Consider the following 57,671-nt stretch of genomic DNA (forward strand, 5'->3'; position numbering starts at 1 on the left):
TACGTGATCGTCTGACCAGCAGCAACATTGGTACCCGAGACCGGATCCGCAGTCTTCGCGACCGTGAACCCCGGAACCTGAACCGGATGCGTCGTGCACAGCTGAGTCGCCGGATCACACACCTCCGGAGGATCAACCGGAGGAGTCGTCCCCGGAACAACGAAGTTGAGCACCGTGTTGTCGGCATTCGCCGCAACGCGATCGGCATCAGCCTTGACCGTGACGGTGTACGTCACCGTCTTGCTCTCGCCGGCCGCCAGGGTTCCCGTCACCGAGAAACCATCCGTGCCGACCATCGCAGCAGTCAACGGAGCATCAGCACTCAAGCTGCCCGCAACCAGATCAGCATCGTCGAGCAGACCACGCAGATCATCGAAGTGCGCGACCTCACCCGCACCGTTACCGGTGTTCGTGAACGTGAGCGTGTACTTGATGTCCTGACCGGCAACAACATTCGAACCCGACACCGGATCAGAGGACTTCACCACAGCGATCTTCGGAGAGACCACCGGATGCGTCGTGCACAGCTGAGTCGCCGGATCACACACCTCCGGAGGATCAACCGGAGGAGTCGTACCCGGAACAACGAAGTTGTTCACGAACACCCCACCGACCACATCGGCATTGACCTTCACCGAATACGTCACCGTCTTCGTTTCGCCGGCCGCCAAGGTCCCCGTCACCGAGAAACCATCCGTGCCGACCATCGTCGCAGCCAACGGAGCATCAGCAGTCAAACCACTCAATGCACCCTTGTCCACAACCTGACGCAGATCGTCGAAGTACGCGACCTCACCCGCACCGTTACCGGTGTTCGTGAACGTGAGCGTGTACTTGATGTCCTGACCGGCAACAACATTCGAACCCGACACCGGATCAGAGGACTTCACCACAGCGATCTTCGGAGACACCACCGGGTGCTCGGTCGTCACCGGCGGAGGAGTGATCTCCGGACCGGTCGGCGGCTTCGCAGTACCGGTGACCTTGTTGTTCAAGACTGTGCCCGCGGCAACGCCGTCGTTGACCTTCACCTCATAGGTCAGAACAACCGACTTACCCGCCTCGAGTGCACCCGTCCAACTCAACGTCGTACCCTCGAGGGTCGGCGCAGTCGCGTCGACACCGTCGACAGTTGCCTTGAGCGAACCGTCCACCAACGCCGCATTGTCGAGAACCTTCGACAGATCATCGGTCAACACCACCGGATCAAGAGTCGTCTTACCCGTATTGGCACCCGTCACCGTGTACGTGATCGTCTGACCAGCAGCAACATTGGTACCCGACACCGGATCCGCAGTCTTCGCGACCGTGAACCCCGGAACCAAGTGATTCGTCTCCACAGAAGGAGGAGTGATCTCCGGACCGGTCGGCGGCTTCGCAGTACCGGTGACCTTGTTGTTCAAGACTGTGCCCGCGGCAACGCCGTCGTTGACCTTCACCTCATAGGTGAGAACGACGGACTTACCGGCTTCGAGAAAACCAGTCCACGAAAGGGTGGTGCCCGACAGAGTCGGATCAGCGGCAGGAGCACCGTCGACGGTCGCCTTCAGCGAACCGGGAACGACAGCGGCGTTATTGAGAACCGCACCCAGATCATCGTTGATCTTTACCGGATCGAGCTTCGTCTTACCGGTGTTGGTTCCGGTGACGGTGTACTTGATCGACTCGCCGGCCTGAACCGTCGAACCGGAAATCGGATCAGCAGTCTTCTCCAGTTTGAAGCCGGGAACCGAGTGATTCGTCTCCACCGTAGGAGGAGTGATGTCCGGACCGGTGGGTGGCTTCGCAGTACCGGTGACCTTGTTGTTCAGAACCGTGCCCGCGGCAACGCCGGCATTGACCTTCACCTGGTAGGTCAGAACAACAGACTTACCAGCCTGGAGATTGGCGGACCACGACAAAATGCTGCCCGACAGGGTCGGAGCAGCGACAGCAGCACCGTCGACGGTCGCCTTCAGCGAGCCCGGAACGACAGCAGCATTGTTGAGAACCGCACTCAGATCGTCTTTGATCGTCGCGGGAGTTAGGGCCGTCTTGCCGGTGTTAGCACCGGTGACCGTGTACGTAATGGTATCGCCGGCCTGAACCGTCGAACCTGTCGCGGGCACAGCGGTCTTCGCGACCGTGAACCCGGGCATGGGATGCGTCGTGCAGAGATTGGTTGCAGGATCGCATGTTGTGGGAGGAGTTGTTGTCCCCGGAACGAGGTAGTTGTTCAGGACTTTGTTGCCACCGTCTTTGACCGTGACGGTGTAGGTGACAGTCCCTTTGCCGCCGGCTGGCAATGTGCCCCCGACTTTGATCTTGTCGGTGCCATTCAATGCAGCGGTGAGTCCGCCTGTAGCAGCACCGACCGCAACCGTTCCGTCATCAATGACGTCGGCGAGGAAGTCCGTGTAGTCGATCGTTGCCGGCGCAGTGCCGGGATTCTCGAAATTCAGAGTGTAGGTGATTGTTTGGCCGATATTGACCGTCTCACCGGTAGGTGGTGACGACGACTTCTTCACGAGAACCGGAGTGTTCTTGACCTTGCAGTACACGTTGTCGCCCGGCGTGAGTGCTGCCTGCGCAACGTCCCCGACCCTGAGCGCCTGGGTCACACCGTTTACCTGGCAATCCCATGACGTCGCATAGTTCGCGGTCTTGGTCGCCGAGGTAGTTGGCTTCTCCCAGAACGTGACAGGAGTAGGTGTCGTATCTGCGAGGAGCGTACGCCAGCCAGTCGATGCCGTCGTATCTGTAGCGCCGGTCGTGGTGCTCTTGATCTCGGTCGCTGCAGCAGCACCCGCGTTTGCGTGGTGGCCGGTGCTCATGCCGATAGTGAAATCGTCACCGGGGGTGACGCGCGTGAGGTCCTTGTCGATCTTGACCTTCGAGAGCAGGACACCGAAAGCCAGACCCTGACGAGAGGTGGCCAGAACGGTATTACCGAACGTCGCCGCGAAGTTGGTTGGAGCGGTCGATGCAACAACCAAAGTGCCCGGCGAATACTCCTGGTTGTTGACCAGGTTCCAAGAATCACATCGGACGGTGGTGGCGGGCATAGCCGTCAGCCCACCGTCACAAGCCCGAATTCCGGGGTATCCAGGCGCATCCGCACCAACCGTGCGTGCGATCTGGCGGAGAGGCTTGTCAGAATTGAAGGTCAGGAACTCTTTGTCAGTCGACGTGTTGGCGTCAGTCGACTCGGCGTCAGCAGCCACGAGGCCGTAGTTGTAAATCGGGCCATTCGGACCGGTCATCACGATGTTCTTCAGCGACACCGTTCCGCCAGACTGTCCATTCTCGGATGACTTCTGATAGATCGCCGGCTTGATCGTCGACGGCACACCCGTATACACGGAAGTCCCAAGAGCTGCGTAGTGCAAGGTGGGAAGATCATCCGTTTCGATTCCCTGGTGATTCTTTCCGGCAACCGAGTTGGTGAGGAAAGCCTTGAAGTTGATCTTGTAGCCCTCGGTGAGCTGGATTTCCATCGACTGCCCGGCCGCGGATGTGGCCGCGGCTTCGTTGAGCGCAGACATGTCGATCCAACAGATGTTCTGCGAGAAAGGGCCGGTGTTAGGGGCGCTGAAGGCACAGCCCTTTGCGGGCTGTTCGTCCGGCAGGACAGCAGCACGAGCCGGCGTCTGAGCCTGAACGGGACCGCCGAGCGTCGCGGCCGGCTGCGCTGATGCAACTACTGCCGTCGCGCCGGAGAGGCCGAGAATCAACGCGATGGCGGTCCACACCACCGTCCACGCTCGCACCCAGGGCGGGAACCCTGCGGTGAATAAGGCCGACCTTGTCGGCGGTATGTCGTTAGGCATTTCTTACTCCCCAGGATGTGCCTGATCGATGTTCGGTGGACGGAGATGCGAGAGCGCTGGCGCGAACTCCCGATTGATCGGTTGGTTCGGGTCGATCCGCCTGTTTTCGGCTGATCGACCTCACACCGGACGCTGTTGCCGGTCCTGTCATTCGAGCTCCTCTTCGGAAACACCTGCGTGTTGGAAGAGCCGCCCTGAACAGGACCTTGGCCCTCGAAATCCGTGCAAATCGAGAGCAACCTTCCAGTTATCTGGTTCAAGATAACAGATAACCGGGAGCTTGCCCATCGAAAGTCAGACAAAGCAGACCGATCGACGTTTTTGTTCGTAGATCGGACAAGCTTCGAGGAGCAGCGTTGTTCAAGCGGACAATTCAGCCCTCGGCGCACGGCACTGCGCCGGACGCGATGGCATTCAGCGTTTCCGCTAACCAGATCGGGTGACGACCAACTTCGAGGCGACCAGGAATCTGGACAAATGCCCAATATGGATAAGGCCTGTTGGATGCGCCACAGCCCCTCGAACCATGAACGGAAACTCCGTACTGAATGGAGTCCAATCGCCCGGGCAAGCACGTAGAAATTTGTCGAATTGATCCAGACCACACCCGGCGACGGCTGCCGGTAACGAAGCACTCCGGCGCTCCGATAATTGGATTGCGAGGCGCCATCTTCGACCGAAACTGGGTCGGCGCCTTCGATCCAGACCCAACTTCAAGTCCGTTTTGTAGCTTTTCGGTTGGAGCAGTCCTGCTCATTTTCTGCCATAGCTATTTTCTGATCCTGCTCAGCTAGTCGAAAGTTCAGCGACCGTGGCTACCACTCGGCAGAATTCTCGTAACTGACGAGCAACAACCGGACTAACCAGCCAAGCGTCACAAGAGTGCCAAAAAGGGCCCTTCCGCGTGCCTCGAGGCAAATGCATCGAGGGCGATAGGGCCCGAACCGGGCACCACGGAGCCAAGGGCCCCCGCCGCAAACTAGCTGCTGCCGAACCCCACACTGTTGGCGTAGCGATCGAAATCGCCCTGCGCCCCGCTGTAAACGTTGATATCGGTATTTCCGGTGATCCCGGGGATGCGTCCGGTGCTGGTGTACTGCCAGAAGGTCCAGTTGGACCAACCACCGGGCAGCGGGCCCGGTGCGTTCTGCCCGTTGTAATCGGCGATCCACAGCGGGTAGTGGTTGAACTCGGTGGTGTTGGCCATCTGGGTACGCCAGAAGTTGGGGTACGTGTAAATGATTGGCTGCCGCCCGGTAAGTGCCTGGACTGTATTCAGGTAGCGATGAGTCCAGTCGATGACCTGACCGGCGGGCAGTCCCTTCGCGTCCTCTAGATCCAGAACGGGCGGGAGGTCACCAGGTCCGTTGATACCCAGGACGATCGCCGAATAGAAGGCGGCCTGGGCTTCGGGGGACTGGCGAACATCTGCGTAGTGGTAGGCCCCGCGCGAGACGCCGGCAGCCCGCATGACCAGGCAATCCTGGATGAAGTACGGATTGACGTAGTTGAGCGACTCGGTGGCCTTGACCATCGCGAACTCGTGCCCTGACGCCTTGACCTGGAACCAGTCGATTCCGGTTCCGTCCACGTGCTGCCACGACGAGACGTCCGGGCCGCGGGGAGCGTCGGCAGCGGCGAGGCCAGGTGCCGTGATCGCGATGGCAGCTGCCATCGCGATCGGGGTGAGCTTGCCCAGTGCCCTGACGATCCGTCGCTCGACCATTTCCCGAGAGTAAGGTCGACTAGTCCGTTTTGTCCGCTAATTCAGGGAATGTTCACTCAACCGAGCCAATCGAGAACGGCCGCCGCGGTCCACGACTGTTGCATACTGCCCAGCGGCTCACCGGTGAAAGGCTCGTAGTACTCGGCAAAACTGCCGTCACTGGCCTGCCGCAACCCCTCCGAACGCAAGACGTGCGATCGCTCGGCCCACCCCCGACGCGCGAACGCCCACGAGAACAACCACGTGATCACCGGCCACACTGGGCCGCGCCAATACTCCCGAGGACGGAAATCGCCGGAAACCGGAGACGTCGACGGTGGGACGGCAAATCGCATGTCCGGGTGGCCACAGAATTTGGGCCCCTCGAAAGTGCGCAACAGAGCGCGCTCGGCATCGCGGCTCAGGCCGCCACACAGCAACGGCGCAAACATCGCGATGGTCTCGGTATGAACCCATCGTCCGGTGCGAAGATCGAAATCCTTTGCTGCACCCGATCGTTCATCGGTGGTGGCAATTACGCCCTGCCGGAATCGATCTGCCCAACCGCGCAGATCACGGACGTCGGAGTTTGGTCGCGAATGCTCCTCACCGATAGTTGCCAAAACGTCACATGCCATCGAGAAAACCGCACTGACAAACACGTCCTCCACGGCAAAACTCATGGCAGTGGCGAGTTGAGAATCCTCGTACCTCACGGCCTTCATCTCTTCGAGAAGCCAAAGGTAGCGGTCGTATTCGTGATCCGTTGGTCGCTGAGACAAGTCGGTCACCACAGCGAGATCAGCGCGCTGATACGCAGGCACTTGTCCCGCAACAACATTCGCGTACGCCAGATCCCATCGCGGAGAATTGTCCATCCCCGATTCCCACCCGTGATAGAGCGCGATGCGGCCGTTGCCGTCGAGATCGCGGGCCTCCGCCAACCAGCGGTGCCACCGAACCAGATCGCTCCAGCGCCGGTCGAGGAACTCTTCCGCGACCGCACGCGTCGTACGTCCGTGCCGACGCGAATGATCGAGAATCCGCTGCACCGCAATCGCGTGAACGGGGGGTTGGGTGATTCCCGATGTAGCTGTACCCAAAGGAGCATGCGCTGCCAACGCATTGACATCCCACCGCGTCGGGCCGGGGAAGTAGCCGTCGACACCGTTCGCGAACACGATGTGCGGAATCATTCCGTTCTTCCACTGAGCCGAGAGCAAGGTATCGAGCTCTACTACCGCCCGTTCGACGCTGAGCGGCGCCAAACCTACCGCGACGAACGCGGCGTCCCAGCTCCACATGTGGGGATACAGCTTCGGGGCAGCGCTGGTCATCGTGCCCAGGTCGTTTCCGCGCAGCAGGTAGGCAGCTCGGGCGGCGAGCTGAGTCGGGGTAAATCCGCGGTCGGCCATAGATGTCTATTTTGCGACGCGCGGCGCCTTTGCGCTCATCGAGCACTAATCGGGCGCCGTAACCGCGATAATGTGGCAACACCGTCAGGCGATCTCGAAGTGGAGGGCTTGTGCGCGAGAAGATCAAAGCACTGCTGTTCGACGTCCAGGGCACAGCGACCGATTTTCACAGCACCCTGTGCCGAGAGGCCCGTCGGATCACCGACGCCGACGTCGACTGGCCAAGATTCGTCAATCTCTGGCGCGCTGAGTACTTCGCGAACACCTCCGAGGCCGACGACTCCACAGGCGAATGGGTGACAGTACATTCGGTGTACCGCGAGGCTCTGCGCAAGCTGTTGGCCCGCGAGAGCATCGAACTTTCCGATGCCGAACAGGAAGAACTCACCACCGCCTGGAAATTCCTGGACCCGTGGCCGGACACCGTCGCAGGCCTGACAACCCTGCGCCAGCAGTACACAATCGCTGCCTTGTCCAACGCCGATGTGAATGCCGCAGTCAGCATCTCCCGGCACGGAAATCTGCCATGGCATGCCGTCTTCACCGCCGAAATGGCCGGTGTCTTCAAACCAGATCCGAAGATCTACCACCTGGCTGCTCGATACCTCGGGTTCGACCCGGCCGAGATCATGATGGTTGCCAGCCACAAATATGACATCCGGGCGGCCAAAGCTCTCGGGTTCCGCACAGCCTTCATAGCCCGACCACTCGAATTCGGAGCCAGGGGCAATCCCGATGTGTCATTCTCCGACGAGTTCGACATCAACGCCGAGGACTTTCTCGATCTGGCAGCGCAATTGGTCCACTGATGCCGTGCCTGCGCGTCGTTGCTGGTATTCCTACGTGAAGGAATATCGAAACGGACAGGCGGTTTGGATTTCATGGGCACCAAGGAAGACAGCGCTACCCGCGAACGCAAGGCCCTGCGGTACTCCCTCGTGGTCGCAACGGCGTTGGCTGTGCTCGCCGCATTCTGGGGCTGGATCTCGCAGTCCCAGGTGATCCTGCTCGACGGTGTGTACGCCCTCATCGGAATGGTGTTGACGGCGCTGTCGCTGCGGGTCTCGCGGATAGCCGACTCGGGCCCCACCGCACGCTTCCCCTTCGGTAAGGAGGCATTGATCCCGGTAGTCATCGCGGTCCAGGGCATGGCGCTACTGGCGACGCTCGCCTACGCCGCAGTCGAGGCAGTTCGTGTCATCCTCGCGGGCGGGGCCGACGTCACCGCGGGATCGCTGGTGGCATACGGCGCTGTCAGCGCAGTGGTGTCGATCATCATCTGGCGCTATGTCGGACAAGTCGACCGCACATCTGATCTGCTCGTCGCCGAAGCCAGGCAATGGGGAGCGTCGGCTGCCTTCAGTGCGCTGGTCGCAGTCGGTGCTGTCGTCGCAATGATCCTGGGCCGCACCGATTTCTCCGACGCCGACCGATATGTCGACTCCGTCTTGGTCCTCCTCGGCTGCGCGATGTTGGTCCCGCAGCCGTACGCACTTCTGCGAACCGCACTGATCGAACTCCTCGAAGGTGCTCCCGGCGAAATCGTTCAGGCCCGCGTGCGCGAAGCCATCACCGCCGTCCGCGACGAATTCGGTTTGGACGAACCGACTCTCACCATGAGCAAGGTGGGTCGCAAGCTGTATATCGAAGCGACGTTCATGGTCGCGCCACACAGCTGGGACATCGACGGTGAAGACGCAGTACGACGCTCGTTCGCCACCAGCCTCGCCGATCTCCCCTACGAACCGTGGCTCAACATCGAACTGACCACAGATCCGGCGCTGATGCTCTAGAGGCGGAATCTCCTCTCGAACAATAGAATCGCGACGGCAGGCTCAGCCTCACCTTCCCCCAAAAAACCCTTGACTCGAAAGTATGTTCGAGTATGATGGAAGGTGGAACGGGGGGTTCTCATGACGATCGACACCATCGACGACGCTGTCACTGCCGTGGTCAACAGCTCCGCTGTGGGTGTGCGCGGACGATTGTGGCGGCTGCACCCCAGCGACGTCCGCGAGATCGCCATCACCGCGTCAGCGGAAATCCTTCGCCTGGAAGCCATTCGAGTGGCCGCCGTCGACACCCTGACGTTGAACCCGGACGAACAAGTACTCTGCTACCGCGGCACCGGACAATGGCTCGCGAACCACACCATGCTGCAAATCTCCACCGGCAGAAGAATCGCAACCCTAGGCAAAGCCCTACGGTCATTCCCCGAGATCGAAGACCAATTCGACTCCGGCGAACTCACTTTCGAGCACGCAGCACTGATCGTGGCGTTCTGCGAATCCCCACCCAAAACAATGCCCGACGCCGCGCTACCGTACTGCCGCGACACACTCCTCGCCGCAGCATCCGGAACCGAAGCAACCACCGTCAAACTGCGCTACGCCATCAGCGTCCTCGAGCACATGTTCGAATCCGACGACATACCACCAAGCGAAGACACCGACCGCAACGAACTGCGCATCTCCCCAACCCTCAACGGAAGAGTCTCTGTCCGAGGCGATTTCGACGGAGTGACCGGCGAGATGCTTCTCTCCGCCCTCTCCAGCCTTTCCATGCCCACCCCCGCCAAGGACGGCACACCCGACAAACGACCCGCCGCCACACGCAACGCAGACGCCATGGCAGAACTCATCCGGCGCTACCTCGACAACGCTGCCACCGGTATCGACGGCGGCCAACGCCCGCACCTGAACGTGCACATCAACGCCAAAGACCTGGCCTACCACCGTGAATGCGCCTCCACCGCAGGCGACTCAACAGGCCGCACCACGACTACCGACCCGTCCGACCGTGACGACCTCGACACCCTGGACCTTGGCATGCCGGATCTCGACAAACAAGATCTCGATGTCGGCCACATGCCCTGGATGGGACCACTGAGCGTCGGCCGCACCCGCATGATCGCCTGCGACTGCATGCTCGGCGCCGTCCTCCTCGACGAAAACGGTGCCCCACTCGACGTCACCCCACTCAAAAGGCTTGTCACCGCGGCACAACGAACCGCACTGATCGCCCGCGACAAAGGATGCGCCTTCCCCGGCTGCGACTGCGTCCCCGCCTGGACCGACGCCCACCACATCAAACACTGGGCCAAAGGAGGACCAACCATCATGGACAACCTGGTCCTGCTCTGCCGAACCCACCACACCCTGATGCACCGAAAACCCGGATTCACCGGACAATGGGAAATCCAGGTAGGCGCTGATCACCTGCCCTGGTTCATCCCCCCGCCAGGCATCGACCCCGACCAGAAACCCCGCCGCTCCACCACGCGGATCTGAACCCGGAGGTCACCGAGCAAACGCCTCGGTGACCCATTCCGGCGTGCTCTCAATTGCCCGCCCACTCCAGAAGATTTTCGGCGGTCCACGTATTGATCACCCGATCCGCTTCGACACCGCACTTTTCGGCCCGGTCACAGCCGTAGCCCTGCCAAGCCAGCTGACCGGGGGCATGGGCGTCGGTATCGATGGAGAAAAGACAATCGAGATCGCGGGCCAACTCGATCAAACGCGAAGGCGGGTCACGACGCTCCGGTCGGGAGTTGATCTCGACGGCGGTCCCTGATTCTCGGCAGGCCTCGAACACTTTCTCCGCGTCGAACTGCGACTCGGGCCGGGTTCCGCGAGCACCCTCGACAAGACGCCCGGTGCAATGCCCGAGAATATCGACACGCGGATTTCGCACTGCAGCAAGCATTCTGCGGGTCATCGCCTCGCGTTCGGACCGCAGCTTCGAGTGCACGCTCGCCACCACGATGTCGAGTTCGTCGAGTAGATCGGGATCTTGGTCGAGTGAACCGTCTTCGAGGATGTCCACCTCGATTCCCGTGAGGATGCGGAAGGGAGCCAGTTCGGCATTCAACCCGGCTATCACGTCGAGTTGCGAACGTAGGCGCTCCGCGGACAGCCCGTTGGCAACAGTGAGGCGAGGCGAATGATCGGTGAGGGCGCAGTAGTCGTGGCCGAGTGCTGCTGCGCGTCGCATCATCTCTTCGATGGGGCTTCCGCCGTCGGACCAGTCGGAGTGTGTGTGGAGATCGCCGCGCAGCGCTTGGCGCAATGGGCCGTCGCCGATGGGCTCCGCCTGCCCCCGCAGTTCCTCGAGATACTCGGGGACGCCGTCGTACGACTGGGCGATGATCATTGCCGTCTTGGGCCCGATGCCGGTGAGAGCCTTCCAACTGTCGGCCTTCCGGCGAGACTCCTTCTGCTCGTCGGACAATCCAGCAAAGACCTCCGCAGCTCGGCGATAGGCCTTGACGCGGTGCGTTTCAGCGCGTGATCGTTCGAGCCAGTAGGCGATCTCCCGAAGCGCTTCATCCGGTTCCATGAGACCACTGTTCCGTCAGCAGCGGCTCGCGGCAAGCCTTGATCCCCTTACGCTGTGAATATGGACGACCCGAGAGCACGATTCGAAGCCGCGCGGGTGGCTCACCTGGCAACGGCAGATGCGGCCGGCGTTCCGCACATCGTGCCGCTGGTATTCGTTTTGGTCGGCGACACCGTCTATTCCTGCGTCGACCACAAACCGAAGACCACCACCGCACTTCGCAGGCTCCGGAACATCACCGAGACGGGGCGTGCGAGCCTGCTCGTCGATCATTACGACGACAACTGGTCCGCACTCTGGTGGGTCCGCGTCGACGGACGCGCGGAGGTCCTCGGCCCCGGCACCAAGGAGTCCGAGAGCGCAATCGACGCTTTGGCCGCAAAGTATCCGCAGTACGTAGATCACCGACCGCACGGACAGGTGATAGCCGTCCGCGATGTGGAGTGGTCGTCATGGTCCGCAGCAGCCTAGTGTTCAAGGAGCGAAAGTGATTGCAACACTCTCAATTCGGGCAAATTGGCGGGGGATCGATGAAACGACGACAGTTACTTCAGAGCGCAGCCACAGGCCTGGCGCTGGTAGCGGGGCCTCAGGTGATCGACATGGGTAGCAGTTCCGGAAGCAGCCAAGACGCAACAACCCCGTTGGATGAGCTGTTGCAAGTCGTTTCGCTCTCCCACGTGAACGACCCCGCGACCACGCCGATTTTTCCCGGCGATCCCGCGTTCACTCTCGACACAGCGGCAACCATCGCAGACGACGGCTACTACCTCCAGTACGTCAAGGAGGGTGAACACACGGGCACACATTGGGGCGCACCCGCGCACTTTCAGGAAGGTGGACTCACAGCCGACCAACTCGATCCGGCCGACCTCTTCCTTCCCGCAGTGAAGATCGACATCCGGGACAAGGCTGCCGCCGATTCGGACTATGCGCTCACGGTCTCGGACCTTCAGGAGTGGGAAAGGCGCAACGGCAGGATCCCCGATGGAGCGGCCGTGGTTCTCTGGACCGGTTGGGAATCGCGCTGGGGTAGCGAAGAATATGCCAATGCCGATGCCGAGGGTGTCACCCACCAACCCGGATTCTCGGTGGACGCGGCGCAGTGGCTGATAGACACCGGACGCTTGGGCACCCGCGGAGCATTGGGAACCGACACCTTCGGTCCCGACCTCGGAAACGACGAGACCTACCCCGTCTCGACACTCCTGTACGACAAGCATCGAATCAGCCTGGAGAACTTGAACAATCTTGCCGCCCTGCCAACCACCGGGGCGAGCATCCTTGTCGGTGGCGCGATCAACAAGGCCGGATCGGGTTCACCGGCAACGATCTTCGCACTCTTACGGCGCTAGTCTTCGCGGCGATCGCAGTAGACGACAACAGCGCCCTTTCCGCTTCTCTTCGCCTCGTACATCGCCGCATCGGCTCGGCGGAGAAGAGCGTGTGCACTCAGCGGCTCGTCGGCTAACTCGAACTGCGCGACACCAACGCTCGCACCCACCGACACCGATGTGTCTGCAGTCTGATCAGAACTGAGCGCGTCGACGATCCGGCGGGCTACGACGACGGCGTCGTCGATCGGGCCCTGCAGAAGTACCGTGAATTCGTCGCCGCCGAATCGAGCGACAAATGCACTCTCGGGAACCGCTTCGCGCAGACGCGCCGTGAGGGCAACCAGCAACCGGTCACCAGCCGGGTGCCCGTAACGATCGTTGACCTGTTTGAAGTCGTCCAGATCGACAAGCATCAGCACCCAATCGGAGTTCGTGAGGCGGTAGTTCTCGATGGCGCTCGCGAAGTGTTCGTCGAACGCGGCCCGGTTGGCGAGCTCGGTGAGTGGGTCGTGATGCGCTCGGTACCGGAGCTCGTCCTGCGCAGCGGAGATCTGTTGGAGGAGCGCGTCGTTCTCGAGGAGCGTGAGTATCTGGCGCACCAGCGCGAGAACCAGCACGCCGACGCCGAGTATCACGACCACGGCATCGAGGTTGCCGACGATCAGTGCCTGAACAGTCACGATCGTCGCGATCACCGCGATCAACAGATACGGCAGCAGCAACTGAGTCCGATCACTTCGCCACTGCTGTGGCGCGTCGCGGTTCCGAGGCTCGGTTCGCTTCGTCAGCGCCGCCAAGGCGATCAACGGCGGCCCCGCGATGAACCCGGCATCGGCGATGGTCGGCATACTCTCGGCGCCGATCGCCACCAAGTACGCGTACAAACTGTCCGAAAGGGAGAGCATCACCAACCCGCACCCGAGGAACGTCAGCGGTTCGCGGATCTCGGCAACGGCCTTCGGCCCGATGACCATCAGCAAGACCATCGCGATCAGAACGAAGTCGGTGATCGGATACATCACCGCGACAAGAAACCCGAGAGATCCCGTCGGACCGGTGTGAACGACGGCGCCCAGGGCGGTCGTCCACGTGAGGATGAACGATCCACCGACAACGACAAGACCGTCGAGCGTCAGCACGAGCCAGAGATGGATCGGGCCGATCGCCTCACGCCGGGGAGACTCACGTACCAGCGACAGAAGCGCCGGTACGGCAAACACCGGGAACATGAAGAAACCGATGTCCGCGATCGACGGCGACGGAAGTGGTACGTGGAGAACTGAGCGGTAAAACGCCCAGAAGAACATTCCGAGGGTCCAGCCGGCCATACCGAGAGCCATCAGAGTTCGCCAACGACGCTCGACTCCGTGATGGCGCCGCGACGTCCACCAACAGACCGCAGTCGCAGTGGCGCCGCCGACGAGCTGTGCGACATCGTCCACCAGAACCGCGGTTCGTGGGCTGAGCAGCCCGGATCCGGCGAGGACGATGACCGCAACAACGACGCCGAGAACCAGCCACGTGCGTCGTGCTCGGAACTGCGTCATCGAAGGGCCCATCGGTGTTCAAGGCGTCACCACCGATTGTCTAGCAGCCGGCATCGTTGCGGCCGGAATGTTTGTGGTGACGAATGCCCGTACGAACCTACCCGATTTGGTAGCGGATTGTTAACTGGACGAACGATCAAGACCGCCCGTCAAGCCACGGCGCTGTATTCCGCTCGGGTCCTACGCCGCTGCGAAGTCCATTTCGCGATGACCCCCTGCGACGGGCTGAACAGGTACACCAGGGCGAATACGATGCCCTGCGTCATCACAACCATGCCCCCGGAAGCTGTGTCGAGGTAGTAGCTGACGTAGATACCCGTAATCGCGCAGATCGCGGAAACCACCGGAGCTATCACCAGCATCCGCGAGAACTTGTCAGTGAGAAGGTAGGCCGTCGCGCCGGGGATGATCAGCATCGCCACCACCAGCACGACTCCGACAGCTTGCAGCGCCACAACGGACGTGAGTGCGAGGACGCCGAGTAGCAGCGCTCCGAGACGCTTAGGCGAAAGACCTATCGCGTTGGCATGGATCGGGTCGAAGGCAAACAACGTCAGATCGCGACGCTTGATCAACAGAATGCTCAACGCCAACGCGCCGAGTATCGCGACCTGCAGAAGATCGGACGAGCTCACCCCCAGCAGGTTGCCGAAAATGATGTGGTTGAGATCGGTCTGGCTGGGGGTCACCGAGATGAGAACCAAACCGAACGCAAAGAGAGTCGTGAAGACGATACCGATCGCGGCGTCTTCCTTGACGCGGCTGGTGTTACGGATCAGTCCGATCAGTGCGACGGCGATCAGCCCGAAGATCAAGGCCCCAATGGCAAATGGAGCGCCGACGACGTAGGCGAGGACAACACCGGGCAGGACAGCGTGCGACACTGCATCACCCATCAGTGACCACCCGATGAGCACCAACCAACAACTGAGCACCGCGCAGACAACCGCCGCCACAACCGCAACGGCCAACGCGCGCACCATGAATCCGTACTGGAGAGGATCAAGTAGCAGTTCTACGAGGTTCATCGATCAGGTCCTGTCCATCACGTCGAGACCGAAAGCCAGGGCGAGGTTTTCCGGTTGAAGCACGGTGTCCGGGTCGGAGTGCACCAGAACCTTGCGCATGAGCAGTACCGCCTCGTCGCACAGTTTCGGCACCGCGTGGAGGTCATGTGTCGAGACCAAGATCGATCGGCCGTCGGAAGCCAACTCTCGTAGCAGCGTCGAAATCGTTGCCTCGGAACGCTTGTCGACGCCGGCAAAAGGCTCGTCCAGCAACAGTATCGACGCGTTCTGTGCGATACCGCGTGCGACGAAGGCGCGCTTCTTCTGACCACCCGAGAGCTGACCGATCTGACGATCCGCAAATTCGGTGAGCTCTACCCGCTCGAGGGCCTCTGCCACCGCCTCGCGATCTGCACGCCGCGGACGTCGCAAGAACCCGAGGTGGCCGTACCTACCCATCATCACGACGTCACGGACACTGATCGGGAAGGTCCAGTCGACGTCTTCACTCTGCGGCACGTATCCGACGCGCCCGCTCTTGCGCGCAGCGGCTGCGTCGAGACCGGCGATTCTCACAGAACCGTTGTCCGGCTTGATCATTCCCATGATCACCTTGAACAGGGTCGACTTTCCTGAACCGTTCATACCGATCAGTCCGCAGACGCTTCCGGAATTCAACGTCAGATCGACATGGTCCAGTGCGTGGACCTCGCCGTAGTGAACGCTGACGTTTTCGACGCGAATGGCTTCGTTCATGATTTACCGCCGGTCAGACCGCCGAGGATGACGTCGGTGTCGTGGCGAATCATGTCCAGGTAGGTGGGCACGGGACCGTCGGCTTCGGACAGCGAGTCGACGTACAGCGTCCCTCCGAATTTCGCACCGGTCGCCCCGACAACCTGCTGCATGGGGGCATCCGAGACCGTCGACTCACAGAAGACGGCGGGAACGGAATTGGCCCGGACGAAGTCGATCGCGGCGATGATCTGCTGCGGCGTCGCCTGCTGCTCGGCATTGACCGGCCAGATGTAGGCCTCGCTGAGTCCCGCGTCCCTGGCCAGATAGGAGAACGCACCCTCGCAACTGACGAGTGCGCGCTGACCTGCGGGCAATACCGCCAGCCCACTGACCAGGCCGTCCTGAACTGCTTGCAGTTCCGCCTTGTACTTCGCGCCGTTCCCCGCAAATGCCGAGGCGTTGTCCGGGTCGAGGTCACTGAAAGCAGTCACCATGTTGTCGACGTAAATCTGCGTATTCAACGGAGACATCCATGCATGCGGATTGGGCTTGCCCGCATACGCGTCACCGGCGATCGGAATGCCTTCGACGCCGTCGCTGACCACGACGTGTGGCACGTCCAGACCGTTGACGAATTTCGCGAACCACGCCTCGAGGTTCATGCCGTTGTCGAGGATCAGATCGGCTTCGCTCGCCCGCCGAATGTCTCCGGGCGTCGGCTCGTAGCCGTGAATTTCCGCCCCCGCCTTGGTGATCGACTCGACGCGAAGGTGATCGCCGGCAACGTTCTGGGCGATGTCCGACAGCACGGTGAACGTGGTGAGCACCACCGGGCGGTCGTCGTCGGAGCCGGAATTCACCGCAGAACAGCTGGAGAGAAGCAGGGCGGCGAGGGCGGCAATTCCCAGGCGGCGGAAGTTCTTCGCGTCGCGAGTCGTCATGGTCGAACTCTAATATGTGGGTAAACAAATACACAAGTTCGTATAGCCAAACAATTCACACTCGATAGGCTCGGACCATGCGTCCTACTGCCTTGATCACCGGTTCCAGTCGCGGCCTCGGAGCTGCCATCGCACGCGAACTGGCGCCGACACACGACCTGCTGCTCGGTGCACGATCCGCGCAGGCCCTCGAACCGATCTGCGCGGAACTACCCGGATCGACGCCCCTACCCCTCGACCTCACGGACTACGACGCCGTCGCGGTCGCCGCCTCGTCCATCACGACGCTCGACGTGCTGGTACACAACGCCGGCGTGGCCGACATCGGAACCATCGAGGAATCCTCGGTCGATCAGTGGCGACGCACCCTCGAGGCAAACGTCATCGCCGTCGCCGAACTCACTCGTGCCCTCCTTCCTGCCCTCAGGGCAGCCGGTGGCCACGTCGTACTGATCAATTCGGGTGCCGGACTGCGCGCCAACGCCGGCTGGGGCTCGTACGCGGCCAGCAAGTTCGCCCTGCGCGCTTTCGGAGACGCACTGCGCCTGGAAGAGCCGTCCTTGCGGGTCACCTCCATTCACCCCGGACGGATCGACACCGATATGCAGCGCAACATCGTCGCCGGCGAGGGCGACGAGTACGACCCGGAGCGCTTCCTGAAGGCCTCCACTGTGGCGCGTGCCGTACTCACTGCCGTCGAAACACCGTCCGACGCACACCCCACGGAGATCGTGCTTCGACCTACCGGCCGGTAAATCCCCAGTTCGCCGGTAACGGAATGATGACGATGGCCACCCGGATATCGCTTTTCCCGGTACTGGCCCGATACTGACATCAGTTGTCGGACAAAGAGACTGGACTGGTTCTCAGGAGTTCATCGAGAGGTGGTGTGCGATGCATGATCATACGAATACGTGGGGAATTTCCACCGAGGCTTTCCTCGGGTGGTACGTCGCCGCTGCCACCGGAGCGGTGGTGATCGCACTTGTGATCAGAGGCGTCGCCATGCGCAAGCCCACACCTGCATTGCGCACACTCACACCACCGGAGATGGGTGTACTGACCAGCGACGAGCGTGCGGTACGCGCTGCCGTGGCAGAACTCGAGAGTGCTGCATATTCTGCCGGCCAGGGTCAGCATGACCGCTTCACCCGCATCGTCCGCCAGCGGATCGACGACGCCGGTGGAACTGCCGTGCCCTCCCGGCTCGTGCCGACACTTCCGCTGCCCCTGTTGGAGCTTCGTAGCGACCTGGTGCAGGCCGGCTACCTGAACGGCAATCGTGAACACACTTTGACGCGATTGTCCGTGGTACCGGTCGTTGTCGTCGCCGTGGTCGGCACGATCAGGACCGGATTCACTGTCGTGAACGAGAACCCGGTGGGATACCTTCCGCTCGTGGTCGTCTGCCTCGCCCTGATTGTCGTAACCCTTCTCCGCCTGAGCCGACGCACTCGTTTCGGCCAGGTCGAATTGAGTCGCTTGAAGGACGAATACTCCTACCTCACACCGAATTTCCAACCGTCGTTTGCTACCTACGGGGCGACGTCGGCGGGTATTGCCGCGGCACTCTTCGGTCCGGGCCGCGACGGCGGTTGGGCACCCGGATGCGGCGGCGGATCTTCACCGTCCAGTTGCTCGACCTTCTCGAGCACCGTGAGCTGTGGGGGGTGAGTGCGGTGAACAACTACTACTCAGCCGACACGTGGGGGATCCCCAGCCAGACTTTCCTTCAGTGGTACCTGGTGGCGGCTGCCGTCGCGATCGGACTCTCGCTGTACAGCCGAATGACTGCGCGCCGGTCACCGGTGGTCGTCGACTCGGTCCGTCGGCCGCTCACTCCTCCCGAGATCGGTGCCTTGACCAGTGACTACCAAGCTGTGCTGGCGTCGATGGCTATTCTGCGTAGCGCCGAGCTGATCAGCACCGAAGGCAAGACCAAGCTGGCACTCACTGCGGAGGACAAGAGTCGTCTCGACTGGTTCACCCGTACCGTGCACAAGCGACTCGGCAACGGAAAGGTCCCGCTGCGGCAGGTGCGTCTGATGGGACGGCTGAACGTCGCACTCGCACAACTACGTACGACGCTGATCGACGAGGGATACTTGCAACGCCCGCAGGACGGGCTGACTGCTGCCTTTCGGACCGTTCCGATCCTGGCGGTAATTGGTCTCGGCGTAGTCCGTCTCGTCGCCGGCATCGCCGGCGGTAAGCCGGTCGGGTTTCTGCTCCTCACCATCATCGTTCTCGCGCTGATGATTCCACTTCTCCGCATCAAGCGTCGTCGGACAGCTTTGGGCGACAGCGAGCTTCGACGCCTCAAGCACGAAAACTCGTACCTCTCACCGAAACTGCGGCCCGCGTACTCGAGCTACGGTCCCTCGCTCGCCGGACTCTCGGCGGCGCTCTTCGGTTCGGGAGCTCTGGTTCTGATCGATCCCGCGCTGGCGGGAGCAGTGGCTGCGGGCGCCGCGTACAGCCCGGGCGGCGGGGGTTCGAGCTACTACAGTTGTGGCTCCTCATCCGGATCATCCGGCTCGGACGGCGGTGGCGGCAGCGGTAGCAGTTGCGGCGGCGGGGGGTGTGGGGGATGAGCACGCATGCAGCCGACACGTGGGGGATCCCCAGCGAGGATTTCCTCTACGGCTACATAGCCGTTTCGGCCACGCTCATGGTTCTCACTCTGGGGTGGCGTCTGATGATCCGGGCACGCCGGTGCAGGTATTCCGCCGGGCACGGGTATTCCGCCGAGCAACTGACCCCTCCGGAAGTCGGCATGCTGACAGACGAGTCACGCGCCATCGCAGCATCGTTGGCAATCCTGCGTAGCGCTGATCTGATCACCACCGACGGCGCTGTCCTGCGCCCGTTGGGGCCTGGCGACGAGACCCTGGACTGGTACACCCTCACCGTGTACCAGCGCCTGGCCCAGCAGGCCCTACCCCATCGTCGGCGGCAACTCGCCGAGCGCATGACGGTGGAAACAGCTCGCCTACGAAACTCTTTGGCGGACCGGGGATACCTGACCTCCGACAGCACCAGGCGTTCAATCTTTCTCTCCACAGTTCCGTTGAAGATCCTGGTGGCCGTGGGTATCGTCCGCGTTGCTTTCGGACTGCACAACGACAAGCCCGTCGAGTTTCTGATTCTCGCCGTACTCGTCACCGGGTTCAGCATCCCGCTGCTCGGGCTCAACTTCGATCGCACCACCTCGGGCAGTGCGGCACGTTCGGAACTGACCACGGCACACGCCTACCTGTCCCCGCGCAACAAGCCTGCCTTCTCTGCCTACGGCCCACGCTTGGCGGGGATGTCCGCCGCTCTCTTCGCCGGTTCGGCGATGCTGATGATCAATCCCGCCTTGGCCTCCGCCGCCGGAATCGGTGCCGACGGCAGCGGAAGTAGCGGGGGTTCGGACGGTGGCGGTTCAGACGGGGGAGGCGGCAGCTGCAGCGGGGGTGGCGGATGTGGCGGCGGCGGTGGTGGATGCGGGGGATAGCCGCGTCCGGGCGAGCAGAAGCGCTGCGGCCTCGGTAGTGATGCCACGTTCCTCGCTCAACGAATACACCTCGTCCAGAGTTCGACCGATCCCTCGGGTTCGTTCGACGACGTCGTCTTCGTTCCACCCCAGGACTTCTCGCCCCACGAGGTGAAAGGCTCCGCCTGCGTTCGCCACGAAATCAGGGGCACAGAGAACCCCGCGGCTTCGCAGAACCTCGCCCGCAGCGGCATCGGTCAAGATGTTGTTTGCTGCGCCCGCCACGGCCAGAGTCGGAATCGACGCAGCAGCAGCGGAATCGATGATGCCTCCCATCGCACAGGGAGCAAAGAGGTCACACGACGTTCGAAGTACCTCGTCCGCAGGAACGATCGTGTGCCCCGCAAGAGAAGCCGCCTCGAGGCGCTGCGGGTCCGTATCGGCAACAAGCAGGCGTGCCCCAGCCTGCGCTGCGAGACGCACAACATCCCCGCCGACGGCGCCGAGCCCCTGAACCAGCACCTTTCGGCCGTCGAGCGTTCCGAGTCCACGACGACGCGCCGTGGCCTTCATCGCTTCGAACACGCCCAGAGCCGTGGCGTGCGCGCTGGAACCGGCGCCACCGTTGTCGACCGAACGCCCGAAGACGTACTTGGTGGTGCGACTGAGCTGATCCATGTCGGAAGAGTTGGTGTTGACGTCAGGACCGGTCCAGTAGTTTCCCTCGAGCGTGTCGATGTTCTCCGCGTGAATGTCGAGGATACGAGACCAAGTCGCCGAGTCGATCCGATTGCGCGGTGCGGGCAGTGCTATCACCGACTTCCCGCCACCCATCGGCAGGTCGGAGACCGCCATCTTCAAAGTCATTGCGCCGGCCAGCTTCCCGGCGTCCGCCAGCGCGTGACCGATCGAGGGATAATGCGCCGCCCGCGTGCCACCCGACGCCGGTCCCAGACGGGTGGAGTCGATTCGGATCACAAAGGTCGTGCCGGTCTCCCGATCATGTCGGGTGACGGTCAGTTCACCGTCCCAGCGCAGTTCGTCGTCGATGCTCATTGCAGATCCTCTTCTGGTCATGGTTCAGCGGTGCGCGTGCAGTGGTGTTCCCGCGAGTGCGAGCATGGCCTCGCCCAACGCCTCGTTCTGGCTGGGGTGCGCGTGGATGAAACGCCCCACTTCATCGGGAAGTGCTTCCCAGGCGACGGCCAACTGCGCCTCACCGATCAGTTCACCAACCCGGTCGCCTACCAGGTGGACGCCGACGACGGGACCTCTGGTTCCGCTGCGAATCACTTTGATTCCCCCGGTGGTTCGCAGGATCTGACTCTTGCCGTTACCCGACAGGTCGTAGACGACGGTGGAGACGTCACCGTACTGCTTGCGCGCCGCCTCTTCGCCGAGTCCGACTGATGCAACTTCGGGATGTGAGTACGTCACGCGAGGAATCAAGTGTTCGGCGACCGGTATCGGATCCTTCCCGGCGATCTGTTCAGCCACAAAGATCCCTTGTTGGAAACCTCGGTGCGCCAACGCAAGACCGGGCACGATGTCGCCGACCGCGTACACACCGTCCACGGACGTACGGAGGCGTTCGTCGGTAACGACAAAACCCTTGTCGAGGCTGATTCCGTTTTCTTCGAAACCGTTACCGCCCGTGCGGGGTCCGCGGCCGACGGCGACCAACAGTAGTTCGGTATCGGATATCGTTCCGTCGCCTAGTTCGACGCGGACCGAATCGGCTGCTTCTTTCGCGGAAACGATCTTTGTGTCTGTCTTACAGACGATTCCGCGTTTCCGGTAAGCCCGCTCCAGCTGCTTCGACGACCACGGGTCCTCCGCGGCGATCAGTCGCGGGAGTGCCTCGACGATCGTGACTTCGGCGCCGAACGAGCGCCAGAGGCTCGCGAACTCGACGCCGATGACACCGCCACCGAGCACTGTCGCGCTGGTGGGCACCCGGTCGAGTTCGAGCGCCTGGTCACTGGTGAGGATCCGGCGGCCGAGTTCGATGCCGGGCAGTTCCCGCGGATACGATCCGGTGGCCAGTACGAGTGATGTTCCGGTATAGCGGGTTCCGTCGACGTCGATGCTTCGCCCACCGACGTACGTTCCGTATCCGTTGACGATAGTGATCTTGTGTTGCGCCAACAAACCTTGCAGACCGCTGTACAGCCGCTCGACTGTCCCGTTTTTGTAGTCGTGCACCTGCGCGATGTCGATGCCGTCAAAAGATGCCCGGACTCCGAATTGCTCACTGGTGCGTGCCGAGTCGGCGACCTCGGCGGAATGCAGCAGCGCCTTGGTCGGGATGCATCCGCGGTGCAGGCACGTTCCGCCGACCTTGTCCGCCTCGATCAGCGTGACCGACAATCCGAGTTGGGCGGCGCGGATGGCGCAGGCATAGCCGCCCGATCCTCCACCGAGGATCACGACATCAATGTGCTGTTCTGCAGTTGTCATCGGAGCCTTGGTCATCGGAGGCTTGGTCATCAGAGGCTTGGTCATCAGAGCCTTCCCAGGACGCGGATCGGGTTCTCGATGTAGTCACCGAACAGCCTCAGGAATCCACCGGCTTCGCCTCCGTCACAGACGCGGTGGTCGAAGCTCAACGAGATCTGAGTGACCTTACGGACGGTCAACTCGCCGTTCACCACCCACGGCTTGTCGATGATGCGTCCGATGCCGAGTATCGCCGCCTCGGGGTGGTTGATGATCGGAGTCGATCCGTCGACCCCGAATACCCCGTAGTTGTTGAGCGTGAACGTGCCGCCGGTCAGGCGGGCGGGTTCGAGTTTGCCGTCGCGCGCAAGGTCGGTGGTCACCCGAAGTGCTTGTGCGAGTTCGACAGTGCTCAGGGTATCGGCATTGCGAATGACCGGCACCATCAATCCCTTCGGTGTCTGTGCGGCGATTCCCAGGTGGATGCGGGCGTGTCGAACGATCTCGCCTCGAGCAGTATCGACCGACGAGTTCAGTTCGGGGTACTGCGCCAACGCCGCGATGGTCAGCCGAGCCAGGAGCGCCATCAGGCTGATCTTGTCGGAATCGGGCAGTGACTTGTTGATCTCGGCTCGCGCCGCCAACAGTTCGGTGGCGTCGACGTCGACCCAGGTTGTCGCGTCAGGGATCTCACGGCGGCTGGTGGACAGCTTGTCGGCCACCACCTTGCGAAGCCCCTTGATCGGGATGCGTTGGTCGCTCACGTGCGACGTTTCCGTCTCCGGGCCGGTGTTCGACCCGGCCTCGACGTCAGCGCGCGTTATCACCCCGCCGGCACCCGATCCGGAGAGCAAGGACAGGTCGATATCGTTGTCAAAGGCCAGTTTACGAACGATTGGTGAGATCACGCGTACCGACGAAGGAGTCCGACGTCGGCGTCTCGGTGCATCCTCGCTGGTGCCGTAGCCGATCAGGACGTTGCCCGAACCCGCGCGTTCCTCTTCACGGTAACGCTCGTGGTTGGCCGAAACGACCGCGTCGACACTGCCGCCACCACTCACAGTGATCAACGGCGTGCCCACCTTCAAGGTGTCGCCGTCCTTGCCATGTAATTCGACGACGGTCCCGGCGAACGGGATAGGCACGTCCACAGCAGCTTTCGCAGTCTCGACCTCGACGACGATCTGATCGATGGTGACCACGTCGCCGACCTTGACGTGCCACTCCGCGATATCGGCCTCGGCCAGACCTTCACCCAGGTCGGGGAGCATGAATACCTGATTGCTCATGCCGTCACCGCCCAACGGGTGTCCGGGGCGTCGTTCCACTGCAGACGGTCGACGGCGTCCAGGACCCGGTCGACGCTGGGCAGGTGGTGACGCTCGAGCTTCGGCGCGGGGTAGGGGATGTCGAATCCGCTGACCCTGAGCACCGGAGCGTGGAGATGGTGGAAGCATCGCTCCTGCACGCGAGCAGCAATTTCCGCAGCAACACCGGCAAAGCCCTGCGCTTCCTGGATGACGATGCAGCGTCCGGTCTTTCGCACCGACGCGGTGACCGTCTCGTCGTCGAACGGCACTATCGAGCGGATGTCGATCACCTCGATGTCGCGGCCCTCGGCCGCGGCGGCCTCGGCGGACTTCAGTGCAACCTCCACGGACGGGCCGTAGGCAATGAGCGTCGCGTCACGACCGGGGCGCCGGACGACGGCGCGACCGATCGGCCCACGTGCGGTCAGTTCGACGTCGGCTCGCGAGAAGTACAGCTTCTTGGGTTCGAGGAAGATGACCGGGTCGGGGTCCTCGATCGCCGAACGTAGCAGCGAGTACGCGTCTTCCACCGTGGACGGCGCCACGACCTTCAGGCCGGGGGTGTGTGCGTAGTAGCCCTCGCTGGAGTCACAGTGATGCTCCACCCCGCCGATACCGCCGGCAAAAGGAACACGGATGACTATCGGAATCGACAGTGCACCCTTGGTGCGGTTGCGGATCTTTGCGACGTGGGAGGCGATCTGCTCGAATGCCGGATAGGCAAACGCGTCGAACTGCATTTCCACGACCGGACGAAAACCGGCCATGGCCATGCCGATTGCGAATCCGATGATGCCGGACTCGGCGAGGGGAGTGTCGAAGCATCGGTCGTCGCCGAAGTCGCGGGTGAGGCCGTCGGTGACGCGGAAAACGCCGCCCAGGGTGCCGACGTCCTCACCGAAGACGACAACGTTGTCGTCCGCAGCCAGAGAGGCCCGTAGCGCGGTGTTGAGGGCCTGAGCCATCGTGAGCATGGGCATGGTCAGTGTCCCCCTGTGTCAGCGGCTTCGGCGGCAAGTTCGGTTTCGAGTTGGGCTTGTTGCTCACGCAATTGCGGTGTCTGCTCGGCGAAGACGTACCGGAACAGATCGAGCGGATCGTGCGGGCGGTCGACGTTCATGCCGGCGCGAAGTGTGGCGGCCTCGGTTTCTGCCTCTGCGGTCAGTGATTCCACGAACGCGTCGTCGATCAGATCGTGTGCGCGCAGATACTTTTCGAGACGCGGCAACGGGTCTCGCCCTAGCCAGCTTTCCACCTCGGCGCTGTCGCGGTAGCGGGTGGCGTCGTCGGCGTTGGTGTGTGCGTCGATGCGATAGGTGTGTGCCTCGACGATCACCGGCCCGTTTCCGCTGCGGACGAAGCGCGCCGCCTCGTCCATGACGGCCATCATCGCAACAGGATCGTTGCCGTCGACCTGCTCGCTGCCGATCCCGTAGCCGACACCCTTGTGCGCTAACGTCGGTGCTGCGCTTTGACGTGACAACGGCACGCTGATCGCAAATCCGTTGTTCTGCACCAGAAAGACGACCGGCGCCTTGAAGACGGCGGCGAAGTTCAGCGCTTCGTGGAAATCACCCTCACTGGTGGCCCCGTCGCCGCAGAGCGCCAGCGCGACGGTGTTCAGGCCCCGTCGGGACTCCCCGTAGGCCACCCCCGCTGCATGCAGCAATTGCGTTGCCAGCGGGGTGCACTGCGGCGCACTGCGCAGCGCTACCGGGTCGTACCCGCAGTGCCAGTCGCCGGCAAGCATGCTCAGAATCTGCACCGGATCGACACCCCGAGCAGCCAACGCCATCGAATCCCGATAGGTGGGGAAGAGCCAGTCACTCGGCTCCAGACTCATCGCTGCCGCGATCTGGCATGCCTCCTGCCCTCGCGAGGACGGATACACGGCCAAGCGCCCCTGTTTGGTCAGCGCCGTCGCCTGCTGGTCGAAACGTCTGCCCAGGAACATCTTTCGATACATCTCGATCAGGCGATCGTCGCTCGGTTTTGCGTAGCGGGCCTCGCTGCGCGTCAGTTCTCCAGCAGGGTCGAGGTACTGCACCGCGGAATCGGCCGGCAGGAACTTTTGATACCGCAGTTCCCCCAAGGGCTCGACAAGAGTCACTTCTACCTCCAGAAGACGTTGTGTCCATCAGTATTCGCACTTCGGCGACGTAATGGCAGAAGGCGTCGAAGATTCAAGACAAACGGCCTATCATGAGGATTCGGGCAGCAATATGTCCATCAACCGACTCGACTACCGAAGCAGGAATGGACAGATGGCCACCGAACCGCACGCTCTCGATGCGATCGACCGCCGCATCATCGCCGAACTGGTCGCAGACAGTCGCATCTCCATGCGTGCACTGGCCGAGAAGGCGCACATATCTCGCGCTCACGCCTACGTCCGCATCGAAAGGCTCGAGGACGCCGGAATCATCACCGGATTCACGACGCGGATCGCCCATGAGAAGGCCGGACTCGGCTCCTCGGCGTACGTGGCGCTCTCGATCAGGCAGCACTCGTGGCGAGGTCTGGCTGCGTCGTTGAAGGCACTGCCGTTTGTCGAGCACTTCTCCCTCCTCGGCGGCGACTTCGACGTTCTGGTGCTGGTTCGAGCCCCGGACAACCAGGAACTACGCCACACCGTTCTCGAAGAACTCCAGGGACTCGACGGGGTTCTCTCGACCAAAACGTGGCTGATCTTCGAAGAAGGCAACGGTCCGGGACCCAACTGGTTGCCCGGCTGATCCGTCTATAGTCGCCGTTAGCAGTTGCACATGGGAGGTGACTCGAATGACCCTGTACGGCCTGGGAATCGGTTGGCGTCCCGAGGTATCCGGAATCATCGCGCAGCTAGACGGCCTGGCATTCTGCGAAGTCATTGCCGAATCCATCGGAACCGAGATACCGCCGCACCTCGGTTCGCTGGGAGTTCCGGTGATCCCGCACGGAATCTCGCTCTCCCTTGGCGGGGCCGAGGCGGTAGATCAGGCTCGGGTCGATCACCTTGCGCATACAGCCCAGCTACTGGACGCCCCCTTGGCGAGCGAGCACATCGCATTCGTGCGGGCGGGCGGCATCGAGGCCGGGCACCTGCTCCCACCACCACGCACCTACGAAGCCGTCGACGCCTTGGTACGCAACATCACCCGGACTCAGGACGGTCTACCGGTGCCGTTTGCCGTCGAAAACGTTGCCGCCCTTTTCGACTGGCCCGACGACGAGTTGACCGAAGGGGAGTTTCTCTCGGAGATCGTCGACCGCACCGGGGCTCTGCTGGTTCTCGACATCGCGAACGTCTATGCCAATGCCCTCAACCGAGGGCGTGATCCCTGGGCCGAGCTGAGCCGGCTACCACTCGAGCGAATCGCATACTGCCACATCGCCGGTGGCAGCATCAGCGACGGCAAATACCACGACACGCATACCGATCCTGTGCCCGAAGCCGTGCTGGAACTCCTTGCGCAGTTCACCGCCGCCGGTCACCATCCCGCGATCATGCTCGAGCGCGACGGAAACTATCCGCCGGCACTGGAATTGCTCGACGAGCTCGATGCCATCGCCGACGCAGCGGGTCTGGATCGCATCACCGCGGGCACCGATTGGTCACGCACATGAGCACGCTCGGTGAGCGTCAAGAAGCGCTTATTCGCGCTCTGGTGGCAGGCGGCGAACTACCCGAAGGCTTCGACAAAGACGATGCTGCCGTTGTCTCGACGGCACTGCTCCGAAAGCGCGCAGGAGAAGTGGCGCACCACCTTCCGGTCGTGCGCCACACTCTCGGCGATCGCTATCTTCGGTTGTTCACAGCGTGGGCGGACGGACGGCCGAAGACGTCTTCGCACGCGGACGCCCAGGCTTTTGTCGCCCACCTCCAGGACATCGGCGAACTGCCTCGCTCGCCCTGGCATCAGAGGTTTCGAAGGCTCTTACGCAAGTGAGACAACGGCTTCGCTGGTGTACATGAGGAACGTCATCGATTCCTGGAAGTACAGCTCGACGGAGTTCGCATCGTGCGAGAGGTAACCGATGGACAGGTCCTGGCCCAGATGCAGTTCGTAGTCACCACCACGCGTCGACAGCAGGAAAGCGCCGTCGATGGCCGGGGCCCAGATGATCTCGCCGTCGAGAACGCGTCGCAGGTGCTCGCGGATGGGGTAGCCGTGATCGGAGGTCTCGTTGATCGCGGTGAACGCGTCTGCGTTCAGGAGCAATGAGTACGGTCCGTTGACACCGGCCAGGCGCAGTGACGTGATCGCCTGGCTGATGGCTTCCGGGTAGTCCTTGGCGTCGATGGGGAGCTTCAATTCCGGGTTGGAACCGCTCGCCCGCACGCCGGTAATGCTGGCTGCGGGGTATCCCTCGAAGATGGCGCGGTCCTCGGCGAACGCGATCTGCTTGGCGGCATCCTTGACCGGCTGCCAGTCGGAGTCCTTGGCGCCGCGTTCGACGTCGTCGATGGCCTGACGGCTGACGGTGAACGGGACCCGCAGTTCGATGACCGGCTGCGACTGACGAGCGTGTGCGATGACGCCGTCGGCCAAGGGATTGATCGGCACCTGATGTCCGAGCGGGATGGCCGCAAGATCGTCACCTGACGGGCCCTCCACGTCCACGACACGACGACCGGCGACGTGGCGCTTGAAGGTACGGCTCGCCTCTTCTTCGATCTCGGCCCAGGCTGCTGCCGAAATGGGTGCTAGGTCGCGGTGCAGGTTTGTCATTGCTGGGCACTCCTTTTGAGGCTGCCGATTCCGAGAGAACCGTCAGAGATGGGCGCTGTGAACGTCGATTCGGGAACGAGCCTGGTCGGCGCGTCCGGGGGATCGTCGAGAAAGTCCGCCGTCGGAACGAAGAAATTGATTCCGGTGACGGCGGTCGAGAAATCGAGAATGCGGTCGTAGTTGCCGACGGGATTCCCGATGAACATGTTGGTCAGCATCTGCTCGGTGACCGTCGGCGACGCCGAGTAACCGATGAAGTAGGTTCCCATTTCAGCGGAGCCGACGTGTCCGAACGGCATGTTGTCGCGCAGAATCTGGATCTGCTCACCGGATTCGTCTTCGATGACGGTGAGTGCGGTGTGCGAGTTGGCCGGTTTCGTGTCGTCGTCCATCTCGAGATCTTCGAGCTTGGAGCGTCCGATGACGTTCTCCTGCTCCTCGACGGGCAGTGAGTTCCACTCCGACATGTCGTGGAGGTACTTCTGGACGATGACGTAACTGCTGCCTGCGAAGTCCGGATCCTCGTCACCGACGGTGACCGCGACGTATGCGGCCTGCCCGGACGGGTTCTCGGTGCCGTCGACAAAACCCATGAGGTCGCGTTGTTCGAAGTACTTGAACCCGTGGACCTCGTCGATCACCGACGCGGCGCCGGCCAACCTGTTGGTCACAACCGTGGCGAACTCGAAGCACAGGTCCATCTGACGGGCCCGGATGTGGAACAACAGATCGCCCGGTGTGCGGGGAGCGTGGTGTTTGTCACCGGTCAACTCGACAAAAGGATGCAATTCTGCCGGCCGTGGACCCTCGAACAGACGGTCCCACGCATCCGAACCGATGCCGACGACGGCGGCCAAGCCACCGGCGGGAACCCGGAATCCGATCGAGCGTTGCAGCCCGGAAATATCCGCCAGAACGTCGTGAACTGCCTGCTCACCACCCTCGTCGATGGTGAAAACCAGGAAGATCGCAGCTTCGGTGAGCGGGGTCAGCAACGGCTGCGGTATCGCGGGAAGGGCCACTTCGGCCTCGTCGATCTCACTCGTTTCCGCCATGCAGACCAGTATGGACGATTCCGGCAGTCCCGGCATCAGTAGTGGGTAAGACGAGTGAAGGTGTCGCGTTACGGTGTCGCGGCCTGGGCGCCCGCGTCGAAGCCAGTCGGAATCTCGAAGATCTTTCCGTCGAACCCAGCGCGGTAGAGATGCCCGGCCGCGAATCCGGAAGTGCCACGCCCGTAGGTCAGCACACTCGACGCCTGCAGTCCGCTGGTGAGCGAGCAGTACTGGCCGGGTCCGTCGATCCGCCACACCTCACCACTGATGTCCGTGGGAACGATTGCGCGATCTCGCGAGTCCAGGGTCAAACCATCTGGAGCAGAGAAGGTTTCGAGACCGCCGAGATCGACCAACGATTCCGAATACCCTGGATTGTCGACGGAGATGCGGCTGACACCCGGGTTTGCGAACGTGCGCGAGACGTAGAGCCAGCGATTATCGGCGCTCAGGGCTGCGCCGTTTGCACTCGGGAAGGTCGCCCACGCCGGGTCGACGGCACCGCCTGGACTGACCTTACCGATCAACGAACCGAAATCGTTGGTGGCATAGATCGTTCCGTCGTGCGCGACGGCGAGGCCGTTTGCAGCGCTCAGACCACCGGCGATCGGCGTCACGGCACCCGAGTTCACGTCCACCCGCGCGACCGACGCAGCACGCGTCAGATCGCCGATCAGCACGCCGGCGTTTGCTCCGGTTCCCACCAGCAGTGAACCGTCCGGGCTCCACGCGAGTGCGCCCGCACCGCCGGGAACCGTCGCGATCGGAACTGCGGCCTGACCAGGCGCGTCGACGCGGAAGATTCGACCACTCACCAGGTCTGTCGTGTACAGGCGACCCTGCCCGTCCACGGTGACACCCTCGAGGGCCGCGCCCGGAATCTGGGCGCTGAGGATTGCGGGGGACGAGCCAGGGCAGGGCGGCGCGGCCGCGGCACCGGACACACCCAGAGCCAGAAGCGAACCGGCAACAAGAGCACCGGTGATACCTACCCGAATACCGCGATCGAAGATCCTGGTGCGCATCTGCGCAACGCTAGACCTTCGGCCCGATTTCGCCTAGAGCGACCGAAGGAAAGAGATCAAAAGTTCATTGACCTCGGAAGCACGTTCCTGCTGTACGAAGTGCCCCGCGCCGCCGAGAAGGTGCAGACCCCGCAGGTCGGGGACGGTGTCCTTCATGCGGTCCAATGCCTTGGGGCCGCTCATCGCGATGACCGGATCCTCGGCGCCCGCGACGAAGAGCGTCGGGACGTTCACGTGCGCGCCGTCCAGATCCGCACTGCGTTCCCAATTGGCGTCATACGCTCGGTACCAGTTCAAACCACCGGTGAAACCTGTTGCAGTAAAGGCCTTTACATAAACATCCAGATCATCCTCGGTGAGCCACGACCACGGCAATGCAGGCGCCTCGGGCAGTACGTCGAGGTAGCCGTTTCCTTCGGCCGGGTTCTTCCAGACGTCGAGGTACCGGTAAGCCCCGGAGAGGGCATGGAAAAGCCGCTGAAGAAACTCACGTGGACGGGCGTCGAGTTCGCGCTCCGCGACACCCGGTTCCTGGAAATAGTGAATGTGCAGAAAATGCTTGCGCGCCATCGCGGCGTAGATGGTCGAGGGTTTTGTGGGAAACCGGTCAGGCGCATAGGGGACCGCCAACGAGACAAGCCCCGCAACACGATCGGGATGGCGCAGAGCGGTGGTCCACGCGACCGGCGCGCCGAAATCGTGGCCGACGAACACCGCTTTGTCGATTCCGAGAGCGTCGAGTAGATCGATCAGCCGGTTCGCGACGGCATCGTTGGTGTAGTCCTCGACCGCTTCGGGGCGGGTAGTGCCGCCGTAACCGGGCATGTCGAGTGCGATCGCCCGAAAACCCGCTTCCGTCAACGCTGTCGACTGATGCCGATAGCTGTACCCGAGGCCGGGAAAGCCGTGGCACATAACCACAGCTGTCCCCGAACCGGAATCGTCAATCTGCCAACGGAATCCGTCGACATCGATCGTCTTGACCGTCATGTCAGGCGGTGATCATGTCTTCCTGGTTCCAGAATGCACGCATCGACAGGATCTTGCCGTCGTCGTCGAAGGTCATGACGTCGATGGGTGCGATGGTCAGAGTCTGCTCGCCGAGCTTGGTGATCAGCGAGAAGTGGAATGCCGCTTCGTTTCCGGCGATGCGGAGGGTCTGAAGGTGAGCTTCCTGGTCGAAATTCTCGATCACGGAGTAGAACTCGAGAATGGACTCGCGGGTGGTGCGAACGTCGGTACCAACCGGGTCTTCAACGGTTGCACCCTCGGCATACAGGGCCACAACCTGGGCGGCAGTGCCCGTGGCAACTGTCTCGATGTAGGCGTCGACGGTCTTGCGGATTACCTCTGCGGACGGTGCCATGGTCTACCCCTCGTAGTTAGAACAGGTTCTAATTCTGAGGATAACCTACGTCTCTGGTCCACGGGTCAGGTTTCGAGCACCTTGCGCAGGCGAGCCTTCTTCCGGTTCTCCCGGACGATCCAGACGACATCGGCGTCATCCGACGCCTCCAGGGAGACGAATGCCGGCAGGGCATTCTCCGGATCCGCCGCGACCGCGACGCTCCAGCAGTATCCGAGCGCCTGCCGGAGAGTACGTGTGTCGGCCTCACGCCGGGAATCAGCTGGTTGCGAGACGATCCACTCGGTAGCGTCTCGGCACACCCGGACGGCCAACACAGCGTTGGTCCTGTCCTTCAGCAACCGTGGCTCGCAGATCCCGGCAGCCGCTGCGCGCAGCGTCAAAGGATGGGCCGAGCGTGCCCACTGCTCGATGATCGCCCGGAACAATTCCGGATCCGTGTCGCCTATCGCTTGAACAGCCATCGCGGCAGCTTCACGTGCACGCCACGAAGCACTGGTGGTCGCCTCCGTCAGACTGTCCAGAACAGCCTCGTCGCGCGAACGAACAAGAATGAATCCGAGCCCGACGATCCCACAACAGCGGATGTATTCGTCTTCGGACTCCACCGCCTGCAGGATGTCGTCGCTGTCGGCGCCGCGCGCGAACTCGAGCATTAACTCCACAGTTCATCGCCGTCCAGATCCGCGAATGTCATGGGCGTCCTTTCCTCAGTACACCCAATCCTGTCAGCCCGGATCTACACGCGCAGCATTTCCGATCAGTGAGCAGGGAGAAGGGACGTCTCCTGCGCCGCGCCGTCTTCTGCGCCGATCTGGACGATGTTTCGCGGCAGGAATACGGCTGCGATCGCACCGAGAACTGCTGCAGCAGCACCGATCAGGAACGCGATACGCATGCCCTCGTCGGTGTAGAACACAGCGCCCTCCATCGCCATCGCGATGTGCGAGTTCAAGACCGTGAAGGCGATGACGGGAAGCACTGCGGGGAAGATGCTCTGGAAGACCGCAACCATGCTCGCCGTGGTTGCCTGCAACTGCGGCGGCACTGCCTCGATGAGCAGGTTCGGAATGGAGGCGTAACCCATACCCATACCGACACCGAAGATTCCGGCAAAGATGATGAGCAGCGGCTTGTTGTCGTGAATGGTGGCCGTCAAGGTGAATCCGACTGCCATGAGGATCATTCCGATGATCATCAGCATGCGGGGTCGAATGTTGCGGCCGACCAGGAAGCCCACGATCAAGCCGCCGACCACCACCATGCCGCCAAGGGGCGCCTGGAAGATCGCGAATCCTTCTGCCGTGACGCCGAATCCGTATCCCAGGCCGAGAACTGCTGGCGTCATCACCATCATCGGCAGCAAAATCGTGAAGACTCCCGACGCGCCGTAGCAGAACCCGGCACCGACGGCGGTGAGCATCACCGAACGCTTGCCGAAGTAGCGCAGGTCGATCAAGGGCTCACGGATGGCTCGGGCAGAGGCAACCCACGCCACCAGCAGTGCGACGCCACCGATCAGATAGGCCAGCGTCGAACCGTTCTTCCAGCCCCAGGTCGGTCCGAAGCTGACGCCGATCAGAATTCCGGCGATGCCCGATCCGAGTAGTACCGCACCGATCAGGTCCAGCGAAGAACGCAGTCGTACAGCTGATTCCGCCGTCGAAGCGAAGATCATGCCGCCGAGCAAAACCAAACCGATGACGAAGAACCAGAAGATGCTCCGGAACCCGTGGTTGTCGATCAACCAACCGGTGAGGAACGGCGCCGGAATAGCGATCAGGCCCATGCCGGAGGTTGCAATACTTACAGCCAGCGCAACGGTTTTCGGCGGAAAGACATCTCGAATGAGGGAGTAGCTCAGGAAGAGGCAGGGAACGAGCAGACCAGTCAGGGACCGGCCCAGAATCAAGACGGCATAGCTCGGCGCAATCGCCGAAATGAAGGAACCGACCGCTGCGCCGGCGACCGCAAAGAGCAGGACTTTTCGTTTGCCGTACATATCTGCGAGCTTGCCGAGCAGCGGAGACGCGACCGCCCCCAGCAGCAGGAACGACGTGAGCAGCCAAGCGCCCTGCGTTGTTTGATAATGCACCGAGATGGCGGGCAGCGCCGTGGAAATCATCATGTAGCTCACCGCGAGCATTTCGAGAAGAAGAACGATCGACGCCAGCGAGAACACCAGTCGCGGAGTCCACCGCTCCGGTATCGACGTCGATTCGGGCAGACTGGGAGACGAACCGTCGCTGTGGACATGAGACGCCATGGCTGAAGAATCCTTTCGGGACACCTGCGAATTCGATTGACCCCCTGCCGAATACCGTCGGCCGGGGCCTTGCGGGGAAGTGCAGTGGAACGACAGCTACCACTCTCGGCAACGTGTTACCTGCATCACAGCCCTCGCGTCGAACGCGCGCTACAGAATGTTCCGCGGAGCGGGACAATCAGGACAACGACTGATTGGCACCCCGGATACAGCCCCAGATACAACTGTGCGCCGTTTCGGTAGCGGTAACTACCAAAACGGCGCACGTGCGCGAAGCGCCTACAGAACTATGTTCACCATCTTGCCCGGCACAACGATCACCTTGCGCGGTGCTTTGCCCTCGAGCAGAGCGACGATCTTCTCGTCCGCCAGGGCGATCTCCTCGACAGCCTTGCGATCGGCATCCGCCGGCACGCTGATGCGGCTACGAACCTTGCCGTTGACCTGGATCGGGTACTCGACGGTGTCCTCGACAAGCCACTTCTCCTCGACAGCGGGGAAGGGGCCGTGTGCAAGAGATTCCGTGTGTCCAAGACGCGACCACAGCTCTTCCGCGAGGTGCGGCGCCAGGGGAGCGAGCATTAACACCAACGGCTCGACGGCAGCACGGGGCGCGCCACCCGGGAAGGCCTTGGTGAGGTGGTTGTTGTACTCGATCAGCTTCGCAGCGGCCGTGTTGTCGCGCAGCGCGGTGTAATCCTCGATGACACCGGAAATCGCCTTGTTGAGCGCACGCAGCGTTTCCTCACCAGGAGCTTCGTCGGTGACACGGGGCTTGCCGGTCTCCTCGTCGATGACGACGCGCCACACTCGCTGCAGGAATCGAGCAGCACCGACGACGTCCTTGGTCGCCCACGGACGCGAGGTGTCCAGCGGACCCATCGACATCTCGTACACACGCAAGGTGTCTGCACCGAACTCGGCGCAGATCTCGTCCGGCGCAACGGCATTCTTGAGGCTCTTGCCCATCTTGCCGTACTCGCGGTTGACCTCGGCGCCCTCGAAGAAGAACTTGCCGTCACGCTCGACGACCTCTTCCGCGGGCACGTAGACGCCGCGGGCATCGGTGTACGCGAATGCCTGGATGTAGCCCTGGTTGTAGAGGCGACGGTACGGCTCGCTCGAGGACACGTAGCCCAGGTCGAACAGAACCTTGTGCCAGAAGCGCGAGTACAGCAGGTGCAGCACCGCATGCTCGACGCCGCCGACGTACAGGTCGACTCCACCGGGATCGTTGGGGCCGTGCAGTTCCGGACGCGGACCCGTCCAGTACGCCTCGTTCTGCGGATCGCAGAAGGCGTCCTGGTTGGTGGGATCGATGTAGCGCAGCTGGTACCACGAGCTACCTGCCCACTGCGGCATGACGTTGGTGTCGCGGTGGTAGGTCTGCAGACCGTCGCCGAGATCGAGCTCGACGTTGACCCAGTCGGTCGCCTTGTTCAGCGGGGGAGAGGGCTCGGAGTTGGCGTCGTCCGGATCGAAGGACACCGGTGCGTAGTCCTCGACCTCCGGAAGCACCACGGGCAGAGCCGAATCCGGCAGGGCGTGTGCGTTGCCGTCCGCGTCGTAGACGATCGGGAAAGGCTCGCCCCAGTAACGCTGACGCGCGAAAAGCCAGTCGCGCAGCTTGTACTGGATAGTGCCCTTGCCCTGGCCGCTCTCCTCGAGGCGGCTGATGACGGTCGCCTTGGCCTCGGCCACGTCCAAACCGTCGAGGTAGTCGGAGTTCACCAGCGGGCCGTCACCGGAGTACGCAGCCTCCGAAACATCGCCACCGGCAATAACTTCGAGAATTTCCAGTCCGAACGCGTTCGCGAACTCCCAGTCGCGGTGATCGTGTCCTGGAACTGCCATGATCGCGCCGGTGCCGTAGCCCGTCAGAACGTAATCGGCGATGAAGATCGGGACCTTGTGGCCGTTGACCGGATTGACGGCGTAGGAACCGAGGAAGACGCCCGTCTTCTCCTTGTTTTCCTGACGCTCCAAGTCGGTCTTGGCGGCAATCGACTTACGGTATGCAGCAACAGCTTCCGCCGGCGTCGTGGCACCGCCAGTCCAGCGTGCGTCGACACCTTCGGGCCACTCGTCCGCGACGAGCTTGTCCACCAAGTCGTGCTCAGGAGCCAGCGTCACATAGGTGGCGCCGAACAGCGTGTCAGGGCGCGTCGTGAACACATCGACGCCGTACTCGCCTGCGGCAAAGGTAACTTCGGCGCCGTAGGAGCGTCCGATCCAGTTGCGCTGCATGGCCTTGACTTTGTCCGGCCAATCCAGGTACTCGAGATCGTCGACCAGGCGATCGGAGTACGCGGTGATGCGCATCATCCACTGCTGGAGGTGCTTTCGGAACACGGGGAAGTTTCCGCGGTCACTACGACCGTCGGCGGTGACTTCCTCGTTGGCCAGCACGGTGCCCAAGCCGGGGCACCAGTTGACCATCGAATCCGACTGGTAGACAAGGCGGTACGAGTCGACGACCTTTGCCTTCTCGGCGACTGTCAGCGACGCCCACTCGCGTCCGTCTTCCAGAGCACGCTCACCGGAATCGAACTCGGCTTCCAGCTCGGAGATACGACGGGCCTTGCCTGCAGCCTTGTCGTACCAGGCGCCGTGGATCTGCAGGAAGATCCACTGCGTCCAGTGGTAGAAGTCGACGTCCGTCGTCGCGAGGCTACGACGCTCGTCGTGCCCCAGACCCAGGCGTCGCAGCTGGCGCTTCATGTTGGCGATGTTGGACTCGGTGGTCGTCCGCGGGTGGGTACCCGTCTGTACGGCGTACTGCTCGGCCGGGAGACCGAAGGCGTCGTAACCGAGGGTGTGCAGGACATTGCGCCCCTGCATGCGATGGAAGCGCGCGAAGACGTCCGTAGCGATGTATCCGAGCGGGTGACCGACGTGCAGGCCCGAACCCGAGGGGTACGGGAACATGTCCTGAACAAAGAGCTTGTCGGCGGGAACACCGTCGGGCGAGGAGAGCGGACCGACCGGATTAGGCGCGTTGAACGTGCCGTCCTCACTCCAGCGGTCCTGCCAGTGCTGCTCGATCTGGCCGGCGAGCTCCGCGGTGTAGCGGTGCTGCGGAGTTGCGTCGGCTGGTGAATCGGGGGACTGCGGAGACTCGGTCACTGTGGTCGCTATCTACTTGGCTGACGGAAATACCGATAACCAGGGTAGAGCCTGTGCGACCCGGGCATACCATCAACTCCACTCGCGCCTATCCTGTATGGGTGATCGTTGTCGCTGTGGTGCTATTCGTGCTCGCTGTCGCCGTCGGTGGAGTTGGTGTCGCCGGTCTGATCGGCAAACTCCCGCGCAACCGCTGGGCCGGTGTCCGCACCGAGGATTCCCTGCGGAGCGAGGAGTCGTTCGCCCTCGCCAACAAGGTGGCCGGTCCGACCATGCTCGCGGCCGCTGGAATGTTGGTCATAGGCGGAGTCGCAGCACTGACCATCGGCGGAGTCTTCGGCGTCGCGGTCGCGATCATCGCCGTCGTCGTCGCCGTCCTCACTGCCGGTTTCGGTGGAAGCATCGGCACCCGCGCGGCCGCCGCGCTCCCACAGCAGAGCGGATGCGGTAACGACTGCAACTGCGGCGGCCACTCCGAGCCTGCCGCAGACGAGCCGGTGGCGGAGACCCCCGAGGCCAAGGCGAACGCTGCCGCTTGCGGTACCGCTTCCTGCGGTGCCTGCGCACTCAAGGATGCTTGCCAGCCGGCTCATTGATTCACGTGAAACATCGCGTGGTCGACCCGGCCGGGGTCGTATTCGGACTAGTGGTTCCGCTGTTGTGTGCGGTCTTCGGCTTCGTCCTGACAAAAATTTGGGAGCCTCGCCTCCCGGAACAGATCGCGACTCACTGGACCACCACCTCGCCGGACGGCTTCTCCACCCCGTCGGCCAACGCATGGACCATTGCACTTTTGACACTGCTCTTCGGTGGCGGTCTCAGCGCGATTGCTGCTCTTGCTCCCGCGATGTTGATGATGCGTCGATTCATGTTGGTTGTCGGGCTGAGCGTGGTCGGGCTCATCACGACAGTGAACTTCGCTTTGCTCTACACCCAACTCGATGTCGCCGATCCGTCCACGACGTCACTCCCGCTGTGGTCTCTCGGTGTCGGCTTTGCAGTCGGCGGGGTGCTGGGGTGGATCGGCGCCTCGTTCCTGCGTGACTACCGCGTCCGCACTCTTGCCACGATCGAACCCTCGGCCGGGTTGCCGCGAAGCAGCTGCCCTCTACCTATCTCCGACGACGTCGGATTCAGCACCAAAGGCTCGGTGATCCTCACTGCGATCACTCTGGCGCCCGGAGTCATCATGGCGTTGGCGACCCGGTCACTATGGCCGCTGTTCATCTTCGGTGCACTCGGACTGCTCGTCGTCAGCCTGGTTCGCTTCCGGGTGATCGTCGACGAACGGGAAATTCGGGTCATCAACATGGGGATGGCTGCGATGACCTACGGCATCGACGAAGTTGTCGGAGCCGACGTCGCGGAGATCAAACCGTTCGCGGACTTCGGCGGCTGGGGACTCAAGACCAAGGGTCGTCGTAACTACGGCGTCGTCACCCGCACCGGGCCAGCGGTGGTCATCACGTTCGCCGGTGGCGACCGACTCACGATCACGACACCGAAGGCCGAAGACATCGCCGGGTCCCTCAATCGATTGGCAGACGCCCGGACTCGGTAACCGCCGAACCTGAACCGATCGCTTCCTGAGTCTTCTCGAGATACCCGCATGCCGCCGCCCTGGCTTTGGTGACATCGCGCTCGGCGATGGCTTCTGCAACTCCCTGATGATGCGAAGACGTCAGCGACGGCGGATGAACGCCTTCGGTCACCTCGTAGGTGGCGCGGACCGTTTCGAGGATTCCGGCAAACAGATCGGTCAGAACCGGATTGTGAGCGGCATCGACGACGGCAATGTGAAACGCCAGATCGACGTCGACGAAGTTCTCAGCCGGGACGTCACGCTTGGCGGCCAGCTCACGAAGTATCCGAACGTCGTCGTCGCTACGACGCTCACACGCCAACCGGACCGCTTCCATCTCGAGCGCACGACGCACTTCGAAGACGTATTTCATCTCGTCCACGGACGCGTGTTTGCCGAGCAGTCCGCCGATGTCGGTCCGAGCGCGCACGAAGGTCCCTGATCCGCGACGGATCTCCAGGACTCCCGTCGACGTCAGTGTCTTGATCGCTTCGCGCACGGTGTTCCGGCCGACGCCGAGAACACTCATCAGTTCCGGCTCGGTGGGAACACGGTTCCCGACGGTCCAGGCGCCGTCGGAGATCTGCGCGCGCATCCAATCGAGGGATTGCTCGTACGCGGACTCCTTGCGAACAACGGTCATCTACTCATCCTCACAGCATTCGCGACGATCATTCCACTCACCTACGATACGTAGGACGACCCATGTATTTTCGAACTCTGTCATCAGGAGGGGCTTCCCACGTCCGCCACAGCTGTCGCCACCGAAGAACGCACACGCCGCACCAATCGACACTTCTACGGCGTGGGCTACGTCCTCACCGTGATCCTTCTGGGCGCGAACATGCCCACCTCCGTCTACGGGCTGTACCGGACCGAGTTCGGATTCACGCCAACCATCCAGACGCTCATCTACGGCGTCTACGTCGCCGGCCTCGTTCCGGCGTTGCTGTTCTTCGGACCGCTGTCCGACGCCCTCGGCCGACGCACCGTGCTTCTGACTGCACTCGCGCTGAGCGTCGTCGGCACGCTCGTTCTGGCATTCGCCGACGCGACGGTGTGGTTGTTCGTCGGACGCGTTGCTCAGGGAATCGCGGTGGGCGCGGCCAGTGCGGCGGGCAGCGCCGCGTTGGTGGAGCAGGAACCGAAGTTCGATCACCGACGGGCAGCGCTCGTATCGACGGTGACGGGCGCGTTGGGTGGTGCACTCGGACCACTCGTGTCCGGTGCGATCGCCCAGTACCTTCCGCAACCGCTGCGGTTGCCGTATCTGATCTTCCTCGTCGCGTTCATCCCGGCACTGATCGTGTTGCTGCTACTGCCGCGGATCGGGGACATCACACGCCCGAAGCGGTTCTTCCAGATGCCACATGTTCCCGCCACCATTCGAGAGACGTTCTGGCTCAGCTCGCTCGCCGTCGCGCTGTCGTGGGGCGCTGTCGGACTCTTCCAGTCGGTGGTCCCGTCGTGGATGACCAGCCTGCTGAACATCGACAACCTCCTACTCGGCGGCGGAGCAGCTGCACTGGTCATGATCTGCTCGGTGATCGCGCAGCTCGGCGGAAGTCGCATGGACCCGCGGACGTCCGTCACCGCCGGCCTGGGAATCCTCGCTCTAGGAATGATCGGCCTACTCGTGGTCGACCTCGTCCCCAGCCTTGCGCTGCTGGGCGTCATCACCGTGGTGGTCGGCGCCGGGCACGGTCTGGCGTTTGCCGGCGGCATGAAACGCGTCAACGCCGCCGCCCGAATCCACGCCCGCGAGAGCCACGGCGGAGTCCTGGCGGCATTCTTCACCGTCAGCTACGCGGGACTGGCGATCCCGTCGATCATCGCGGGTATCGCCATCACCATCCAGGGAATGCAGACGGCCATCATCGAACTGTCGATCGTCGGGACGCTGCTGTGCCTGGCCGTGATGGGCTTCAACCTTCGTGGGGCTCGAGAGCCCGTCGACGCACGCCGTTATCCTTAGCCAGGTGAAGTTTCTCAGTAGGTTCTACATCGACGGGTTCATCCTCGGCATCATCATCGCCGGCGTGCTCGGAAGTGTGTTCCCGGTATCGGGTACCGCGGAGAGCATTCTGAACTGGGCCACCAAGATCGCCATCGGCTTCCTGTTCCTGCTCTACGGCGCACGGCTCTCGCCGCAGGAAGCCTGGAAGGGCGTCAAGCACTGGCGACTGCACACTGTCGTCCTTGCCGCGACGTTTGTGCTCTTCCCGCTGATCGGCCTTGCGCTGCGATTCCTGTCGCCGACCCTGATCAGCGACGAGCTCTACACCGGCATCCTCTACATGTGCCTCGTTCCGTCGACGGTTCAGTCGTCGATCGCGTTCACTTCGATCGCAAAGGGAAACGTCGCCGGCGCGATTGTCAGTGCGTCGTTCTCCAACCTGATCGGCGTCTTCGTCACCCCGTTGCTGGTGGTTCTGCTGATGAATACAACGGGCCAGGCGACGGTCGACTTCTCGTCGATCCTCGACATCGTCGTGCAACTGCTGATCCCGTTCATCGTGGGCCAGCTGATCCGCCCGCTGGTGATCGGATGGCTGCAGAAGTATGCCGAGCCCACCAAGTACGTCGATCGCGGATCGATCCTCCTCGTTGTCTTCGCCGCCTTCAGCGAGAGCATGAAAGAGGGGATCTGGAGCACCATCACGATCTGGCAGATCGTGATCCTCACAATCGTGTGCTGCCTGATCCTCGCGCTGGTTCTCGGCGTGACCACTCTCGCGGGGCGCAAGCTCGGGTTCGACCTTCCCGATCAGATCGTCATCATCTTCTGCGGGTCGAAGAAGTCCTTGGCGACAGGCCTACCGATGGCGGCTGTACTGTTCGCGGGCCAGCCCGTCGGCCTGATCGTGTTGCCGCTGATGATCTTCCATCAGATCCAACTGATCGTCTGTGCTGCGATGGCGCAACGCTTCGCGAATCGTGATCCGGTGAGCGTCAGCTAGCGAGCAACTCGCCTCGGGTCGCGTCGACGCAGCCACAACCGCCCTGCAGTTCAGCACAATCGATGGACAACGCATGGCGACTCGATGCCAGGTCGACGCAGTTCACGCCGGTGCATTCGAGTGATCCGTCCGCATGTCGCAGCAAAGAATCGTGGCAGTGATCGACATCCGAAACACAATCCGCGCACTGGATCTGACGCTCAGCGATCATTGCTGTCACCTCTCTCGAAAACGATGACACAGGAATATCATCGACCTCCGACAGATCAGTTTCGTTCCACTTCGATGGGATGGCTGGCCAGCATTGCCACGGGGAGCGGTTGGCGTCGTAGCACCCGTGCCCAAACATCGACTCGGGGCGGCGTCAGCACATCGGACGGCAGTGAGCTGATCACCATCCAGTCTTCACGTTCAAGTTCCGAATCCAGCTGCCCCAGAGTCCAACCCGAGTAACCGGCAAAAATGCGAATCCCTTCGACCAGAGGAGCGATGACCTCCGGGTCCGAGTCCAGATCCACCATGACAACTTTGCCGTCCACCCGCCGCAGGCCGGCGACGCCGTCGATCCGTGCACCGTTGCGAGCGATACCCAGGCAGAGCGCGGAGTCACGCTTGACGGGTCCACCGATGTACAGGGCGGAAGGATGCGCGGTCAGCGGTGACCACTGCGGCAACACGTTCTGCACGGCCGTCTCACTCGGCCGATTGACGATGACGCCAAGGCTCCCGGCGTCGTTGTGCTCGATCATGTAGATGACGGTGCGGCGAAATGCAGGTTCCGTGAGATCGGTCGACGACACCAACAAACTGCCCGGACGAACCTCCGGTTCTATCCAGGCCATTCGATCCTCGGGTTCTTCTGCGTGCGCCACAAAGACATCATCTCACCGACAACTGCGTGCGGAGGAACGAGACACAGGCGTGTTCAGGTCAGACCCGCCACATCGGCAAGTAGTGCCAGATGCCGCTCGAAAATCTCACTCGCATCGGTGAAGGTATCGCTTCCGTACTGCCCGAACACCTCGAAGTTCACCGAACCGAACAGCGATACCCAGACGAGAGTTGCGCGCACCGCAGCATCCGGCGGCAGGTCGGTGCCCAGTTCTTTCCGCACTCCCTCGAGGTCCGTTGCCAGCGTGTCACTCAGGTCCGGGCCCTCTCGCACCGTGAGTGCACCCGCGCGATGGGCGGCGTCGATGATCCCGATCAGCCGGGTCACGACGAGGGTGCCAGGGCCGGTGGTCTGCTCGCCCGGAGCGTCGTAACCGGGGACGGGGCTGCCGAACAGCAATCCGTATCGAGCCGGCTCCCGGATCGCCCAACTCCGGACGGCACGCCCGAGAGCAATGAACTGTCCGCGAAAATCTTCTGCTGCAACGGCATTCACGGCGGAGTCCACTTCCGCGCCCAGTTCCGTGTACCCGTCCACCACCAGCAAGGTCAGCAGTTCGTCACGACTGGCGACGTAGCGGTACACCGCTGAGGACACGACTCCCAGATCACGCGCGACGGCCCTCAAGGACAACGCGGCGGCGCCGACGGCAGCAAGATGCTCGCGCCCGATCCGGGTGATGTCCTGCAGCGTCTGTTCGCGCGCCCGCTCTCGGGGAGTCCCAACCATGAGTCCATCCTGCCCCATGACCGAGAGCACTATCAACAAAAGAGAGCACCGCTCTTGACAGCAATGAGGCGCGGGTGCATTCTTGAAAACGAGAGCAGTGCTCTCAGTTTACCCGAAACGAGAAGGAGCACACCATGTCGAACCTCGAAATCGTCACCGGAGCAGGACCCGTCGGATCCGCCGTCGCGCTACAGCTCGCCGAGCAGGGAATCAACGTCCGGCTCCTGACCAGGTCCGGCAGCGGGCCCGAGCACCCTCTGATCGACCGCCGACGCGTCGACGTCTCGGATTCCGAGGCCCTGCGCTCGGTCAGCGAGGGCGCCACGGCCATCTACCACTGCATCCACGCCGCCTACAACGCAGCCGATTGGGAGCGGGAACTCCCGGCGGCCGAGAAGGTTGTGCTCGACGCAGCCGCATCCATCGGAGCCGTCGTGGTCTTCCCCGAAAGCCTCTACGCCTACAACTCCGACACCCTGATGACCGAATCCGATCCACGCAACGCCACCGGCGGCAAGCGCGGAGTGCGCACCGCGCTGCTGCGCGCTCGCGAGGCCTCCGCAACACCCACCGTCAGCGTCGTGGCCTCGGACTTCTTCGGCCCCCGCGTCCGCACCGCCCACGCCGGCGAGCGCATGGTTCCGAAGGTCATGGCAGGTAAGAAGATTCGTGTCATCGGTTCCGCCGACCAGCCGCACTCCTTCACCTACATCCCCGATCTCGCGGCGGCGATGATCGCAGCAGCACACAACCCCGAACTCTGGAACTCCGTCATCCACGCACCCACCGGCCCCGCGCTCACTCAGCGCAAAATCGCCGAGGCCTTCGCCCGAGCCGCCGGGGCGACCCCCGCCAAGGTGGGTGTCCTGCCCGCCTGGGTGCTCGACGCCGTCGGCAAGATCAACACCGACAGCCGCGAACTCGCGGAGATGAACTACCAGTTCACCAAGCCGTTTGTCATGGACTCGAGTGCCAGCGAAGTGCTGCTCGGACTCTCGCCGATGCCGCTCGATCAGGCCGCCGAAGAGACCGTCGTGTGGTGGCGCGCGGAACAGGCTCGCACCGCTGCTGCCTGAACCTGCAGGTGGGGCTCTTGACGCAAGAACGGAACGGGTGTTCACTTCTTCACATGGCCTATCGCCGCACTCCGGCAGTACAAGAAAGACTGGACGCCCAACGCGCCCGACTGCTCGACGCGGCCACGACGGCAGTGGCAACCCACGGTTATGCGGGGTGTTCCATCGCCGCGGTGGCCAAGAACGCCGGCGTCGCCACCGGGACGCTGTATCGACATTTCGACGGCAAGGGTGAATTGTTCGCCGAAGTGTTCCAATCTGTCTGCAGCCGTGAGGTATCCGCGGCCCGCGACGCCGGAGACAATGCCCGAAGTCTGGAAGGCAACCACCGCTCCGCGGTATCGGCGTCGGTTCGCACCTTCGCAGAACGTGCCATGCGTGCACCGGTTCTCGCCTATGCACTGCTGGTGGAACCGGTGGATCCACTCGTCGACGAACAGCGACTCATGTTTCGCGAATCGTTCCGCGATTGCCTGGCCACCGCAATTCGCTCGGCAGTCGACACCGGTGAGATACCTTCGCAGGACGCCACTCTGACGGCAGCGTGCATCGTCGGGGCAATCGGCGAGGCCCTGATCCTTCCGCTGCGCGGCGGCACCACGGATCCCGCTGCGATCGATGCCATCCTCGCCTTCACCCTTCGATCGTTAGGGAGTTTCGATGACACCCACGCATGAAGTCACCAATCAGGTACCGCCCCTGATCGATTACGACGCAGCCGAATACGCGCCGATCCTCGAGGCATTACACCGCGAGGGAGCTTCGGACGCAGCCGAAGAGGTTCATCGCGTCGGGGTCCGCGCCGGCAGCGCGCAAGCTCAGGAGTGGGGCGACCTGGCCGAGGAGCACCCACCTGTCCTGAGAACCCACGACCGCTACGGCAACCGCATCGACGAGGTCCGCTACGACCCTGCCTATCACCAACTCATGAGCACCGCAGTGGAATTGGGATTGCACGGCGCTCCGTGGGTTGACCCGAATCCACACGCACACCTCGTCCGCGCCGCGAAGATGGCCGTGTGGGGTCAAACCGACGCCGGCCACGGCTGCCCCATCTCCATGACGTACGCCGTGATCCCAGCGCTGCGGCACAACGCGGATCTTGCCGCTCAGTACGAACCCCTCCTGACCACCCGCCACTACGATTCGGCGCTGAAAGCTCCCCTCACCAAACCCGGATTGATCGCCGGTATGTCGATGACGGAAAAACAGGGCGGTTCGGACGTGCGTGCCGGAACCACAAGGGCAGTGCCACAATCCGACGGCAGCTATCTCCTGACAGGCCACAAGTGGTTCACCTCCGCACCGATGTCGGACGTGTTCCTCGTCCTCGCCCAGGCGCCGGGCGGTCTGTCGTGCTTCTTCCTTCCTCGGGTCCTGCCGGACGGCTCGCTCAACAACATGTACCTGCAGCGTCTGAAGGACAAGTTGGGAAATCCTTCCAACGCGAGCAGCGAGGTCGAGTACCGCGACGCTCTCGCGTGGATRGTGGGCGAGGAAGGCCGGGGCGTGCGCACCATCATCGAGATGGTCAACATGACCAGGTTGGACTGCACGATCGGCACGGCCACCGGCATGCGCGTCGGCACTCTGCAGGCAGTTCACCATGCGAATCATCGAAGTGCGTTCGGCGCCAACCTGATCGACCAACCTTTGATGCGCAATGTTCTCGCAGATCTGGCGGTGGAATCGGAAGCGTCGACTACCGTCGCGATGTGGCTGGCCGCGCTGACCGACCGCGCAACGTCGGGCGATGCCCACGCGGGCGCACTACGACGCATTTCATTGGCCGTGAGCAAGTACTTCGTCTGCAAGCGCGGACCGATCCACGCTGCCGAGGCACTCGAGTGTCTGGGCGGAAACGGATACGTGGAGGAATCCCGGATGCCGCGCCTCTATCGCGAGGCTCCGCTGCTCTCGGTGTGGGAAGGGTCGGGCAACGTCGCGGCGCTCGACACTCTGCGGGCGATGGCGAAGCAACCCGAAACGCTGCAGGTGTTCTTCGACGAACTGAAACAAGCGAGTGGCGTGGACGCCCGCTTCGATCAGACCGTGCGGGATCTCGAGGTGGCATTCGGCGATTTCGACGACATCGAATACCGGGCACGAAAGATCGTCGGTGACATGGCACTCGCACTGCAAGCCTCGCTGCTGCTCCGCTACGGGCACCCCGCGGTGGCCGACGCATTCTGCGCGAGTCGGCTCGGAGATAGCTGGGGGAGCGTGTTCGGAACCCTGCCGAGGGGGATCGACATCGCGCCGATCCTCGAGCGGGCCACCGTCAAGATCGGCGCCTGACCCACCCACTACAGTTTCCGCTTATGAACCGAGCCTCGAACCGCCGCGAGGCCTGGCAGCGCGTACTGCACACCCTGCGTGAATCACCCGGCCTGGGAAGGCTGGCGCTCGTCCGCTTTTCCAGCCAGTTCGGCGACGGAATGTTCCAGGCCGCGCTCGGCGGCGCAATCCTCTTCAACCCGGAACGTGAAACCGATCCGGTGGCGATAGCGGCCGGCTTTGCCGTACTGCTCCTTCCCTATTCGGTGATCGGCCCCTTTGCCGGCGCTCTGCTGGATCGTTGGGACCGCCGCCTGGTGCTCCTGTGGGCGAGTGTGCTCCGCGGGCTCTTCATCCTGACCACCGCGGTGCTGCTGGTCGCCGGCGGCGGTGACACTCTGTTGTTGACGTGTGCGCTTGCTGCGATCGGGGTCAGCCGCTTTGTCGGGGCAGGCGTATCCGCAGCCCTGCCGAAGGTCGTTCGACAATCGTGGCTGGTGGCAACCAATTCCGTTCTCACAACGGCTGGTTCGGTGGTAGCCGCTCTTGGTGCTTCGGCAGCGGTGGCGATCATCGGCGTGATCGGCGCGGGGGATCGAGCGTCAGGCGCCGCCGTGGCCATCGCAGCACTGGGATCGGTGATCGCAGCCCTCGCCGCGGCCAGGTTCACCGCCCGCTCACTTGGTCCAGTGGCCGACGAAGTGATTCGTGCCAGCGCCGTCCGTTCGGTAACGGCCGGACTGCGCACCGGGGCAACCGCTGTCTGGGAGGCGCCTGGCGTCACCACGGCAATGATCGGGATCGGAGCGCACCGCATCTGCTTCGGCATCAACACCCTCATCATGGTGCTGGTCCTACGCGACACCTCGAACGGCTCCCAATTACCTGGAGGGATGGCCGGATTCGGCGTCGCCGTCGGTGCAACGGCCATCGGAATGCTGATCGCGGCATTGATCACACCGTTCCTCATCCCGCGGATCGGTCGCTCAAGGACGATCACGTACGCCCTGGTGTGCGCGGTGGCCGTCCAGCTCGTCTTCGTGACCACCCTGACGCAGGGATCGCTGCTGATCGCCGCCTTCCTGCTCGGCATCGCCGGGCAGTCCGTGAAACTCAGCGGCGACGCGGCCATGCAGATCGATATCGACGACGACCGTCGTGGCCAGGTATTCGCCTTGCAGGACACCGTGTTCAACGTCGCGTTCATCGGTGCGATCGCGGCAGCGTCGACGGTGATCGCACCCGACGGCAAGAGCGTCGGCCTGGCCCTTGCCGGCGCGGGTGTCTATGCCGCCGGATTGTCAGCGGTGCTGCTCAACCGCAAGAAACGAGAAACTAGCCCTGCTGGGTAGCCCACCACTTCAGCAGTTCGGCTTCGGCCTCGTCACGCTCGAGCGGGCCGCGATCCAGACGTAGTTCCTTGAGGAACGTCCATGCCTTGCCCACCTGCGGGCCGGCCGGGATGTTGAGCAGTTCCATGATGGCGTTGCCGTCGAGGTCCGGACGCACGCGAGCGAGGTCTTCCTGCTCCGCGATGCGCGCAATCCGCTCTTCGATGTCGTCGTACGTGGCCTGCAACTGCGCGGCGCGGCGCTTGTTACGCGTGGTGCAGTCGGCCCGGACGAGCTTGTGCAGCCGGGGGAGCAGCTCGCCCGCGTCGGTGACGTACCGCCGCACTGCCGAATCGGTCCACTGTCCCTTGCCGTAGCCGTGAAAACGCAAGTGCAGGAACACGAGCTGCGAAACGTCGTCGACCATCTGCTTCGAGAATTTCAAGGCACGCATGCGCTTGCGCACCAGCTTGGCGCCAACCACCTCGTGGTGGTGGAAGCTGACGCCACCGCCTGGCTCGTTACGCTTGGTATCCGGCTTGCCGATGTCGTGAAGCAGTGCAGCCCAACGCAATACGAGGTCGGGATCGCCTTCTTCGAGATCGATCGCCTGCTGGAGCACGGTGAGGGAGTGCTGGTAGACGTCCTTGTGTTGGTGATGCTCGTCGATCTCGAGCTTCATCTGCGGAACCTCGGGCAGCACGTATGCAGCCAGTCCGGAGTCGACCATCATGTTGATGCCGTCCACCGGGTACATGCCCAGCATCATTTTGTTCAGCTCCACCTGCACACGCTCGGCGGTGATCCTTTCGATCTGCGACGCCATCTCTTTGATGGCCTCGAAAACGCGATTGTTCAACGTGAAACCAAGCTGCGAGACGAACCTGGCTGCGCGCAGCATCCGCAGCGGATCGTCGTTGAACGAGTTCTCCGGCGCCGACGGCGTATCGAGTTCCCCGGCCAGCAGGGCGTCCATGCCGTTCAGCGGATCGACAAACGTGTAGGAACCGTCCGCGCCGATCTTCATCGCCATCGCGTTGACGGTGAAATCGCGGCGCACCAGATCGTCGGCCAACGTCGTTCCGTACTCGACTATCGGATTACGCGAGACACGGTCGTAAGCGTCGGCCCGGAAGGTCGTGATCTCGATCTCCTGGCCGTGCTTGATGGCGCTGATGGTCCCGAACTCGATGCCGGTGTCCCACTGCTTGTCCACCCAGCCCTTGAGCAGAGCCTGAACCTTCTCCGGCCTGGCGTCCGTCGTGAAGTCCAGATCGCCACTGAAGCGGCCGAGGATCGCGTCGCGAACACTGCCACCCACCAGGAACAGCTCGTGACCGGCCTCGGCAAAACGCTCACCGAGCGGGTTCAACACGTCGGACAACGTGCCGAGCGTTGCAGTGGCGTCGGCAAGCAGTCGTAGGCGGCGATCAGCGTCGGAGGTAGGGACAGTCACGTGAAAGGAGCTTACTTAAGGTGCGCAAATAGCAGAACGCGCATACGAACGCGATAGACCGCTTTGCGCGGGTTACCGGGCAACGCTGCAAGGCCAACTAGTATCGATGAGGTGTCTGGTGCCGAACGAACAAACAGGAGTCGCCGCAACCCGCGGCGTCGACCTGCCGTCGGCAACCCCGATAAACCTTTGATGCGAACCGTCCGTGAAACTTCTGCGGGCGGCTTGGTCGTCGACGGCTGGGGCGGACCTCCCGAACGCCTCTGCGCTGCACTGATCGGCCGAACCGACCGCCGCGGACGCCTGCTCTGGTCGCTACCCAAGGGCCATATCGAGCAAGGTGAGACGGCCGAACAGACCGCAATGCGTGAGGTCGAAGAAGAAACCGGTATCCAGGGAACCGTCCTGGCACCGCTGGGCAGCATCGACTACTGGTTCGTGACCGAAGGTCGACGCGTCCACAAGACCGTGCACCACTATCTCCTCCGCTTTCTCGGCGGTGAACTCTCCGACGAGGACATCGAGGTCACCGAAGTCGCCTGGGTGCCGCTGACGGAACTGCACAAGCGACTCGCATACGCCGACGAGCGCAAGCTGGCCGAACTTGCATCGCAGATGATCGCTGAAATGCCGCGACCTGAAATGCACCGACCTGAAATCCCGCGAGTACAGCACCCGAAGGAACCGGACGCCGGATGAGAATGGCTCTGCGGCGGGCCGGTGTGGCCGCTTTGGTGATGGCCGCTGTCGGTTTCGGGCCCGCGACGACGGCCGTCTCCTGGGCCGCTCCGTCCAGCCAGCCCAGTGAGCGCGCCCCGGCGCGAAACACCAACGATGCCAAATTTCTGCAGCTGACCATCGACTCCACCGCACCGACCACCGTGACGACAACCAGCGACCGCAACGTCGTGGTCAAGGGCACGGTGAAGAACGTCGGTGACCGTCCCGTCGAGGACGTCGGAGTGAGGCTGCAACGCGCTCCCGCGATCGACTCCAGTTCGGACGTGCGCGCAGCACTCGATTTCGACCAGGCTGTTTTCGACACGGTCGGCGAATTCGACACCGTTGCCACCACCCTCGACACCGGCCAGTCCAAGCAGTTCACACTCACCTTGCCGCTCCGGAGCACAACCGGGTTGTCTCTCGACATCACCGAACCGGGCGTCTACCCGATGCTCGTCAACGTGAACGGCACCCCGGAATACGGCGGGGCCGCCCGACTCGACGACGCACGCTTCCTGCTCCCAGTGCTCGGTGTGCCGGCCGCGGCCGAATCGAACGCCACATCCGGAACACCCAGTTCGTCGGCGACGGCCGTCGTTCCCCCCGACACGTCCGCCCCGATCGGCGTCACGCTCATGTGGCCGCTCGCCGACGCGCCACGACTCGTCGGCGGAATCCCGGGCGCGGTCAACGAACCCGTGCGCCTGATCGACGACGAACTTGCCACCGAACTTTCCGACGGCGGGCGCCTGGACGCGTTGGTCGATGCGGTGGAGAACGCCACCAAGCCCGAGAGCGATACCGATCGCCGCGTCACGGATGCGCTCTGCCTGGCAATCGACCCCGACCTTCTCATCACCGTCGAGAACATGACTCGCGGATACCTCGTGGCCGACAACTCGTCAGATCCCACCGGACCGTCGCACGAAGGCCGTGGCAGCGACGCCGCCAACCAATGGCTCGGCCGGGTGAAGACCCTCGCCTCCTCGATGTGCACTACGGCGGTTCCGTTCGCCCAGGCCGATCTCGCCGCAGTCACCTCGGTGGCCAATCCGGAGTTGACGGCTACCGCGCTCGCACGCCCGGCAGACATCGTCGACAACATCCTCGGCGTGACGTCACTGCGAGATTTCGTCTGGCCGGATTCGGGTGTCCTCGACTCGGCCACCGCAGTGGTGCTGAGCGTGAATCCCACCACAGCGATGGTGGCTGACACCTCCGTCGACTCGGCAGCCCCGCAACTGTCGTCGCGGATAACCGGCTCACTCGACGCGCTTGCGTTCGACACCTCGGCAGCCGCAGCCTTGGCCGCCACCGGCTCGGAGCCGCAGGTCCCGTCGTACATCCCCGACGACACCGCGCCGACCATCGACATCGAATCGCGCAGCGCCCGGCGCCAGGACGCGCTGGGAGCGATGGCCTGGGCCGCGCTGACGCCGACTTCTCTGCCGCGCAATCAGATCTTCGCGCCGCCGCAACTGTGGACCGCGGACAGCAACGACGCCACCGCCGTGCTCTCGATGCTCGCGACCCTCATTCGCTCCGGTCTCGCCTCACCTCAGGCCCTGCCCGCACTACTCGGCAGACAACCGGGGGCCACTGACGCCGCCACGCTCGACTACCCGGACCGAGCCACCCAGGACGGTCCGCAGACGTCCGTCGTCGAGACCGCAACCACCCAACTTCCGCGTATCGACGGGCTCGAAGCATCGCTCGTGGACGATCCGGCGGCTTCGCTCACCCCCCGAGGATTCACGGCACCGCTCCGCGAAGATCTACTTCGCTCGATGACCTTGGCGGATCGCCGCAACGTCGACTCCGCATCGGTCAATCGGGCGGAGCGCGCTGCGACCATCCGCGCCGACAACGTCACCGAAGCCGTCGACGGGATGTACCGGGCCGTCAGCGTGGTGTCTCCGGGCGGCGTCTACACCCTCGCGTCGGGGCAGAGCCCACTCCTGCTGGTGGCGCGCAACGAGCTGCCCATCGCCATCAACGTCGACCTGCGTGTGGAAGCCCCTCCCGAGATGCAGATCAGTGACATCGGTCCCAAACAGCTGCCGCCGCGAGGTAGCCGACAGTTGACTGTGCCTGCCGAAATGAACGATTCGCGCAAGCTGGAAGTCAACTTCTCGCTGACCACGACAGATGGCCGCCAATTGGGTACGCCGACCAGCGTGACCGTACGGTCGAATGCGTACGGTCGTCCCCTGGCCGCCGTGACGGCGACAGCGGGAGGGTTGCTGCTGTTCCTGGCAGGGCGACGGCTGTGGCATCGATTCAAGGGTCAGCCGGACCCAGCAGATGAAGGGTACGAACGCTCATGACCGGGAATCCACCCGAGGAGGGTCGCCGCTCGGCGATCACCCGCAAGAGTGCCACGACCCGTTCGCATCCTCGGATGCCACCGTGGGAGCGCGGCTACCCGATTCAGCCGGTCAACCCCGACGCACGTTTCGACGACGCACCCACCATGACCATCCCGGTGATCCGCGACTATCCCAGATATCGCGAAGCCGAGATGGAATTCGCCGATCGGCAGGCGACCAAGTCGGACGAGTTCGACACCGACGCGCACGCCCTGGTCGGTGATCGTAAGGAGACGAACTCCCGCCTCCTCGCGGCGACGGGTTCCATCGCGATCGCGACGCTGACGAGCCGCATCACGGGATTCGCCAAGCAGTTGATGATCCTGATGGTCCTCGGCCCGGCCATCGCCAGTTCGTTCACCGTGGCCAGCCAGATCCCGAACATGATCGCGGAGCTCGTCTTGGGCGCCGTTCTGACCGCGATCGTCGTCCCCGTGCTGGTCCGCGCCGAGCGGGAGGACGCCGATCACGGCGAAGCATTTGTCCGACGCCTCTTCACGGCGTCGCTCGTTCTACTGGGAATGGCCGCGCTGCTCGCGACCCTGGCAGCACCCGTACTCACCAAATACGTCTTCCTGTCCGAAGACGGCAAGGTCAGCACCGACCTGACCACGGCGCTGTCGTATCTACTTCTGCCGGCGATCCTGTTCTACGGGCTGTCGGCACTGTTCACAGCGTTTCTGAACACAAGGCAGATCTTCAAGCCCGGAGCCTGGGCTCCCGTACTCAACAACGTCGTCGTCCTCGTGGTGCTCGTGGTCTACCGCCTGACTCCGGGCGAGATCTCGCTTGATCCGGTCTCGATGGGCGACGCCAAGCTGCTCACCCTCGGCATCGGCATCACCATCGGCGTCATCGTGCAGGCAGCCAGCCTGATCCCCGCACTTCGCCGCGAGAAGATCTCGCTCAAGCCGCTGTGGGGTCTCGACGATCGCCTGCGCCAGTTCGGCGGCATGGCCGTCGCCATCGTCTTGTACGTCCTGATCAGCCAGATGGGCATGATCTTCGCGACCAAGATTTCCTCACATGCCGACGAAGCCGGCCCTGCCATCTACAGCCAGGCCTGGTTGCTCCTGCAGCTCCCTTACGGCGTGCTCGGAGTGACGGTTCTGACCGCGATCATGCCGCGCCTGAGCCGCAACGCTGCGGCCGACGACACCCCGGCCGTCGTGGACGACCTGTCGGTGGCAACACGTCTGACCATGATCACGCTGGTTCCGATCATCATGTTCCTGACCTTCATGGGTCCGCAGGTCGGTGAAGCGCTTTACGGTTACGGCCGCTTCGGGCCCGAACAGGCCGAACGTCTCGGCACTGCCGTGAGCTGGTCGGCATTCACGTTGATTCCGTATGCGCTGGTCCTGATCCAACTTCGTGTGTTCTACGCCCGCGAACAAGCCTGGACGCCGACGTGGATCGTTCTCGGCATCACTGCAGTGAAGATCGCTTTCTCGGCGCTCGCTCCGGTCTTCGCCTCCAACAGCGATCAGGTCGTGATCCTGCTCGGTGCGGCCAACGGTCTCGGATACATCACCGGCGCCGTCATCGGCGGATACCTCCTGCACCGCAGCCTCGGAAACCTGCAGATGGCCAACGTGGGCAAGACAGTCTGGTCCGTCGTACTCGCCTCGCTGGCCGGTTCGCTGACCATGCTCGCGGTCGACCGCGTCCTCGGATTCGATCAACTCACCGAGCGTTTCGGCGGACCCGGCTCGATGGTTCGCGTCGCCGTCGGCGGCATCCTGATGCTCGCGATCACCTTCACGATTCTCTACTTCAAGAAGGTTCCGGAAGTTCTGTCGGTAACGGTTGCGGTCTCCCGCAAGATTCGTTCACTGACAGGTCGCGCCGAACCGGACACACGTAACAACACCGACGACGACGTCACCGAGCTGATTCCTGCAATCAGAACGGAATCAAACGAGCAAGAACGACCGGGTGCGCTCCCGTACCCTGGTCATGGGCGTACAGGATCGCAACCCGCGCGTATTCGGGGACGGGCTATCGATGGAGAAGGAGCGAGGGTGAGCGACGACAACGTTTCCGGCAACAAGAGTGCCGGGACTTCTGCCGTGAAAGCGTCCGAACAGAAGTCAACGGCATCGTCGGGCACACCTGCATCCACGAGTTCCTCCGCATCTGCCGGCCAGAAGCCACAGCAGGGTCAGAGGCCACAGCAGCCCGCGCAGCGGCCGGTCCAGAAGCCACAGCAGGGCCAGAAGCCACAGCCGCCGGTGCAGAAGGCCGCACCGCCGGTGCCTCCGGTCAGTGTGTCGAAGACACCTTCGGCTCCCGTGTCGAAGACACCTTCAGCACCTGTGTCGAAGACACCCGCGCCGAAGACGCCTGCTCCGGACAAGAAGGCACCCGAACCTCAGAAGACGGCTGCAGCTCAGACACCGCCGCCCGCTGCGCCTCGCACACCTGCCGCCGGATCCGCAGCACGACCGGCCCAGCGACCGATGCCCCGTGGACCCAAGCTCATCCCGGGCGCATCTGTCGCCGGCGGACGCTACCGTCTGCTCGCGCCGCACGGCGGAACCCGCGGACTGCAGTTCTGGGAAGCTCTCGACGTCAAGCTCGACCGTGAAGTAGCCCTGACGTTCGTCGACGCCGATCAGCGCGGTGACGACGACAGCCAGTCCGGACCGCAGGCGGTTCTCTCGCGCACACTGCGCCTGGGAAGGATCAACTCGCCCGGACTGGCTCGCGTCCTCGACGTCGTCCGCGGAAGTTCGGGTGGCATCGTCGTCGCCGAATGGACTCCCGGTCGCTCGCTGCGTGAGATGGCCGAGACCACGCCGTCACCGATCGGTGCAGCCCGCGCCATCCGTGCCCTGGCGGCCGCTGCCGAAGCTGCTCACCGCACCGGCGGCGCGCTGTCCATCGATCACCCGGACCGCGTTCGCATCAGCATCAACGGTGACGCCGTACTGGCGTTCCCGGCGACACTTGCCGACGCCGATTCCACCAGCGACGTCCGCGGTCTCGGCGCCATGCTGTACTCGCTCATCACGGCGCGCTGGCCGCTCGCCGATCCGTCCGCCGGTCCCGTCGGTGGTTTGCTTCCCGCCGGCCGCGGCGCCGACGGCAACATCGTCGAGCCTCGGGTCGTCCGTCCGGAGGTTCCGTTCGACATCTCGGCCGTGGCAGTTCGAGCGTTGCAGTCGGAGAGTGGAATCCGCACTGCTGCCACCGTGCAGCACATTCTCGATCAGGCGTCCGTCGTCAACGACAAGACGGAAATGATTCCGGCACTTCGTCTCGGCCACCGCGAACAGGGTGCGTCGGGTCATGCACTGAACGACCCCGAAGCCATCGAGGCCGAGAAGAAGAAGTCGACGCGGATGCTCGCGGCACTGACGGCGCTCGGTGTCTTCACCGTGATCGTCCTGATTCTCCTTGTGGTGTGGGTAGCGAGCTTCCTCTCGGGCGGCAGTAACGACACCCCGCTCAGCGAGCAGAGTTTCGGCTTGACCACCGAAGCTACTGCGCCCGAGAACAATTCACCTGCCCCCGCACCGGCGGCCGCAACCGTGCCGGTAGCCGCCTCGGCCGTAACGGTGTTCTCGCCCCAGGGCACGCCGGATCAGCCGGCAACGGCGAAGAACGCCATCGACGGCAATCCGGCCACCGCATGGTCGTCGGACTCGTACTTCCAGCCCTTCCCGTCCCTGAAGAACGGCGTCGGCCTGATGGTGACGCTCGCCGATGCGGCCAACCTGAAAAACATTGCGATCACGTCCGATTCGCCCGGAACCGTCGTTGAAATCCGTTCTGCCCCTTCTGCGAATACTTCGCTGGATCAGACCAAGGAAATCGGATCCGGTGTACTGAAGAACGGTGTGACCGACATTCCGCTCTCGTCGGACGGCTCGGGTCAGTATGTCCTGGTTTGGATTACGCAGCTCAGCACCGAATCCGGACAAAACCAGACATCCATCTCGGAGATTGCATTCACTGCTGCAAAGTGATCGCCCTTGGCCCTTCTGAAACCTACCGACTGGGCTAATATCCGCCCGTGCACAGTTATCGGGGGGGCACCGGGGGCGGAGCCGGAAATTTCGAATCCAGAAGTTTCGAGAACAAGAATCTCGAGCCGACGGATTTCGAATTGTTGACCGCTCATGTCGCGGGCGATCGACACGCGTTCCGTGAACTACTGGTCCGGCATCAGGATCATCTGTGGCACGTTGCCCGGCGTACGAGTTACTCGGACGAGGACGCGGCAGACGCACTCCAGGAGGGTCTGCTCTCCGCGCACCGCAAGGCGGCGAAGTTCCGCGGCGATGCGGCGGTGCGTAGTTGGCTCCACACCATCGTGGTCAATGCCTGCCTTGACCGGATCCGACGCAACAAATCGCGGGCCGCGTTCTCTCTGTCTTCCGAGAATGCGGAGGAACCCCGTGATCACCGCGATTACGCGGCGGGAGTGGACATGAGCCTGACCGTCGAACAAGCGCTGGCATCGCTGCCCCCTGAGCAGCGCGCTGCCGTCGTCGCCGTCGATGTCGAGGGGTATCCGGTGGCCGAGGCCGCCGAGAGGTTGGGCGTGCCCGTAGGGACCGTGAAGAGTCGCTGCGCCCGCGCGCGCAAGCGCCTCGCCGCCCAGTTGGAGGACTTTCGCGAAGGCGGGAACCATTCGTGAACCGGCCGCGT

49 protein-coding genes are annotated in these 57,671 nt (G+C 62.9%); 24 read left to right on the forward strand and 25 right to left on the reverse strand.

The features are described from left to right. The 3 genes from AC1DVN_RS07365 to ggh form a co-directional block, all read right to left on the reverse strand. On the reverse strand, nt 1–3,809 hold a 3,809-nt coding region (locus AC1DVN_RS07365), incomplete at its 3' end, for a DUF7927 domain-containing protein (RefSeq protein WP_477993653.1). Nucleotides 3,810–4,788: 979 nt separating this feature from the next. After that, nucleotides 4,789–5,484 carry a glycoside hydrolase family 25 protein gene (locus tag AC1DVN_RS07370; RefSeq protein WP_370334015.1) on the reverse strand — a complete coding sequence of 232 codons (696 nt, stop codon included), beginning with the start codon at nt 5,482–5,484 and terminating at the stop codon, nt 4,789–4,791. 107 nt (nt 5,485–5,591) lie between these two features. Continuing rightward, on the reverse strand, nt 5,592–6,929 hold the full coding sequence (gene ggh, locus AC1DVN_RS07375) for a glucosylglycerate hydrolase (RefSeq protein ID WP_019746148.1): 1,338 nt from the start codon (nt 6,927–6,929) through the stop codon (nt 5,592–5,594). Nucleotides 6,930–7,039: 110 nt separating this feature from the next. On the opposite strand from ggh, the gene AC1DVN_RS07380 reads away from it, so the two are divergent. The 3 genes from AC1DVN_RS07380 (at nt 7,040) to AC1DVN_RS07390 (ending at nt 10,219) form a co-directional block, all read left to right on the forward strand. Beyond that, nucleotides 7,040–7,738 (forward strand): haloacid dehalogenase type II, encoded by a 699-nt coding sequence (locus tag AC1DVN_RS07380; RefSeq protein ID WP_069146768.1) that lies wholly within the window; start codon nt 7,040–7,042, stop codon nt 7,736–7,738. A 72-nt stretch (nt 7,739–7,810) separates the two neighbouring features. Next, on the forward strand, nt 7,811–8,722 hold the full coding sequence (locus AC1DVN_RS07385; protein WP_477993654.1) for a cation efflux transmembrane domain-containing protein: 912 nt from the start codon (nt 7,811–7,813) through the stop codon (nt 8,720–8,722). A 120-nt stretch (nt 8,723–8,842) separates the two neighbouring features. Continuing rightward, nucleotides 8,843–10,219, forward strand: coding sequence for an HNH endonuclease signature motif containing protein (locus AC1DVN_RS07390; protein WP_477993655.1), 1,377 nt, complete (start codon nt 8,843–8,845; stop codon nt 10,217–10,219). Between the two features lie 49 nt (nt 10,220–10,268). On the opposite strand, the gene AC1DVN_RS07395 is transcribed toward AC1DVN_RS07390, so the two are convergent. Further along, a complete protein-coding gene (locus AC1DVN_RS07395) occupies nt 10,269–11,270 on the reverse strand; it encodes a PHP domain-containing protein (RefSeq protein WP_019746152.1) in 1,002 nt (333 codons plus the stop codon). Nucleotides 11,271–11,330: 60 nt separating this feature from the next. On the opposite strand from AC1DVN_RS07395, the gene AC1DVN_RS07400 reads away from it, so the two are divergent. Both AC1DVN_RS07400 and AC1DVN_RS07405 read left to right on the forward strand, forming a co-directional pair. Then, nucleotides 11,331–11,741, forward strand: coding sequence for a TIGR03668 family PPOX class F420-dependent oxidoreductase (locus tag AC1DVN_RS07400; RefSeq protein WP_031330968.1), 411 nt, complete (start codon nt 11,331–11,333; stop codon nt 11,739–11,741). Between the two features lie 131 nt (nt 11,742–11,872). Then, nucleotides 11,873–12,625 (forward strand): cyclase family protein, encoded by a 753-nt coding sequence (locus AC1DVN_RS07405; RefSeq protein ID WP_477993656.1) that lies wholly within the window; start codon nt 11,873–11,875, stop codon nt 12,623–12,625. Here AC1DVN_RS07405 and AC1DVN_RS07410 read toward each other — a convergent pair. The 4 genes from AC1DVN_RS07410 to AC1DVN_RS07425 form a co-directional block, all read right to left on the reverse strand. Continuing rightward, complete coding sequence (locus AC1DVN_RS07410; protein ID WP_477993657.1) at nt 12,622–14,154, reverse strand: GGDEF domain-containing protein; 1,533 nt, start codon at nt 14,152–14,154, stop codon at nt 12,622–12,624. The two genes, AC1DVN_RS07405 and AC1DVN_RS07410, sit on opposite strands and share 4 nt — an antisense overlap. 149 nt (nt 14,155–14,303) lie before the next feature. Continuing rightward, nucleotides 14,304–15,182, reverse strand: coding sequence for a metal ABC transporter permease (locus AC1DVN_RS07415; protein WP_020909820.1), 879 nt, complete (start codon nt 15,180–15,182; stop codon nt 14,304–14,306). Between the two features lie 3 nt (nt 15,183–15,185). Then, nucleotides 15,186–15,917, reverse strand: a complete 732-nt coding sequence (locus AC1DVN_RS07420; RefSeq protein WP_336503992.1) for a metal ABC transporter ATP-binding protein — start codon at nt 15,915–15,917, stop codon at nt 15,186–15,188. Next, entirely contained in the window at nt 15,914–16,840 is a 927-nt protein-coding gene (locus AC1DVN_RS07425; protein WP_020971445.1) for a metal ABC transporter substrate-binding protein, read from the reverse strand. The genes AC1DVN_RS07420 and AC1DVN_RS07425 overlap by 4 nt, the downstream gene beginning before the upstream one ends. 77 nt (nt 16,841–16,917) lie before the next feature. Here AC1DVN_RS07425 and AC1DVN_RS07430 point away from each other — a divergent pair, with 77 nt between their 5' ends. The 4 genes from AC1DVN_RS07430 to AC1DVN_RS07445 all read left to right on the forward strand — a co-directional run bounded on the left by AC1DVN_RS07430 (nt 16,918) and on the right by AC1DVN_RS07445 (nt 20,339). After that, nucleotides 16,918–17,595: an SDR family oxidoreductase gene (locus tag AC1DVN_RS07430; protein ID WP_029256785.1), complete on the forward strand. Its 678-nt coding sequence runs from the start codon at nt 16,918–16,920 to the stop codon at nt 17,593–17,595. A gap of 139 nt (nt 17,596–17,734) precedes the next feature. Beyond that, the gene (locus tag AC1DVN_RS07435) at nt 17,735–18,514 is read left to right on the forward strand and encodes a TIGR04222 domain-containing membrane protein (RefSeq protein ID WP_020909823.1); all 780 of its coding nucleotides are present in this window, start codon (nt 17,735–17,737) and stop codon (nt 18,512–18,514) included. Continuing rightward, the gene (locus tag AC1DVN_RS07440; protein ID WP_400821655.1) at nt 18,448–19,434 is read left to right on the forward strand and encodes a TIGR04222 domain-containing membrane protein; all 987 of its coding nucleotides are present in this window, start codon (nt 18,448–18,450) and stop codon (nt 19,432–19,434) included. The genes AC1DVN_RS07435 and AC1DVN_RS07440 overlap by 67 nt, the downstream gene beginning before the upstream one ends. Further along, complete coding sequence (locus AC1DVN_RS07445) at nt 19,431–20,339, forward strand: TIGR04222 domain-containing membrane protein (protein WP_029256788.1); 909 nt, start codon at nt 19,431–19,433, stop codon at nt 20,337–20,339. Before AC1DVN_RS07440 ends, AC1DVN_RS07445 begins: the two co-directional genes overlap by 4 nt. On the opposite strand, the gene AC1DVN_RS07450 is transcribed toward AC1DVN_RS07445, so the two are convergent. The 5 genes from AC1DVN_RS07450 to pdhA are packed head-to-tail and all read right to left on the reverse strand — an operon-like array spanning nt 20,268 to nt 26,177. Further along, nucleotides 20,268–21,374 (reverse strand): Glu/Leu/Phe/Val dehydrogenase family protein, encoded by a 1,107-nt coding sequence (locus AC1DVN_RS07450; protein WP_477993658.1) that lies wholly within the window; start codon nt 21,372–21,374, stop codon nt 20,268–20,270. The genes AC1DVN_RS07445 and AC1DVN_RS07450 overlap by 72 nt on opposite strands. Nucleotides 21,375–21,398: 24 nt before the next feature. Then, nucleotides 21,399–22,808, reverse strand: coding sequence for a dihydrolipoyl dehydrogenase (lpdA, locus tag AC1DVN_RS07455; RefSeq protein ID WP_195849627.1), 1,410 nt, complete (start codon nt 22,806–22,808; stop codon nt 21,399–21,401). 14 nt (nt 22,809–22,822) lie between these two features. Then, nucleotides 22,823–24,046 carry a dihydrolipoamide acetyltransferase family protein gene (locus AC1DVN_RS07460; protein WP_477993659.1) on the reverse strand — a complete coding sequence of 408 codons (1,224 nt, stop codon included), beginning with the start codon at nt 24,044–24,046 and terminating at the stop codon, nt 22,823–22,825. Further along, a complete protein-coding gene (locus tag AC1DVN_RS07465) occupies nt 24,043–25,047 on the reverse strand; it encodes an alpha-ketoacid dehydrogenase subunit beta (protein WP_477993660.1) in 1,005 nt (334 codons plus the stop codon). The genes AC1DVN_RS07460 and AC1DVN_RS07465 overlap by 4 nt, the downstream gene beginning before the upstream one ends. A gap of 2 nt (nt 25,048–25,049) precedes the next feature. Next, on the reverse strand, nt 25,050–26,177 hold the full coding sequence (pdhA, locus tag AC1DVN_RS07470; RefSeq protein ID WP_097386605.1) for a pyruvate dehydrogenase (acetyl-transferring) E1 component subunit alpha: 1,128 nt from the start codon (nt 26,175–26,177) through the stop codon (nt 25,050–25,052). Nucleotides 26,178–26,331: 154 nt separating this feature from the next. Between pdhA and AC1DVN_RS07475 the strand changes: the two genes are divergently transcribed. The 3 genes from AC1DVN_RS07475 to AC1DVN_RS07485 are packed head-to-tail and all read left to right on the forward strand — an operon-like array spanning nt 26,332 to nt 27,996. Further along, a complete protein-coding gene (locus AC1DVN_RS07475; protein ID WP_020971454.1) occupies nt 26,332–26,802 on the forward strand; it encodes an Lrp/AsnC family transcriptional regulator in 471 nt (156 codons plus the stop codon). Between the two features lie 46 nt (nt 26,803–26,848). After that, nucleotides 26,849–27,673, forward strand: a complete 825-nt coding sequence (locus AC1DVN_RS07480) for an MbnB/TglH/ChrH family RiPP precursor modification enzyme (RefSeq protein WP_477993661.1) — start codon at nt 26,849–26,851, stop codon at nt 27,671–27,673. Next, nucleotides 27,670–27,996, forward strand: coding sequence for an SCO6045 C-terminal-like domain-containing protein (locus tag AC1DVN_RS07485; protein ID WP_019746170.1), 327 nt, complete (start codon nt 27,670–27,672; stop codon nt 27,994–27,996). The genes AC1DVN_RS07480 and AC1DVN_RS07485 overlap by 4 nt, the downstream gene beginning before the upstream one ends. On the opposite strand, the gene AC1DVN_RS07490 is transcribed toward AC1DVN_RS07485, so the two are convergent. The 8 genes from AC1DVN_RS07490 to leuS all read right to left on the reverse strand — a co-directional run bounded on the left by AC1DVN_RS07490 (nt 27,985) and on the right by leuS (nt 37,617). Further along, a complete protein-coding gene (locus tag AC1DVN_RS07490; RefSeq protein ID WP_020909834.1) occupies nt 27,985–28,779 on the reverse strand; it encodes a family 1 encapsulin nanocompartment shell protein in 795 nt (264 codons plus the stop codon). The genes AC1DVN_RS07485 and AC1DVN_RS07490 overlap by 12 nt on opposite strands. Then, complete coding sequence (locus tag AC1DVN_RS07495) at nt 28,776–29,834, reverse strand: Dyp-type peroxidase (RefSeq protein WP_477993662.1); 1,059 nt, start codon at nt 29,832–29,834, stop codon at nt 28,776–28,778. The genes AC1DVN_RS07490 and AC1DVN_RS07495 overlap by 4 nt, the downstream gene beginning before the upstream one ends. Nucleotides 29,835–29,902: 68 nt before the next feature. Beyond that, entirely contained in the window at nt 29,903–30,859 is a 957-nt protein-coding gene (locus AC1DVN_RS07500) for an SMP-30/gluconolactonase/LRE family protein (RefSeq protein WP_069146755.1), read from the reverse strand. 33 nt (nt 30,860–30,892) lie between these two features. Next, nucleotides 30,893–31,849 (reverse strand): alpha/beta fold hydrolase, encoded by a 957-nt coding sequence (locus tag AC1DVN_RS07505; RefSeq protein WP_477993663.1) that lies wholly within the window; start codon nt 31,847–31,849, stop codon nt 30,893–30,895. A gap of 1 nt (nt 31,850) precedes the next feature. Then, nucleotides 31,851–32,225, reverse strand: a complete 375-nt coding sequence (locus AC1DVN_RS07510; RefSeq protein ID WP_003942502.1) for a nuclear transport factor 2 family protein — start codon at nt 32,223–32,225, stop codon at nt 31,851–31,853. A gap of 65 nt (nt 32,226–32,290) precedes the next feature. Continuing rightward, nucleotides 32,291–32,881 carry a hypothetical protein gene (locus tag AC1DVN_RS07515; protein WP_477993664.1) on the reverse strand — a complete coding sequence of 197 codons (591 nt, stop codon included), beginning with the start codon at nt 32,879–32,881 and terminating at the stop codon, nt 32,291–32,293. Nucleotides 32,882–32,985: 104 nt separating this feature from the next. After that, a complete protein-coding gene (locus tag AC1DVN_RS07520; RefSeq protein WP_046379706.1) occupies nt 32,986–34,491 on the reverse strand; it encodes an MFS transporter in 1,506 nt (501 codons plus the stop codon). 279 nt (nt 34,492–34,770) lie between these two features. Then, the gene (gene leuS, locus AC1DVN_RS07525) at nt 34,771–37,617 is read right to left on the reverse strand and encodes a leucine--tRNA ligase (protein ID WP_336504004.1); all 2,847 of its coding nucleotides are present in this window, start codon (nt 37,615–37,617) and stop codon (nt 34,771–34,773) included. Between the two features lie 101 nt (nt 37,618–37,718). On the opposite strand from leuS, the gene AC1DVN_RS07530 reads away from it, so the two are divergent. Together AC1DVN_RS07530 and AC1DVN_RS07535 are read left to right on the forward strand one after the other, a co-directional pair. Continuing rightward, entirely contained in the window at nt 37,719–38,213 is a 495-nt protein-coding gene (locus AC1DVN_RS07530; RefSeq protein WP_477993665.1) for an SdpI family protein, read from the forward strand. A gap of 5 nt (nt 38,214–38,218) precedes the next feature. After that, nucleotides 38,219–39,178: a DUF1648 domain-containing protein gene (locus AC1DVN_RS07535; protein WP_279219052.1), complete on the forward strand. Its 960-nt coding sequence runs from the start codon at nt 38,219–38,221 to the stop codon at nt 39,176–39,178. Here the strand turns inward: AC1DVN_RS07535 and AC1DVN_RS07540 are convergent. Then, nucleotides 39,147–39,842 (reverse strand): FadR/GntR family transcriptional regulator, encoded by a 696-nt coding sequence (locus AC1DVN_RS07540; RefSeq protein ID WP_279219051.1) that lies wholly within the window; start codon nt 39,840–39,842, stop codon nt 39,147–39,149. The two genes, AC1DVN_RS07535 and AC1DVN_RS07540, sit on opposite strands and share 32 nt — an antisense overlap. A 162-nt stretch (nt 39,843–40,004) precedes the next feature. Between AC1DVN_RS07540 and AC1DVN_RS07545 the strand changes: the two genes are divergently transcribed. Both AC1DVN_RS07545 and AC1DVN_RS07550 read left to right on the forward strand, forming a co-directional pair. Beyond that, nucleotides 40,005–41,174, forward strand: a complete 1,170-nt coding sequence (locus AC1DVN_RS07545; RefSeq protein ID WP_029256802.1) for an MFS transporter — start codon at nt 40,005–40,007, stop codon at nt 41,172–41,174. A gap of 4 nt (nt 41,175–41,178) precedes the next feature. Then, nucleotides 41,179–42,159 carry a bile acid:sodium symporter family protein gene (locus tag AC1DVN_RS07550; protein ID WP_003942582.1) on the forward strand — a complete coding sequence of 327 codons (981 nt, stop codon included), beginning with the start codon at nt 41,179–41,181 and terminating at the stop codon, nt 42,157–42,159. Between the two features lie 266 nt (nt 42,160–42,425). Here AC1DVN_RS07550 and AC1DVN_RS07555 read toward each other — a convergent pair whose 3' ends face one another. Together AC1DVN_RS07555 and AC1DVN_RS07560 are read right to left on the reverse strand one after the other, a co-directional pair. Then, complete coding sequence (locus tag AC1DVN_RS07555) at nt 42,426–43,031, reverse strand: YqgE/AlgH family protein (RefSeq protein ID WP_020909845.1); 606 nt, start codon at nt 43,029–43,031, stop codon at nt 42,426–42,428. Between the two features lie 53 nt (nt 43,032–43,084). Beyond that, entirely contained in the window at nt 43,085–43,780 is a 696-nt protein-coding gene (locus AC1DVN_RS07560) for a TetR/AcrR family transcriptional regulator (RefSeq protein WP_020971476.1), read from the reverse strand. 134 nt (nt 43,781–43,914) lie between these two features. Here AC1DVN_RS07560 and AC1DVN_RS07565 point away from each other — a divergent pair, with 134 nt between their 5' ends. From AC1DVN_RS07565 to AC1DVN_RS07580, 4 genes are read left to right on the forward strand one after another with little or no spacing between them, the layout of a single operon-like run. After that, on the forward strand, nt 43,915–44,856 hold the full coding sequence (locus AC1DVN_RS07565) for an NAD-dependent epimerase/dehydratase family protein (protein WP_477993666.1): 942 nt from the start codon (nt 43,915–43,917) through the stop codon (nt 44,854–44,856). 53 nt (nt 44,857–44,909) lie between these two features. After that, nucleotides 44,910–45,533, forward strand: a complete 624-nt coding sequence (locus tag AC1DVN_RS07570) for a TetR/AcrR family transcriptional regulator (RefSeq protein ID WP_019746188.1) — start codon at nt 44,910–44,912, stop codon at nt 45,531–45,533. Beyond that, on the forward strand, nt 45,517–47,154 hold the full coding sequence (locus AC1DVN_RS07575; RefSeq protein ID WP_477993667.1) for an acyl-CoA dehydrogenase family protein: 1,638 nt from the start codon (nt 45,517–45,519) through the stop codon (nt 47,152–47,154). The genes AC1DVN_RS07570 and AC1DVN_RS07575 overlap by 17 nt, the downstream gene beginning before the upstream one ends. A 23-nt stretch (nt 47,155–47,177) precedes the next feature. Beyond that, nucleotides 47,178–48,485 (forward strand): MFS transporter, encoded by a 1,308-nt coding sequence (locus AC1DVN_RS07580; RefSeq protein WP_021332609.1) that lies wholly within the window; start codon nt 47,178–47,180, stop codon nt 48,483–48,485. Here the strand turns inward: AC1DVN_RS07580 and AC1DVN_RS07585 are convergent. Continuing rightward, the gene (locus AC1DVN_RS07585) at nt 48,469–49,920 is read right to left on the reverse strand and encodes a CCA tRNA nucleotidyltransferase (protein ID WP_019746191.1); all 1,452 of its coding nucleotides are present in this window, start codon (nt 49,918–49,920) and stop codon (nt 48,469–48,471) included. The two genes, AC1DVN_RS07580 and AC1DVN_RS07585, sit on opposite strands and share 17 nt — an antisense overlap. Before the next feature lie 111 nt (nt 49,921–50,031). Here AC1DVN_RS07585 and AC1DVN_RS07590 point away from each other — a divergent pair, with 111 nt between their 5' ends. The 4 genes from AC1DVN_RS07590 to sigM are packed head-to-tail and all read left to right on the forward strand — an operon-like array spanning nt 50,032 to nt 57,660. Then, nucleotides 50,032–50,619, forward strand: coding sequence for an NUDIX hydrolase (locus tag AC1DVN_RS07590; RefSeq protein ID WP_019746192.1), 588 nt, complete (start codon nt 50,032–50,034; stop codon nt 50,617–50,619). Next, nucleotides 50,616–52,970, forward strand: coding sequence for a DUF6049 family protein (locus tag AC1DVN_RS07595; RefSeq protein ID WP_021332610.1), 2,355 nt, complete (start codon nt 50,616–50,618; stop codon nt 52,968–52,970). Before AC1DVN_RS07590 ends, AC1DVN_RS07595 begins: the two co-directional genes overlap by 4 nt. Next, the gene (locus tag AC1DVN_RS07600) at nt 52,967–56,986 is read left to right on the forward strand and encodes a lipid II flippase MurJ (protein ID WP_097386592.1); all 4,020 of its coding nucleotides are present in this window, start codon (nt 52,967–52,969) and stop codon (nt 56,984–56,986) included. Before AC1DVN_RS07595 ends, AC1DVN_RS07600 begins: the two co-directional genes overlap by 4 nt. A 47-nt stretch (nt 56,987–57,033) precedes the next feature. Continuing rightward, nucleotides 57,034–57,660: an RNA polymerase sigma factor SigM gene (sigM, locus tag AC1DVN_RS07605; RefSeq protein ID WP_019746195.1), complete on the forward strand. Its 627-nt coding sequence runs from the start codon at nt 57,034–57,036 to the stop codon at nt 57,658–57,660. Nucleotides 57,661–57,671: the final 11 nt, after the last annotated feature.

Source organism: Rhodococcus sp. P4_E4, from assembly GCF_056401575.1.

Excerpts from the sequence above, each read along its gene's own strand:
- AC1DVN_RS07370 (WP_370334015.1), bottom strand. The coding sequence starts at position 5,484 with ATGGCAGCTGCCATCGCGATCACGGCACCTGGCCTCGCCGCTGCCGAC.
- ggh (WP_019746148.1), bottom strand. The coding sequence starts at position 6,929 with ATGGCCGACCGCGGATTTACCCCGACTCAGCTCGCCGCCCGAGCTGCC.
- AC1DVN_RS07385 (WP_477993654.1), top strand. The coding sequence starts at position 7,811 with ATGGGCACCAAGGAAGACAGCGCTACCCGCGAACGCAAGGCCCTGCGG.
- AC1DVN_RS07390 (WP_477993655.1), top strand. The coding sequence starts at position 8,843 with ATGACGATCGACACCATCGACGACGCTGTCACTGCCGTGGTCAACAGC.
- AC1DVN_RS07395 (WP_019746152.1), bottom strand. The coding sequence starts at position 11,270 with ATGGAACCGGATGAAGCGCTTCGGGAGATCGCCTACTGGCTCGAACGA.
- AC1DVN_RS07400 (WP_031330968.1), top strand. The coding sequence starts at position 11,331 with ATGGACGACCCGAGAGCACGATTCGAAGCCGCGCGGGTGGCTCACCTG.
- AC1DVN_RS07405 (WP_477993656.1), top strand. The coding sequence starts at position 11,873 with ATGGGTAGCAGTTCCGGAAGCAGCCAAGACGCAACAACCCCGTTGGAT.
- AC1DVN_RS07410 (WP_477993657.1), bottom strand. The coding sequence starts at position 14,154 with ATGACGCAGTTCCGAGCACGACGCACGTGGCTGGTTCTCGGCGTCGTT.
- AC1DVN_RS07415 (WP_020909820.1), bottom strand. The coding sequence starts at position 15,182 with ATGAACCTCGTAGAACTGCTACTTGATCCTCTCCAGTACGGATTCATG.
- AC1DVN_RS07420 (WP_336503992.1), bottom strand. The coding sequence starts at position 15,917 with ATGAACGAAGCCATTCGCGTCGAAAACGTCAGCGTTCACTACGGCGAG.
- AC1DVN_RS07425 (WP_020971445.1), bottom strand. The coding sequence starts at position 16,840 with ATGACGACTCGCGACGCGAAGAACTTCCGCCGCCTGGGAATTGCCGCC.
- AC1DVN_RS07430 (WP_029256785.1), top strand. The coding sequence starts at position 16,918 with ATGCGTCCTACTGCCTTGATCACCGGTTCCAGTCGCGGCCTCGGAGCT.
- AC1DVN_RS07435 (WP_020909823.1), top strand. The coding sequence starts at position 17,735 with ATGCATGATCATACGAATACGTGGGGAATTTCCACCGAGGCTTTCCTC.
- AC1DVN_RS07440 (WP_400821655.1), top strand. The coding sequence starts at position 18,448 with ATGCGGCGGCGGATCTTCACCGTCCAGTTGCTCGACCTTCTCGAGCAC.
- AC1DVN_RS07445 (WP_029256788.1), top strand. The coding sequence starts at position 19,431 with ATGAGCACGCATGCAGCCGACACGTGGGGGATCCCCAGCGAGGATTTC.
- AC1DVN_RS07450 (WP_477993658.1), bottom strand. The coding sequence starts at position 21,374 with ATGAGCATCGACGACGAACTGCGCTGGGACGGTGAACTGACCGTCACC.
- lpdA (WP_195849627.1), bottom strand. The coding sequence starts at position 22,808 with ATGACCAAGCCTCCGATGACCAAGGCTCCGATGACAACTGCAGAACAG.
- AC1DVN_RS07460 (WP_477993659.1), bottom strand. The coding sequence starts at position 24,046 with ATGAGCAATCAGGTATTCATGCTCCCCGACCTGGGTGAAGGTCTGGCC.
- AC1DVN_RS07465 (WP_477993660.1), bottom strand. The coding sequence starts at position 25,047 with ATGCCCATGCTCACGATGGCTCAGGCCCTCAACACCGCGCTACGGGCC.
- AC1DVN_RS07475 (WP_020971454.1), top strand. The coding sequence starts at position 26,332 with ATGGCCACCGAACCGCACGCTCTCGATGCGATCGACCGCCGCATCATC.
- AC1DVN_RS07480 (WP_477993661.1), top strand. The coding sequence starts at position 26,849 with ATGACCCTGTACGGCCTGGGAATCGGTTGGCGTCCCGAGGTATCCGGA.
- AC1DVN_RS07485 (WP_019746170.1), top strand. The coding sequence starts at position 27,670 with ATGAGCACGCTCGGTGAGCGTCAAGAAGCGCTTATTCGCGCTCTGGTG.
- AC1DVN_RS07490 (WP_020909834.1), bottom strand. The coding sequence starts at position 28,779 with ATGACAAACCTGCACCGCGACCTAGCACCCATTTCGGCAGCAGCCTGG.
- AC1DVN_RS07495 (WP_477993662.1), bottom strand. The coding sequence starts at position 29,834 with ATGGCGGAAACGAGTGAGATCGACGAGGCCGAAGTGGCCCTTCCCGCG.
- AC1DVN_RS07500 (WP_069146755.1), bottom strand. The coding sequence starts at position 30,859 with ATGCGCACCAGGATCTTCGATCGCGGTATTCGGGTAGGTATCACCGGT.
- AC1DVN_RS07505 (WP_477993663.1), bottom strand. The coding sequence starts at position 31,849 with ATGACGGTCAAGACGATCGATGTCGACGGATTCCGTTGGCAGATTGAC.
- AC1DVN_RS07510 (WP_003942502.1), bottom strand. The coding sequence starts at position 32,225 with ATGGCACCGTCCGCAGAGGTAATCCGCAAGACCGTCGACGCCTACATC.
- AC1DVN_RS07515 (WP_477993664.1), bottom strand. The coding sequence starts at position 32,881 with ATGCTCGAGTTCGCGCGCGGCGCCGACAGCGACGACATCCTGCAGGCG.
- AC1DVN_RS07520 (WP_046379706.1), bottom strand. The coding sequence starts at position 34,491 with ATGGCGTCTCATGTCCACAGCGACGGTTCGTCTCCCAGTCTGCCCGAA.
- AC1DVN_RS07540 (WP_279219051.1), bottom strand. The coding sequence starts at position 39,842 with ATGACCGTTGTTCGCAAGGAGTCCGCGTACGAGCAATCCCTCGATTGG.
- AC1DVN_RS07560 (WP_020971476.1), bottom strand. The coding sequence starts at position 43,780 with ATGGTTGGGACTCCCCGAGAGCGGGCGCGCGAACAGACGCTGCAGGAC.
- AC1DVN_RS07565 (WP_477993666.1), top strand. The coding sequence starts at position 43,915 with ATGTCGAACCTCGAAATCGTCACCGGAGCAGGACCCGTCGGATCCGCC.
- AC1DVN_RS07570 (WP_019746188.1), top strand. The coding sequence starts at position 44,910 with ATGGCCTATCGCCGCACTCCGGCAGTACAAGAAAGACTGGACGCCCAA.
- AC1DVN_RS07580 (WP_021332609.1), top strand. The coding sequence starts at position 47,178 with ATGAACCGAGCCTCGAACCGCCGCGAGGCCTGGCAGCGCGTACTGCAC.
- AC1DVN_RS07595 (WP_021332610.1), top strand. The coding sequence starts at position 50,616 with ATGAGAATGGCTCTGCGGCGGGCCGGTGTGGCCGCTTTGGTGATGGCC.
- AC1DVN_RS07600 (WP_097386592.1), top strand. The coding sequence starts at position 52,967 with ATGACCGGGAATCCACCCGAGGAGGGTCGCCGCTCGGCGATCACCCGC.